This is a genomic window from Pseudomonas sp. 06C 126 (genome assembly GCF_001855215.1).
In the GTDB taxonomy this organism is placed as follows: Bacteria; Pseudomonadota; Gammaproteobacteria; order Pseudomonadales; family Pseudomonadaceae; genus Aquipseudomonas; species Aquipseudomonas proteolytica.
The window spans coordinates 1-41,398 of the sequence record NZ_MIFU01000101.1 but is presented as its reverse complement, the minus strand read 5'-3'; the positions used below and the strand labels follow the sequence as shown (position 1 = coordinate 41,398).

36 protein-coding genes and 1 riboswitch are annotated in these 41,398 nt (G+C 61.8%); of the genes, 26 read left to right on the top strand and 10 right to left on the bottom strand.

Annotated features, from left to right (window positions below; all coding sequences use genetic code 11):
• From BHC62_RS19985 to BHC62_RS19960, 6 genes are all read left to right on the top strand, one after another.
• A partial coding sequence (locus BHC62_RS19985; RefSeq protein WP_143007562.1) for an S-layer family protein occupies positions 1 to 4,099 on the top strand: 4,099 nt, incomplete at its 5' end.
• Between the two features lie 305 nt (positions 4,100 to 4,404).
• Positions 4,405 to 5,307, top strand: coding sequence for a cysteine synthase CysM (cysM, locus tag BHC62_RS19980; protein WP_029292392.1), 903 nt, complete (start codon positions 4,405 to 4,407; stop codon positions 5,305 to 5,307).
• Entirely contained in the window at positions 5,307 to 6,659 is a 1,353-nt protein-coding gene (gene rlmD, locus BHC62_RS19975; protein WP_029292393.1) for a 23S rRNA (uracil(1939)-C(5))-methyltransferase RlmD, read from the top strand. Before cysM ends, rlmD begins: the two co-directional genes overlap by 1 nt.
• 120 nt (positions 6,660 to 6,779) lie before the next feature.
• Positions 6,780 to 9,023 (top strand): GTP diphosphokinase, encoded by a 2,244-nt coding sequence (relA, locus tag BHC62_RS19970; RefSeq protein ID WP_029292394.1) that lies wholly within the window; start codon positions 6,780 to 6,782, stop codon positions 9,021 to 9,023.
• A gap of 156 nt (positions 9,024 to 9,179) precedes the next feature.
• The gene (mazG, locus tag BHC62_RS19965) at positions 9,180 to 10,013 is read left to right on the top strand and encodes a nucleoside triphosphate pyrophosphohydrolase (RefSeq protein ID WP_029292395.1); all 834 of its coding nucleotides are present in this window, start codon (positions 9,180 to 9,182) and stop codon (positions 10,011 to 10,013) included.
• Positions 10,014 to 10,038: 25 nt separating this feature from the next.
• Positions 10,039 to 10,584, top strand: a complete 546-nt coding sequence (locus tag BHC62_RS19960; protein WP_070995894.1) for a DUF2058 domain-containing protein — start codon at positions 10,039 to 10,041, stop codon at positions 10,582 to 10,584.
• A 252-nt stretch (positions 10,585 to 10,836) separates the two neighbouring features.
• Here the strand turns inward: BHC62_RS19960 and BHC62_RS19955 are convergent, their stop codons facing one another.
• The 4 genes from BHC62_RS19955 to purM form a co-directional block, all read right to left on the bottom strand.
• Complete coding sequence (locus tag BHC62_RS19955) at positions 10,837 to 11,025, bottom strand: hypothetical protein (RefSeq protein WP_070995893.1); 189 nt, start codon at positions 11,023 to 11,025, stop codon at positions 10,837 to 10,839.
• Between the two features lie 311 nt (positions 11,026 to 11,336).
• A complete protein-coding gene (locus BHC62_RS19950) occupies positions 11,337 to 12,050 on the bottom strand; it encodes a DUF3108 domain-containing protein (protein ID WP_029292398.1) in 714 nt (237 codons plus the stop codon).
• Between the two features lie 8 nt (positions 12,051 to 12,058).
• Positions 12,059 to 12,709 (bottom strand): phosphoribosylglycinamide formyltransferase, encoded by a 651-nt coding sequence (purN, locus tag BHC62_RS19945; RefSeq protein ID WP_070995892.1) that lies wholly within the window; start codon positions 12,707 to 12,709, stop codon positions 12,059 to 12,061.
• On the bottom strand, positions 12,709 to 13,767 hold the full coding sequence (gene purM / locus BHC62_RS19940) for a phosphoribosylformylglycinamidine cyclo-ligase (RefSeq protein WP_070995891.1): 1,059 nt from the start codon (positions 13,765 to 13,767) through the stop codon (positions 12,709 to 12,711). The genes purN and purM overlap by 1 nt, the downstream gene beginning before the upstream one ends.
• Before the next feature lie 358 nt (positions 13,768 to 14,125).
• Here purM and BHC62_RS19935 point away from each other — a divergent pair, with 358 nt between their 5' ends.
• From BHC62_RS19935 to BHC62_RS19915, 5 genes are all read left to right on the top strand, one after another.
• The gene (locus BHC62_RS19935) at positions 14,126 to 15,184 is read left to right on the top strand and encodes a DUF2066 domain-containing protein (RefSeq protein WP_070995890.1); all 1,059 of its coding nucleotides are present in this window, start codon (positions 14,126 to 14,128) and stop codon (positions 15,182 to 15,184) included.
• A gap of 43 nt (positions 15,185 to 15,227) precedes the next feature.
• Entirely contained in the window at positions 15,228 to 16,301 is a 1,074-nt protein-coding gene (locus BHC62_RS19930) for an AI-2E family transporter (RefSeq protein WP_029292402.1), read from the top strand.
• Between the two features lie 215 nt (positions 16,302 to 16,516).
• Positions 16,517 to 17,221, top strand: a complete 705-nt coding sequence (gene hda, locus BHC62_RS19925; protein ID WP_029292403.1) for a DnaA regulatory inactivator Hda — start codon at positions 16,517 to 16,519, stop codon at positions 17,219 to 17,221.
• Positions 17,222 to 17,434: 213 nt separating this feature from the next.
• Positions 17,435 to 18,064: a C40 family peptidase gene (locus tag BHC62_RS19920; RefSeq protein ID WP_029292404.1), complete on the top strand. Its 630-nt coding sequence runs from the start codon at positions 17,435 to 17,437 to the stop codon at positions 18,062 to 18,064.
• A 144-nt stretch (positions 18,065 to 18,208) separates the two neighbouring features.
• On the top strand, positions 18,209 to 18,748 hold the full coding sequence (locus BHC62_RS19915) for a C40 family peptidase (RefSeq protein ID WP_029292405.1): 540 nt from the start codon (positions 18,209 to 18,211) through the stop codon (positions 18,746 to 18,748).
• A gap of 133 nt (positions 18,749 to 18,881) precedes the next feature.
• Here the strand turns inward: BHC62_RS19915 and BHC62_RS19910 are convergent, their stop codons facing one another.
• A complete protein-coding gene (locus BHC62_RS19910; RefSeq protein WP_070995889.1) occupies positions 18,882 to 20,195 on the bottom strand; it encodes a sorbosone dehydrogenase family protein in 1,314 nt (437 codons plus the stop codon).
• A 99-nt stretch (positions 20,196 to 20,294) separates the two neighbouring features.
• Positions 20,295 to 20,543, top strand: a riboswitch (cobalamin riboswitch).
• Positions 20,544 to 20,622: 79 nt separating this feature from the next.
• Here BHC62_RS19910 and cobO point away from each other — a divergent pair.
• From cobO to BHC62_RS19845, 13 genes are all read left to right on the top strand, one after another.
• Positions 20,623 to 21,234 (top strand): cob(I)yrinic acid a,c-diamide adenosyltransferase, encoded by a 612-nt coding sequence (cobO, locus tag BHC62_RS19905; protein WP_029292407.1) that lies wholly within the window; start codon positions 20,623 to 20,625, stop codon positions 21,232 to 21,234.
• Positions 21,231 to 22,613, top strand: a complete 1,383-nt coding sequence (locus BHC62_RS19900; protein WP_070995888.1) for a cobyrinate a,c-diamide synthase — start codon at positions 21,231 to 21,233, stop codon at positions 22,611 to 22,613. Before cobO ends, BHC62_RS19900 begins: the two co-directional genes overlap by 4 nt.
• Complete coding sequence (gene bluB, locus BHC62_RS19895; RefSeq protein WP_070995887.1) at positions 22,610 to 23,260, top strand: 5,6-dimethylbenzimidazole synthase; 651 nt, start codon at positions 22,610 to 22,612, stop codon at positions 23,258 to 23,260. The genes BHC62_RS19900 and bluB overlap by 4 nt, the downstream gene beginning before the upstream one ends.
• Positions 23,257 to 24,165, top strand: a complete 909-nt coding sequence (gene cbiB / locus BHC62_RS19890; protein ID WP_070995886.1) for an adenosylcobinamide-phosphate synthase CbiB — start codon at positions 23,257 to 23,259, stop codon at positions 24,163 to 24,165. The genes bluB and cbiB overlap by 4 nt, the downstream gene beginning before the upstream one ends.
• Positions 24,158 to 25,147, top strand: coding sequence for a threonine-phosphate decarboxylase CobD (gene cobD / locus BHC62_RS19885; protein ID WP_029292411.1), 990 nt, complete (start codon positions 24,158 to 24,160; stop codon positions 25,145 to 25,147). Before cbiB ends, cobD begins: the two co-directional genes overlap by 8 nt.
• Entirely contained in the window at positions 25,144 to 26,595 is a 1,452-nt protein-coding gene (locus BHC62_RS19880; RefSeq protein WP_070995885.1) for a cobyric acid synthase, read from the top strand. Before cobD ends, BHC62_RS19880 begins: the two co-directional genes overlap by 4 nt.
• Before the next feature lie 10 nt (positions 26,596 to 26,605).
• On the top strand, positions 26,606 to 27,127 hold the full coding sequence (cobU, locus tag BHC62_RS19875; protein ID WP_070995884.1) for a bifunctional adenosylcobinamide kinase/adenosylcobinamide-phosphate guanylyltransferase: 522 nt from the start codon (positions 26,606 to 26,608) through the stop codon (positions 27,125 to 27,127).
• On the top strand, positions 27,124 to 28,179 hold the full coding sequence (cobT, locus tag BHC62_RS19870; RefSeq protein WP_070995883.1) for a nicotinate-nucleotide--dimethylbenzimidazole phosphoribosyltransferase: 1,056 nt from the start codon (positions 27,124 to 27,126) through the stop codon (positions 28,177 to 28,179). Before cobU ends, cobT begins: the two co-directional genes overlap by 4 nt.
• Entirely contained in the window at positions 28,176 to 28,751 is a 576-nt protein-coding gene (cobC, locus tag BHC62_RS19865; protein WP_070995882.1) for an alpha-ribazole phosphatase family protein, read from the top strand. The genes cobT and cobC overlap by 4 nt, the downstream gene beginning before the upstream one ends.
• Complete coding sequence (locus tag BHC62_RS19860) at positions 28,751 to 29,479, top strand: adenosylcobinamide-GDP ribazoletransferase (protein ID WP_029292419.1); 729 nt, start codon at positions 28,751 to 28,753, stop codon at positions 29,477 to 29,479. Before cobC ends, BHC62_RS19860 begins: the two co-directional genes overlap by 1 nt.
• Before the next feature lie 42 nt (positions 29,480 to 29,521).
• Positions 29,522 to 29,926: a MarR family winged helix-turn-helix transcriptional regulator gene (locus BHC62_RS19855; protein ID WP_029292421.1), complete on the top strand. Its 405-nt coding sequence runs from the start codon at positions 29,522 to 29,524 to the stop codon at positions 29,924 to 29,926.
• 62 nt (positions 29,927 to 29,988) lie between these two features.
• Positions 29,989 to 31,188, top strand: a complete 1,200-nt coding sequence (locus BHC62_RS19850; protein ID WP_169906901.1) for an MFS transporter — start codon at positions 29,989 to 29,991, stop codon at positions 31,186 to 31,188.
• 150 nt (positions 31,189 to 31,338) lie between these two features.
• Positions 31,339 to 31,890, top strand: coding sequence for a glutathione peroxidase (locus BHC62_RS19845; protein WP_070995880.1), 552 nt, complete (start codon positions 31,339 to 31,341; stop codon positions 31,888 to 31,890).
• 65 nt (positions 31,891 to 31,955) lie between these two features.
• Here the strand turns inward: BHC62_RS19845 and BHC62_RS19840 are convergent, their stop codons facing one another.
• The 4 genes from BHC62_RS19840 to BHC62_RS19825 all read right to left on the bottom strand — a co-directional run bounded on the left by BHC62_RS19840 (position 31,956) and on the right by BHC62_RS19825 (position 35,144).
• The gene (locus BHC62_RS19840) at positions 31,956 to 33,230 is read right to left on the bottom strand and encodes an OmpP1/FadL family transporter (RefSeq protein WP_070995879.1); all 1,275 of its coding nucleotides are present in this window, start codon (positions 33,228 to 33,230) and stop codon (positions 31,956 to 31,958) included.
• Positions 33,231 to 33,376: 146 nt separating this feature from the next.
• A complete protein-coding gene (locus BHC62_RS19835) occupies positions 33,377 to 33,859 on the bottom strand; it encodes a hypothetical protein (RefSeq protein WP_070995878.1) in 483 nt (160 codons plus the stop codon).
• 279 nt (positions 33,860 to 34,138) lie between these two features.
• Positions 34,139 to 34,363 (bottom strand): hypothetical protein, encoded by a 225-nt coding sequence (locus tag BHC62_RS19830; protein WP_007898912.1) that lies wholly within the window; start codon positions 34,361 to 34,363, stop codon positions 34,139 to 34,141.
• Between the two features lie 475 nt (positions 34,364 to 34,838).
• Positions 34,839 to 35,144 (bottom strand): hypothetical protein, encoded by a 306-nt coding sequence (locus tag BHC62_RS19825; RefSeq protein WP_029292434.1) that lies wholly within the window; start codon positions 35,142 to 35,144, stop codon positions 34,839 to 34,841.
• 456 nt (positions 35,145 to 35,600) lie between these two features.
• On the opposite strand from BHC62_RS19825, the gene BHC62_RS19820 reads away from it, so the two are divergent.
• Positions 35,601 to 35,924 (top strand): sel1 repeat family protein, encoded by a 324-nt coding sequence (locus tag BHC62_RS19820; protein WP_029292437.1) that lies wholly within the window; start codon positions 35,601 to 35,603, stop codon positions 35,922 to 35,924.
• A 175-nt stretch (positions 35,925 to 36,099) separates the two neighbouring features.
• The gene (gene rmuC / locus BHC62_RS19815) at positions 36,100 to 37,464 is read left to right on the top strand and encodes a DNA recombination protein RmuC (protein WP_167362643.1); all 1,365 of its coding nucleotides are present in this window, start codon (positions 36,100 to 36,102) and stop codon (positions 37,462 to 37,464) included.
• A 232-nt stretch (positions 37,465 to 37,696) separates the two neighbouring features.
• Here rmuC and BHC62_RS19810 read toward each other — a convergent pair whose 3' ends face one another.
• Positions 37,697 to 41,167, bottom strand: coding sequence for a PAS domain-containing hybrid sensor histidine kinase/response regulator (locus BHC62_RS19810; RefSeq protein ID WP_029292441.1), 3,471 nt, complete (start codon positions 41,165 to 41,167; stop codon positions 37,697 to 37,699).
• Positions 41,168 to 41,398: the final 231 nt, after the last annotated feature.

Below are 41,398 nucleotides of genomic sequence, written 5' to 3'. Positions count from 1 at the left end.
CAGCACCGGCGTGATCAGCTACAGCTACACCCTCAACGGCACTGACAGCCACCCAACCGGCGCAGGCACTAACAGCATCAGCGAGTCGTTCACGGTGACCGCCACCGACAGCAACAGCAGCGGCGCTACGGGCACGTTGGACGTCAATGTGGTCGACGATGTGCCAAAAGCCTTCGACGACAACCCCGGCGGTGTGGCCTCTGAAAGCCTGCTGACCCTGACCGGCAGCGTGCTGGGCAATGACGTACAAGGCGCCGACCGCATCGCCACCGGCCCGGTCACGCCAAACACCATTGTTGGCACCTACGGGACCCTGCAACTGTTTGCCGACGGCAGCTACACCTACACCCTCGACAAGACCGACCCCCAATTTATCGCCCTGCACGGCGGGGGGAACGGTACCGAGACTTTCACCTACCAGTTGAACGACAGTGACGGCGATACCAGCACCGCCAAGTTGGTGCTCCAGGTGCATAACAACAACGACCCGGTAGTGCTCACCGGCCTGGATCTGACTGGCGGGGAGTTGACCGTCTTTGAAAAAAACCTGGTCGATGGTTCCAACCCGAACACGCCCTTGTTGACTCAGACCGGTACCTTCACCGTGACCGCCCTGGACGGTTTGAAAAACCTCACGGTCGGTGGCCTGAATGTGGTGACCAACGGGGTGGTTGCCACCTTCCCGCTGTCGGAAGGTACCCTGCTGGGCAACAGCTTTGTTGTCACTGGCTACGACCCCAACACCGGGGTGGTCAGCTACCGCTACACCCTGCTCGACAACGAAACGCACCCCAATGCCAGCGGTGCCAACAGCCTGTCCGAGCAAATTCCGGTCACGGCCAGCGATTACGACACCAATACGGCGACGGGCACGATTGATATCAACATCATCGATGACCTGCCCATCGCCAATCCCGATGTGCGCTCGGTAGCAGAGGGCGGTGTGGTCAGCGTCAATGTGTTGGGCAATGATGTCGGCGGTGCCGACAGCCCCACCCTGGCGGGTGCGGTGGTCGGGGTGCGGGCAGGGAGTAATGTCGGTACGCCGGCCAGTGGTGGCCTGGGCGGGAATATCACCGGCAGCTTCGGCTACCTGACCCTGGATGCGAACGGCAATGCCGTGTATCACAGCAACCCCAACTCGGTGAACCCACCGGGAGCGGTGGACACCTTTGTCTACACCGTGCGTGATGCAGACGGTGACTTGAGCACCACGACCTTGACCATCAATGTGGCCGACAGTGGCCTGGTGGCTAGCGTCGATGGCGATGTCACTGTCTACGAAAAAGCCCTGGACCTGAAACTCGATGGCCTCGACCTGGCGCCCGGCACTGTGATCGGCAGCGACCCGACCGCCACCAGCGAAACGGCCACTGGCACCCTGGTGGGCTCGACCACCGGCGGCACTGGCCCGTTGAGTTTCAGCCTGGTCGGCAGTGCGACGGGCAGCTATGGGCAGATCCTGCTTAATGCCAATGGCACCTACACCTACACCCTGACGTCGGCACCGAAGACCTTGCCCAACAGCAATGACGGGCCGAATGTGCTGACCGAGACCTTCACCTACAAGGTCACCGACCAACTGGGCAACTCCACCACCAGCAGCATCGTGGTGAGTATTGTCGACGACATGCCAATAGTGGTGTCCAGCGCGCGTGAGGTCACGGCGACGGAGGTGGATTCCAACCTGCTGCTGATCATCGACATTTCCGGCAGCATGAATGACGCGTCAGGGGCCGGCGGTACGCGGCTCGACCTGGCCAAGGCGTCCATCACCCAGTTGCTTAACCGCTATGACGATATGGGCGACGTGAAGGTGCAGATCGTGACCTTCAACGACAGCTCGCAACAGTTGAGCAGCCAATGGGTCAGCGTCGCCACGGCCAAGACCCTGGTCAACGGCCTCACCGCGTTCAATGGCACCAACTACGACTCGGCCCTGGGCACTGCGCAGACCGCCTACGGCACCGCCGGCAAGCTGGAAGGTGCGCAGAACGTGGCGTACTTCTTCTCGGACGGTAACCCCACCACGTCCAACACCAATAACCCGAACAACCCTGGCAACGTGGTCAACCCGGAGTACGGCGACGGTATCGATGCCACAGAAGAAGGCGTATGGCGGGCCTTCCTCGATGCCAACGGCATCAAGGCCTATGCCATTGGCCTGGGCGCGGGCGTCAACAGCATTTACCTGGACCCGGTGGCCTACGACGGCAGCACCCACACCAATACCAATGCGGTAGTGGTGGCCAACCTGGCGGGCCTGGATGCGGTGCTGGCCGGCACCGTGCAGGGCGCGCCAGTCACGGGGAGCCTGCTGACGGATGGCACATTTGGTGCCGACGGTGGCTTCGTCAAATCCCTGACTGTGGATGGCATCACCTACACCTACAACCCGGCGGCGGGGGGCTCGATGAGCGCCAACCTGCCGGGCGGGCACGGCACGTTCGACACCGTCAGCAACAGTATTACCATCACCACCAACCAGGGCGGCACGCTGATCGTCGACATGGACAACGGCGAGTTCCGCTACAACCCGCCGAAATTGACGGGCTCGCTGGTCACCGAAACCTTTGGCGTGACCGTCAGCGATAACGACGGCGACCTGGCGACCTCCAGCCTGGTGGTCAAGGTCAACCCCAACGTGGCACCGGTGGCCGGTGATGACCATGTGATCACCAATATCCTGTCGGGCAACATTGTGGTGCCTGCGCAGTTGCTGCTGGCCAATGACAGCGATGCCAACCATGACAACCTGACGGCTATCCCCACCAGTTTTCCAACCGGCTGGGTGGCCAAGAACGCGGCGTTTACCGGGACGGGGACCAGAACGCTTACCGGTACAACCCTGGGGGATGTACGTACCTCGTTTGCCGATATCGGGGCCCTGACCGCAGCCCTTGTGATCACCGGCAGTCTCGGCAGTGTCGGCAGCGCTACGGCCGACGATCGCGTGACGGTCACACTCAGGGCGGGGGAGACCCTCAACCTGGATCACAACCGGCCGGTCGGTAACATCGTCATGACCTATTCGCTCAACGGTGGCGGAGAACTCCCTCTCGCGGATGGCGCGACGCTGACTGCGTTAACGGACGGTAGCTATCAGATTCACATTGCCAACACCACCAATCCAGCAGGTGGCAACGTCAATGGCGCAGAAAGCTACCAGTTAGATATGAAGATCAACTATGCCGGCGCCCAGGACTACACGCCGGACTACCACGGTAACTACTCGGTCAGCGATAACCACGGCGGCAGCGACAGCGCCGCCGTAGACATCACCTACCAGGCCGGCACCACCCTCACCGGTACCAACGGTGATGACATCCTCATGGCCGGGCCCGGTAACAACATCCTCAATGGCGGCGATGGCAATGATGTACTGAGTGCTGGCAATGGCAACAACGAGATGCACGGCGGCAATGGCAATGACCTGCTGTTCAGTGGCATCGGCAATGACCTGCTCGATGGCGGTGCGGGCATCGATACCGTGAGTTACGCCAATGCCACGTCGGGCGTGACCGTCAACCTTGGCACGGTGGGAGGGCAAATCACGGGGGGCGCCGGGACCGATACATTGACGGCCCTGGAGAACCTGATCGGTTCCAACTTCAACGACTTCCTCACCGGCAACGGCAGCAACAACCTGATCTCGGGCGGGCTGGGCAATGACACCCTCAAGGGCGAGGGCGGCGATGACATCCTGATCGGTGGTCCGGGCAACAACACCCTGACCGGCGGCGCGGGTGCCGACACCTTCCAATACCTCACCGGCGGTAGCGGGCACGACGTCATCACCGACTTTACCGTGGGCACCGACAAGCTGGACCTGTCGCAATTGCTGCAAGGGGAGAATGCGACGACGGCGTCCCTGGATGATTACCTGCACTTCAAGGTGGTGAGCGGCACGACCACCATCGACATCAGCTCTGTTGCAGGGGCCACGGCTACCCAGACCATCGACCTGGCTGGCGTCAACCTGGCGACCCAATACGGCGTGACACCGGGGGCGGGTGGCCTGATTGCGGGAGGGGCAGACACGGCGACCATCATTAACGGGATGCTCAACGATCATTCATTGAAGGTGGATACCGTGTAGCCCCTATGGCCAAGGAGCTGTTCTGGCAGAGGGGCTTTTGTGGAGAGGGGGCTTGTCCCCCGCTGGGCTGCGCAGCAGCCCCAATTCCTAAGATCCACTGCGCTTTATCAGATACACCGAAGTGGCATGTTTTGGGGCTGCTGCGCAGCCCAGCGGGGGACAAGCCCCCTCGCCACAACAGTCCCTCACCACGACAGCCCTGGGCTTTAGTTCGTTGAGTTATAAGCACCACACTTTGCGTGATATGGCCCGCCAGCGTTTGCCGGTATGATAGGCGCCCCCGCAGTCTGGATTGCGAATACGCCATGACCTTGCAGTACCCAACCATCGCCGATTGCGTCGGCAACACCCCCCTGGTCCGCTTGCAGCGCATGGCGGGTAACACCAGCAATACCTTGCTGCTCAAGCTCGAGGGTAATAACCCGGCAGGCTCGGTCAAGGACCGCCCGGCGTTGTCGATGATCACCCGCGCCGAGTTGCGTGGGCAGATCAAGCCCGGCGACACCCTGATCGAAGCCACTTCCGGCAATACCGGGATTGCCCTGGCCATGGCCGCGGCGATCAAGGGCTACAAGATGATCCTGATCATGCCCGACAACGGCAGCGCCGAGCGCAAGGCGGCGATGACCGCCTATGGTGCCGAGCTGTTGCTGGTCACCCCGGAAGAAGGCATGGAAGGCGCGCGCGATCTTGCCGAGCGCATGGCCGCCGAAGGCCGTGGCCAGGTCCTGGACCAGTTCGCCAACGGTGACAACCCGGAAGCGCACTACGCCAGCACCGGCCCGGAAATCTGGCGCCAGACCCAGGGCACCATCACCCATTTCGTCAGCTCCATGGGCACCACTGGTACCATCATGGGTAACTCGCGCTACCTCAAGGAGCAGAACCCGGCGATCCAGATCGTTGGCCTGCAACCGATGGAAGGCGCGGCGATCCCCGGTATCCGCCGCTGGCCCGAGGAGTATCTGCCAAAGATCTACAACGCCGCCCGCGTCGATCGCATCATCGACATGGCCCAGCGTGAAGCCGAAGACACTACCCGTCGCCTGGCCCGTGAAGAAGGTATCTTCTGCGGTGTGTCCTCGGGTGGCGCTGTGGCCGGCATGTTGCGCTTGTCTGCAGAACTGGAAAACGCGGTGATCGTCGCGATCATCTGTGACCGAGGCGACCGTTACCTGTCGACCGGCATTTTCGACGCGCCCAACTGATGGCCAAGCAAGAGCGAGGCCTGCGTTTCCAGCCAACGGGCGGTAATCGGGCGCCACAAATCCCGGTCGGTAAAAAACAGCGCCTGACCATCGAACGCCTGGCCAACGATGGCCGGGGGATCGTGTTTTTCGAAGGCCGCACCTGGTTTGTAGTGGGTGCACTGGCCGGCGAAGAGGTCGAGGCGCGGGTGCTGGGTGCCCATGGCAAAGTGGTCGAGGCCCGCACCGAACGGGTGTTCAAGGCCAGCGAACTGCGTCGCCCGGCGCCGTGCGCCCATGCCGGCCGTTGTGGCGGTTGCAGCCTGCAACACTTGCCCCATGACGAACAGCTTGCCCTGAAACAGCGCATGCTCGCCGAGCAATTGTCCCGTGTTGCCGGGGTCGAGCCCCAGGAATGGGCCGCGCCGTTGAGCGGGCCCGAGTTCGGCTATCGCCGCCGGGCCCGCGTGGCCGTGCGCTATGACGTCAAGGCCAAGCGCCTGGACGTTGGCTTTCGCGCCGTGGCCAGCCAGGACATCGTGGCCATCGATGATTGCCCTGTGCTGGTACAGGCCTTGCAACCGATCATGCAGCGCCTGCCCAACATGTTGCGGCGCCTGAGCAAACCTCAGGCCCTGGGGCATGTGGAGTTGTTCAGTGGCTCGTCGATTGCCGTGTTGCTGCGGCATATGGCGCCGCTGTCGGATGCCGACCTGGTGGTGCTGCAAGAATTCTGTGCCTTCCATGATGCCCAGTTGTGGCTGCATGGAGAGGGCGAGCCGCAGCCGTTCGCGGCCGGGGCGGGCCTGGGCTATCGTCTGCAGCAGTGGGACTTGGACCTGGCTTACCGGCCTGGGGATTTTGTGCAGGTCAACGCCGGGGTCAACGAAGCGATGGTTGCCCAGGCGCTGGATTGGCTGGCACCACGTTCCGACGAACGGGTGCTGGACCTGTTCTGCGGCCTTGGCAACTTTGCCCTGCCTCTGGCGCGCCAAGTGCGTGAAGTGGTGGCGGTAGAGGGCGTGCAGGCCATGGTGGACCGCGCGGCGCTGAATGCCGCAAGCAACAATTTGCATAATGTGCAGTTTTTTCAGGCCGATTTGTCCCAGCCTTTGAGTGATGCGCAGTGGGCCAAAGCAGGCTTTTCTGCGGTACTCTTGGACCCACCCCGCGATGGTGCCCTGGAGGTTGTGCGCAAGCTCGCCACTCTGGGGGCTGATCGCCTGGTGTATGTGTCCTGCAATCCAGCCACGCTGGCGCGGGACACTGTCGAGTTGGTCAAGCAAGGCTACCGGCTAAAACGTGCCGGGATCCTCGATATGTTTCCGCAAACTGCGCATGTCGAGGCGATGGCGTTATTTGAAGCGAGCTAGGATGCTCGCTTAGTCCGACTGGCCTGCGTTCTCCAAGGCCTGTGACCTGCCAGGGAGTTCGCGTTACAAGGGTCAGCGATTTTGACGCGCTACAGGCGCGTCGTAGGGAAGGTAAGCAAGATGGTACAGGTGAGAGCACACCAGCCGATCAACACCGACGGCAGTATCAATCTCGAGGCATGGCTGGATCATGCCATCAGTGTCGATCCGGCACTGGACCGTGAAGCCTTGAAAGCCGCCTGCGAGTTCGCTCGCGAGGCAGAACAGCAAGACAATGCGGCCAAGAACCTCTGGGCCGAAGGAACATCCAGTTTTCGCACCGGGCTTGAAATCGCCGAGATCCTCGCCGACCTCAAGCTGGACCAGGATTCGCTGATCGCCGCGGTGCTCTATCGCGGTGTGCGCGAAGGGCATATTGCGTTGCCGCTGGTCAGCCAGCGTTTCGGCGCGGTGGTGGCCAAGCTGATCGATGGCGTGTTGCGTATGGCTGCGATCAGCGCCAGCCTCAGCCCGCGCCAGTCGATGGTGCTCGGCACCCAGGGCCAGGTGGAAAACCTGCGCAAGATGCTGGTGGCGATGGTCGACGACGTACGCGTCGCGCTGATCAAGCTGGCCGAGCGCACCTGCGCGATCCGTGCGGTGAAAACCGCCGATGACGAAAAGCGCAATCGCGTCGCCCGTGAGGTCTTCGATATTTACGCGCCCCTGGCTCACCGCCTGGGCATCGGCCATATCAAGTGGGAGCTGGAGGACTTGTCCTTCCGCTACCTGGAGCCCGATCAATACAAACAGATCGCGACCCTGCTGCACGAGCGGCGGCTGGATCGTGAGCGTTTCATCAGCGATGTGATGGGCCAGTTGCGCTCGGAATTGCAGGCTACCGGTGTCGAAGCCGATATCAGCGGCCGGGCAAAGCACATCTATTCGATCTGGCGCAAAATGCAGCGCAAGGGCCTGGCCTTCAGCCAGATCTACGACGTGCGCGCCGTGCGTGTGCTGGTGCCGGAAATGCGCGACTGCTACACCGCGCTGGGTATCGTTCATACGCTGTGGCGGCACATTCCCAAAGAGTTCGACGACTACATCGCCAACCCCAAGGAGAACGGCTACCGCTCGCTGCACACGGCGGTGATCGGCCCCGAGGGCAAGGTGCTGGAAGTGCAGATCCGTACCCACGCCATGCACGAAGAGGCAGAGTTGGGCGTGTGTGCGCACTGGCGCTACAAGGGTACCGACGTCAAGTCGGGCTCCAACCAGTACGAAGAGAAAATCTCCTGGCTGCGCCAAGTACTGGAATGGCACGAAGAACTGGGCGATATCGGCGGCCTGGCCGAGCAACTGCGGGTGGATATCGAGCCCGACCGGGTCTACATCTTCACCCCCGACGGCCACGCCATCGACTTGCCCAAGGGTGCGACGCCGCTGGACTTTGCCTACCGCGTGCACACCGAGATCGGCCACAACTGCCGTGGCGCCAAGATCAACGGGCGGATCGTGCCGCTCAACTACAGCCTGCAGACCGGTGAGCAGGTCGAGATCATCACCAGCAAGCACGGTACGCCGAGCCGCGACTGGCTGAACCCGAACCTGGGCTACATCACCACGTCGCGTGCGCGGGCGAAGATTGTCCACTGGTTCAAGCTGCAGGCGCGGGACCAGAACGTCGCCGCCGGCAAGACCTTGCTCGAGCGCGAGCTGGGGCGCCTGGGCCTGCCCCAGGTGGATTTCGACAAGTTGGCCGAAAAGGCCAACATGAAGATTGCCGAAGACATGTTCGCTGCCCTCGGTGCCGGCGACCTGCGCCTGGCGCAGTTGGTCAACCTGGCCCAGCAACTGGTGGAACCGGAGCGTGGCAGCGAGCAACTGGAACTGATCCCACGCAAGGCCACCGGCTACAAGCCGGGCAAGCGCGGCGATATCCAGATCCAGGGCGTAGGCAACCTGATGACCCAGATGGCTGGCTGCTGCCAGCCGTTGCCGGGCGATGCCATCGTCGGCTACATCACCCAGGGCCGTGGGGTGAGCATTCACCGCCAGGACTGCGCCTCGGTGCTGCAGTTGGGCGGGCGTGAGCCGGAGCGGATCATCCAGGTCAGTTGGGGGCCGGTGCCGGTGCTCACCTACCCGGTGGACATCATCATCCGTGCCTACGACCGCTCGGGTCTGCTGCGGGACGTTTCGCAAGTGCTGCTCAATGAGCGGATCAACGTACTGGCAGTCAATACCCGCTCGAACAAAGAGGACAACACTGCACTGATGTCCCTGACCATCGAGATTCCGGGGCTGGACGCGTTGGGGCGGTTGCTGGGGCGTATCTCCCAGTTGCCGAACATCATCGAGACGCGGCGTAACCGCACGCCATGACCTGATCCCTTGTTGGAGCCGGCTTGTGTGGGAGCTGGCTTGCCTGCGATCGCATCGACTCGGTCTGCCAGGCACACCGAGGCGCTTGCATCGCGGGCAAGCCCGGCTCCCACATTGATCGGTGGCATGACCATTTCAGCGGACAGAGATTGACCGATGTATTCACTTGAAGACCTGCTGCACCTGATGAACCGCCTGCGCGACCCGCAATATGGTTGCCCGTGGGACATCAAGCAAACCTACGCCAGCATCGTGCCCCATACCCTGGAAGAAGCCTACGAAGTCGCCGACGCCATCGAGCGCGGGGATTTTGATCATCTGCAAGGCGAGTTGGGCGACCTGTTGTTCCAGGTGGTGTATTACAGCCAATTGGCCCGGGAAGAAGGGCGCTTCGAGTTCGCCGGGGTGGTCGACAGCATCACCCGCAAGCTGATTCGCCGGCATCCCCATGTGTTCCCCACCGGAGACCTGTATGCGCCGCTGGATATCCCTCAGTTAAGTGAAGAACAGGTCAAGGAGCGCTGGGAAGCCATCAAGGCGCAGGAGCGCGCAGAAAAGTCTGACGCCCCCGAGCAACTGTCCCTGCTCGATGACGTGCCCAGCGCCTTGCCGTCACTGTCCCGTGCGGCCAAATTGCAAAAACGCGCGAGCCAGGTAGGCTTTGACTGGCCAGCGGCGTTACCGGTGGTGGATAACGTGCGTGAAGAGCTCGATGAGGTGCTCGAAGCCATGGCCGACAACGACCCGGCAGCGATTGCCGATGAAGTCGGTGACCTGCTGTTTGCGGCGGTCAACCTGGCCCGGCACCTCAAGGTGGACCCGGAAACCGCCCTGCGCGGTGCCAATGCCAAATTCGAAAGGCGATTCCGATTTATCGAACAGGCATTGCGCGACACCCACCGTCCCATGGAAGATTGCACCCTCGAAGAGTTGGACGCCCTGTGGGGTGAAGCCAAACGCCAGGAAAAGAATGTGTCCAACTGCGGTTGAGCAGTTGCCTAAGTGAGTAAGCACCATGAGCATTTCCCTTCGCGACCAGTTGCTCAAAGCAGGCCTGGTCAATCAGAAGCAGGCCAAGCAGGTCGGCAAAGACAAGCAGAAGCAGCAGCGCCTGGTTCACAAAGGCCAGGCCCAGGCCGATGACACCCAGCAGCGCCTGGCCCTGGAAGCGCAGGCCGAGAAGGTCAAGCGCGACCAGGAGCTCAACCGTCAGCAGCAGGAAAAGGTCGAGGCCAAGGCCCGTGCCGCGCAGGTCAAGCAATTGATCGAGACCTCGCGCCTGCCCAAGCTGACCACCGAGGACTACTACAACTTTGTTGACGACAAGAAGGTCAAGCGCCTGTCGGTCAACACCTTGATGCGCAACAAGCTGAGCAACGGCTCGTTGGCGATTGTCCACCATGGCGGTAGTTACGAAGTGATTCCACGGGAGGCCGCCCTGAAAATCCAGGAGCGCGCGCCTGAGCGCATCGTCCAGCTCAACATCCTCACCGAGACCCAGGTGCCGGATGAGGATGATCCATACGCCGCGTACCAGATCCCTGATGATCTGATGTGGTAACAACCTTGCGGTTGTAAGCGGGGCTATTGTGGCAGGCGGGCTTGTTGTGGCGAGCGGGCTTGCCCGCGCTGGGCTGCGAAGCGGCCCCAAAACGTAAGCTCACCGTTGTAACTTAAAGATCGCGGTGGCCTTATTGGGCCTGCTTCGCAGTCCAGCGCGGGGCAAGCCCGCTCGCCACAACAAGCCCGCTCGCCACAATCACTTCCACCTCCGGGGTCATAGCCACGGAGCGGCCCATAGCATTCCAGTGAGTCAGGAGCTGGATGCCTGGCGTTTCATTTCGAGGGTTTCGAGCTCGCTTTTATAATTGTGGGCGTCGCACTCGTTGTGAAACATGCCTACCAGCAGGTCTTGTTGATGCACATCCCAGATATGAATGCCGTGGGCCAGGGCTTCGTGGGACATATGGGCATCGTCGCGTTCAGTTACTTTTACTGTCATCTGCTTGCTCCAGTCTCTGGTTGATCTGCGGCAAGGCGTCGCAGGCCTTTGTTATATATTTTGTTAGCTTGCTAAGTAAACTGACTTTGCGTGCAACAATTCATTGCAGTACCCGCAACAATGCTCCAGGCCCCGTAAACCGCGACATTGCGTCGCAGGAGGGGGCGGTTTATGACAAAAGTTTCATGTTGGTTAGGCTGTTTAGACCTGTAGGAGCCGGCTTGCCGGCGATAGCGGTATCAGCCATCCATGAAAAAATGCGGGCGAAAAAAAGCCCCGCAGTTAGCGGGGCTCTTTCAATCAATCAACGATCAGCTGCCTTTCACAGCCTTGCCATTGACCGTACCGTCCAACAGCATGATGTTGTATTCCTTACCGTCGGTTTCGACTTGTTGCAGGCGAACCAGCAGGTAGTCCCAATCCTTGGCAAACCACATCACCGTGGTGCGCTTGCTTTGCGTCGGATCGCGCACGCGCTCAACCTTGATGGCATCGATCTTGCCGGCCTTGGTGTCGACTTTCTCGGTGCCCAGTACGCGGAAGTCATAGGTCTCGACTTCGCCGTCATCCACTACCTGGTAACTCATGGTTTTCTTGCCGGCCGCTACGTCATGCTGCAGGGCCAACTGGTAGGTGGATTTATCGACCATACCGCGGTTCAGTGGGATCTTGACCGCGTCGCCGCGATCGGTACCGGTGACCATCTTGGCGGTCCAGTCGAAGTCCAGGTCGGCCTTCTTGGCTTTGCCCAGGCCACCACGTTCAAAGTGGTAGGACTGGGGCAGCAGGGTGTCCTTGTCCAGGGTCAGGGTGCTTTCTTCCGTCAGGCTGGCGATCATCATCGAGGCCTTGAAGCTGAGCTTCCAGACGCCGTTACCGGTGCTTTCCAGGCTGCGGGAGGCCTGGCCACTCATGGGCAACTGCTTCCAGTCGGCGGTGTAGCTGGCGGAGAAAGGCTGTAGATCTGCCGCGTGCACGGTAGGCAGGGCAAGCAGAGCAAAAGCGAAGAGCAGGGCACGACGCATAAAATCTCCTAGGTACGAATCAAGTGGCCGCTGGCCGCAAGTAACTGGCCGTCCAACAATGCACCTTGTTCACCGAGCACCAAGCGTCCTTCGGCAAACCAGCGAACCGCCAGCGGGTAAATCCTGTGTTCCTGGGTGTGAACCCGTTGCGCAAGGCTCTGCGCCGAGTCAGCAGACTCTACCGGAACTACTGCCTGTACGACCAGAGGCCCGCCATCGAGTTCCTCGGTGACAAAGTGCACGCTGCAGCCGTGCTCTGTATCTCCGGCCTCAAGGGCCCGTTGGTGGGTATGTAACCCTTTGTATTTGGGCAGCAGGGAAGGGTGGATATTCAGCAGGCGCCCCTGGTAGTGGCGCACGAAGTCAGCGCTGAGAATGCGCATGAAACCGGCGAGGACCACGAGCTTGGGATTGAAGGCGTCGATCAGTTCGATCAAGGCTGCATCGAAGGCCTCGCGACCGTCGAACGCCTTGTGATCCAGGGAGCGGGTATCGATACCCGCGTCCTGGGCGCGTTGCAGGCCGTAGGCGTCGCTGCGGTTGGAAATCACCGCAGCGATGCGCACCGGGCTGTCGCCGGCGCGCGTGCTATCGATCAGGGCCTGCAAGTTACTGCCGGTGCCGGAAAGCAGCACCACGACATCACAGGTTGCTGGCATCAGTGAGCCTTGAGGTTCTTCAGTTCAACCTGGGCAGCACCTTCGGCAGCGGTGGCGATCTGGCCGATCACCCATGGCTGCTCGCCGGCTTCACGCAGTACGTTCAGCGCAGTTTCCACGTGTTCTTGAGCCACGCAGATGACCATGCCCACGCCGCAGTTCAGCACGCGGTGCATCTCGGTTTCATTGACGTTGCCTTGCTCTTGCAGCCAGTCGAAGACCGCCGGGCGCTGCCAGCTGGCCACGTCGACGATGGCCTGGGCGCCTTTTGGCAGCACGCGCGGGATGTTGTCCAGCAGGCCGCCACCGGTGATGTGGGCCATGGCCTTGACGGCGCCAGTGTCCTTGATCAGCTTGAGCAATGGCTTGACGTAGATGCGGGTCGGGGCCATCAGCAGGTCGGTCAAGGGCTTGCCGTCGAGTTGGGTGTTTTCGATGTCGGCACCGGACACTTCGATGATCTTGCGGATCAGCGAGTAGCCGTTGGAGTGCGGGCCGGACGATGGCAGGGCCAGCAGGGCGTCGCCAGCGGCCACCTTGGAACCGTCGATGATCTCGGCTTTTTCTACAACGCCGACGCAGAAGCCGGCCAGGTCGTAGTCTTCGCCTTCGTACATGCCCGGCATTTCAGCGGTTTCGCCGCCGACCAGGGAGCAACCCGACAGCTCACAGCCAGCGCCGATACCGGTGACCACTTGTGCAGCGGTGTCCACGTTCAGCTTGCCGGTGGCGTAGTAGTCGAGGAAGAACAGCGGCTCGGCGCCGCACACCACCAGGTCGTTGACGCACATGGCTACCAGGTCGATGCCGATGGTGTCGTGCTTGTTCAGGTTCAGCGCCAGGCGCAGCTTGGTGCCCACGCCGTCGGTGCCGGAGACCAGCACAGGCTGCTTGTAGCCGGCCGGGATCTCGCAGAGGGCGCCGAAACCGCCCAGGCCGCCCATGACTTCGGGGCGCGCAGTGCGCTTGGCGACGCTCTTGATGCGTTCGACCAATGCTTCACCGGCGTCGATGTCTACACCGGCGTCCTTGTAGCTCAGGGAGGGTTGCTTGCTCATGATCCAGGCCTTTAGGGGGGGATTCAGGGGTAACGACCGATGCGGTGGGGGTACGGAAGTTGAACACTTCAGGACGCCCAGCCGTTGACGGTCTGCGAAGGCGCGCGATTTTATCAGGCTTGAGGGGCAGCGGCCATCCTCGGGCCGACGGGCAGAGGCATATGGTGCTAAAAAAACCTTAATCGGCGCCGCGATCGCCTGTATTAAGGTATAGCCTTTAACCCGCTATCGTTATGACAGTACGAAAACTTACCGGGGCCTTGTGAATGTTTTGCCGGTCGCTGTGGTCACAGCCTTGCTTAACCTTCTTCACGCGGTCTGTTCCAGCCGCTTTTTTGTCGTTCGGGAATCTTTTTTCATGGGTCTGAGTAGATACTTTTTTGTCGGCTGTTTGTCGTTGGTCAGCCTGGCGAGTCATGCCGAAACCCTCAATGGCCTCTATCAAGTGCTGGAGCCTGTCAGCAGCCAGGCGCCGCAAGAGCGTGAACAAGCCACCCAGCGAGCCCTGCAAACCCTGGTGATCCGCCTGACCGGCGACGCCAAGGCCGCCGAGGGTCCTGGCCTGGCAGCGATCCGCAAGGATCCGCAACAGATCATCAGCCAGTACGGCTACGACGCGGGCCCCCCGGAAAGCCTGCAAGTGGATTTCGACCCGGTCAGCACCGACCGCGCCCTGCGCGATGCCGGCCTGGCGTTGTGGGGCAACAATCGGCCGTCGATCCTTGGCTGGTGGCTGAACGATTCCACTGAAGGCAGCAGCCTGGTGGGGGATGGCCAGTCGGCGGCCGAGCCACTGCGTCGTGCAGCCCAGCATCGCGGCTTGCCGTTGCGCCTGCCACTGGGTGATCTCGATGAACAGATCGTTGCCACCGCGCCTAATCTTGAAAGTGCAGATCCCGCGCCCCTGCGTTCGGCCTCCGAACGTTATGGCGCCGATGCCCTGCTGGCGGTGCACGCCCGTGAAGAGGCGGGCCAATGGCAAGCAAAATGGCGCCTGTGGCTGGGTGACAAAGCCGAGCAGGGCAACGTACAGGGCGCTGACACGGCTGCCTTGGCTGATGCCGTGTTGCTGGCGGTCAGTGAGCGTCTTGCTCCCCGTTTTGCGGTAAAAGCCGGGGTGTCCAGCGAGCAGTTGCTGCAAGTGCAAGGCATGACCCTGGAACGCTACGCCGCCCTCGGTCATCTGCTGGAACCTTTTGGCGCGCAGTTGCAGCGGGTGGATGGCGATCGGATCGTCTATCGGGTCAATGGCAGCAGCGAGCAACTGCGCAGCCAGTTGAGCCTGGCCAAGTTGCAGGAAGTGCCCGCCGGTGAGGCACTTGCGCCGCAGCCTGTACAGCCGCCCGTGGCCGAGGGGGTTGCACCTGCGCCGCTGCCGCCAGCCGAGCCTGAGCCGCAACTGCGTTTTCGTTGGTAAATGTTCTTCCTTATATAGAAGCAAATGACAGATGGAGTGGTTTATGGCGGATACGCGTCGTTGGGTGTGGCTTGGCGGGATTGTCCTGCTGTGCGTCTTTGTGTTCTTGCTGCATTCGATCCTGACGCCGTTCCTGGTCGCGTTGCTGTTGGCCTATCTGTTCGATCCGGTGGTGGATCGCCTGGAAAAGGCCGGCTTGTCGCGAACCTGGGGGGTGGTGGCGGTATTTGCGCTGTTTACCCTGATCGTCATGGCGCTGTTGCTGGTGCTGGTGCCGATGCTGGCCAAGCAGCTGGTCCGCCTATATGAGCTGGCACCGCAGATGCTCGACTGGCTGCAACACACAGCCATGCCCTGGGCGCAGTCCAAGCTTGGCCTGGCCGATGGCTTCTGGAAGTTCGACAAGGTCAAGGCCGCGATCAGCGAGCACATGGGCCAGACCACCGATATCGTCGGGGTCATTCTCAGCCAGGCCACGGCCTCCAGCCTGGCCTTGATCGGCTGGCTGACCAACCTGGTGCTGATCCCGGTGGTGGCGTTCTACCTGCTGCGCGACTGGGACATCATGATCGCCAAGATCCGCAGCCTGCTGCCCCGTGATCGTGAGGAGCGCATCGTGTCCCTGGCCGGGGAGTGCCACGAGGTGCTGGGTGCCTTCGTTCGTGGGCAGTTGTTGGTGATGGTGGCGTTGGGGATTATCTATGCTGGCGGGCTAATGGCGATTGGCCTGGAACTCGGCCTGTTGATCGGCATGATTGCCGGCCTGGCGGCGATTGTGCCGTACATGGGCTTTGTCATCGGGATTGGCGCGGCGCTGGTGGCCGGCCTGTTCCAGTTTGGCGGCGACTTGTACCCGATGCTGGGGATTGTCGCGGTGTTCATGGTCGGTCAGGCGCTGGAAGGCATGGTGTTGACACCGTTGCTGGTGGGCGACCGTATCGGCCTGCACCCGGTGGCCGTGATCTTTGCGATCCTGGCGGGCGGCGAGCTGTTCGGCTTTACCGGCATCCTGCTGGCGCTGCCGGTGGCGGCGGTGATCATGGTGCTGGTGCGCCATGTGCATGATGTGTACAAGGATTCGGACGTGTACACGGGCGCGGATGACCCTCAGTTGTAAGGCTGATCACAAACCCGGCGCAAGGCCGGGTTTGTTGTCTTCAGGGCTTGGCATTTAGCCATCGCGTCAAACAATCTCCAAAAAATCCAATGAGTTAACGCAAACCTTTGATTTTGCTTGTGGTCTGTTGCATTGTGCGCCCGGCGTCACGGGTATAAACTTTGCAAACTTTTCACAGAGGCCACTAACGGTTCGATTGGAGCCGTTCAGTCAGCATGAAACCGATTCAGCTGCCCCTAGGTGTGCGTCTGCGTGACGACGCTACCTTCATCAATTACTACCCAGGCGCCAATGCCGCTGCACTCGGCTATGTCGAGCGGCTCTGCGAAGCCGACGCCGGGTGGACGGAAAGCCTGATCTACCTCTGGGGTAAGGACGGCGTGGGGCGTACCCACCTGTTGCAGGCAGCCTGCCTGCGCTTTGAGCAGTTGGGTGAACCGGCGGTGTACCTGCCGTTGGCCGAACTGCTGGACCGTGGCATCGGCATCCTCGACAACCTCGAGCAATACGAACTGGTGTGCCTGGATGACCTGCAAGCGGTCGCCGGCAGGGCGGACTGGGAAGAAGCGCTGTTCCATCTGTTCAACCGCCTGCGCGACAGCGGTCGGCGCCTGTTGATTGCCGCGTCAACCTCGCCTCGGGAGCTGCCGGTCAAGCTGGCGGACCTGAAGTCGCGGCTGACCCTGGCGCTGATCTTCCAGATGCGTCCGTTGTCCGATGAAGACAAGCTGCGTGCCTTGCAACTACGCGCATCGCGCCGTGGCCTGCACCTGACCGATGAAGTCGGGCATTTCATCCTTACCCGTGGCACCCGCAGCATGAGCGCGTTGTTCGACCTGCTCGAACAGCTCGACCAGGCCTCCCTGCAGGCCCAGCGCAAGCTCACCATCCCCTTTCTCAAAGAGACCCTCGGCTGGTAGCCAGCCCTTTGAAACCGGGGCTTCTGGCAAATTCCAGGCGCCAGAAAACCTGCGTTTGGGCCGCTCTGGCCACGCAAAAGGCTCTAAATGGGGTTTAAGGGCTTAGATGACATAGGTCAAACAAGAAGTCACATAGATCACGATTGAATTTGCAAATCGATGTCATAGAAGGCATAGTCTCGACTTCTTTACATATCAGCCACGGTCGTGCCCATGCTAAATCGCTTCGCACCCCTCGTGCCTCTCGCACTCGTTACCCTGTTGTTTGGTTGCGCCACCCACCCCCAGCAGGTGGTAGAGCAGCAAAAGCCACAGCAACAACATCAAGCCAAATTCGTCGCAACACAGTCTTCTTCTGTTTATGAAGAAGAGGTGGCGACCGAAAAAGAACTGGCCCAGTTCGCCGACAGCAAGCCTTATCAGTTGCCACTGCTGGCCGACAGCATCCTCGAACGCGGCATGTCCCTGATCGGTACCCGCTACCGTTTCGGCGGTACTTCCGAAGCCGGTTTCGACTGCAGCGGTTTTATCGGTTATCTGTTTCGTGAAGAAGCTGGCATGAACCTGCCGCGCTCCACCCGCGAAATGATCAACGTGGATGCACCGTTGGTCGCACGGAACAACCTCAAGCCTGGCGATCTGCTTTTCTTCAGTACCAATGGCCGTGGTCGTGTCAGCCACGCCGGTATCTACCTGGGTGATGACCAGTTCATCCACTCCAGCAGCCGCCGCAGCGGTGGGGTGCGGGTCGATAAGCTGGGCGACAGCTACTGGAGCAAAACCTTCATCGAAGCCAAGCGCGCACTGGCGATGGCCCCGACTACCGTTACCGCTCGCAAGTAAACTTAAAGTGATACTTGAAGTTTGACGCGTAACCGCTAGAATCCTGAGATATTGTTGCGAACCTGACCGCGCAAGCTTGCTTGCGCGGTCTAGTTTTCAGCGTTCGGCAGCGAAAGCCGCATCCAGATCAGGATTGTTCTGCCCATGTCGACCTCGGCCCGCCTAATTCTTCTTGTCTGCGCCGCGCTGCTCAGTGCCTGCGCCAGCCGTCCTCCACCTGCGCCTGTGGCCGTCAAGCCCAAGCCGGTATTCAACTACACCACCCAGAACTTTTCGCCGGTTGCCGAAGATGTGCTGTTTCGCGCCTTGGGCCTGGTCGGCACGCCTTATCGCTGGGGCGGCAACACGCCGGACTCGGGGTTTGATTGCAGCGGCCTGATTGGTTTTGTCTACCGCGATGCTGCTGGCATCTCGCTGCCGCGCACCACTCGCGAGTTGATCGTGATGCGTGCCCAGGACGTGCGTGAAGATGCGCTGCAAACCGGCGACCTGCTGTTTTTTGCCACGGGCGGTGGTTCGCAGGTCAGCCATGCCGGCATCTATGTAGGGGAAGGGCGCTTCGTCCATGCGCCACAAACTGGCGGTACGGTGAAGCTTGATACCTTGTCCAAGGCCTATTGGCAGAATGCCTACCTGAGCGCCAAGCGCGTGTTGCCGGCCGAGCACCTGGCGCGTAACCCTTAAGACCTGCACCGATAAAAAATGTGGGAGCGGGCTTGCTCGCGATGGCGGTGTATCAGTGGATAGATTCCTGGCTGATCCACCGCCATCGCGGGCAAGCCCGCTCCCACAGTTGTTTTTTGGGGAGGCAAATTATTTATTTAACAGCCGACACCCGCCACACCTTATTCCCCACATCATCCGCCACCAACAGCCCGCCTTGCTGGTCGATCACCACCCCCACCGGCCGCCCCATGGCTTTCTCATCACTGTTGAGAAACCCGGTCAGCACATCCACCGGTTGCCCCTTCGGCTTGCCGCCTTCGAACGGCACAAAGATCACCTTGTAGCCACTGTGCGGCTTGCGATTCCACGAGCCATGCTGGCCGATAAACGCGCCATGGCTAAATTGTGCCGGTAGCGTGTTGCCTTCTGCGAAGGTCAGGCCCAGGGACGCGGTGTGTGGCCCGACGGCGTAGTCCGGCGCGATGGCCTTGGCCACCAGGTCCGGGTCCTGCGGCGTGACCCGTACATCCACATGTTGGCCGTAGTAACTGAACGGCCAGCCATAGAAGCCGCCATCCTTGACCGAGGTGATGTAGTCCGGCACCAGGTCGCTGCCGATTTCATCGCGCTCGTTGACCGCCGTCCACAGCTTGCCGCTTTGCGGCTCCCAGGCCATGCCGTTGGGGTTGCGCAGGCCGGAGGCAAAAATCCGCTGTTTGCCGCTGGCCCTATCGACTTCCCAGATCGCAGCGCGGCCCTGTTCGGCTTCCAGGCCGTTTTCGCCGACGTTGCTGTTAGAGCCCACGCTCACATACAACTTGCTGCCATCCTTGCTGGCCACCACGTTTTTCGTCCAGTGGTGGTTCAGCGGGCCGCCCGGCAGGTCGATGACCTTGGTGCCTGGCGCCTTGATCGCGGTTTCCCCCGGTTGATAAGGGAAGCGCAGCAGCTTGTCCGAATCAGCCACATACAGATCGTTGCCCACCAGGGTCATGCCAAAGGGCGAGTTGAGGTTTTCCAGGAAGACCGTGCGGGTTTCTGCCACGCCATCATGGTCGGCATCGCGCAGCAGGGTGATGCGGTTAGGGCTGGGCACACCCGCGCCGGCGCGGCCCATGACCTTTTCCATGACCCAGCCGCGAATGCCCTTGGAGTCATCCGGCTTGGGCGGCGCGTTGGTCTCGGCCACCAGCACATCGCCATTGGGCAATACATACAGCCAGCGCGGGTGGTCCAGGCCTTCGGCGAAGGCGCCGACCTGGGTACCCGCGGCGGCCTGGGGCTTGGCGCCATCGGGCCAGCCAACGGCCGGGGCGATGTTGACGGTGGGGATCAGGGTTTTGTTAGGTTCCGGCAGCTTGGGCGAAGGCCCGGTGCCGTCGGACACCTGCAACGTTGAGCTTTCCCCGCAGGCGGCGAGTGCGCCTGCGGCCATGATCAGTACGGCGAGTCGGGTCTTGTGCATGTTTTTCTCCTCAATGCCTGTAGTCATAGAGGTACGGCCCGTGGCGATGGTTCAAGTGCGTGGCCGGCTTTAATTGACGCTGTACCCCCAACCCACTAACCTTCGCCGCTTGTTTCAGGTGCTCTGTGGCGTACGCGTCGATCGAGTGAAACAGGGAAGCCGGTGAGGGCGCGCACTTTTCTACAGTGCGGCCACGATCCCGGCGCTGCCCCCGCAACGGTAAATGAGTCAAGACGCTGCTTTTGCCACTGTATCGCGTGCGATATGGGAAGGCGCATCGTCGGCCCGCCCTGGTCAACAGGGCGCCACTCATGAGCCCGGAGACCGGCCTGATTCATCCAACAGCATCACGGTGGGCGATGCTTGGCTTCATAGAAATTGTCTTTTCCTGCCCGCCGTTTTTGTCCAGCCCCAACGGAGAGCTGCCATGACTGATTCCCCTGATCGTGACGAACGCCACCTGGCGCGCATGCTGCGCAAAAAAGCGGTGATTGATGAGCGCATTGCCAATTCACCGAATGAATGCGGTTTGCTGCTGGTATTGACCGGCAATGGCAAAGGCAAGAGCAGTTCGGCGTTTGGCATGCTGGCCCGCGCCATGGGGCACGGCATGCAATGCGGCGTAGTGCAGTTCATCAAGGGCCGTAACAGCACCGGTGAAGAACTGTTCTTCCGCCGTTTCCCCGAGCAGGTGCGGTTTCATGTGATGGGCGAGGGCTTCACCTGGGAAACCCAGGACCGCCAGCGCGATATCGCCGCCGCCGAAGCGGCCTGGCAAGTCTCCCGGGAAATGTTGCAGGACCCTTCCATCGGCCTGGTGGTGCTGGATGAGCTGAACATCGCGCTCAAGCACGGCTACCTCGACCTGGACCAGGTGTTGAGCGACCTGCAAGCCCGGCCACCGATGCAGCACGTGCTGGTCACCGGTCGTGGCGCCAAGCCAGAACTGATTGAAATGGCCGACACCGTGACCGAAATGGGCATGCTCAAGCACGCGTTTCAGGCCGGTATCAAGGCACAGAAAGGCATCGAACTTTGAATCAGTCGCGCCATTGCCCAGCCGTACTGATCGCCGCACCGGCGTCAGGCCAGGGCAAAACCACTGTCACCGCCGCCCTGGCCCGGTTGCACCGCAACCTGGGGCGCAAGGTCCGGGTATTCAAATGCGGCCCGGACTTTCTCGACCCGATGATCCATGAGCGCGCCAGTGGCGCGCCGGTCTATCAATTGGACATGTGGATGGTGGGCGAGCAGGAAAGTCGCCGTTTGTTGTGGGAAGCCGCGGGGGAGGCGGACCTGATCCTGATCGAGGGCGTGATGGGGCTGTTTGACGGCACCCCCTCCAGCGCCGACCTGGCGCGCCACTTTGGTGTGCCAGTGCTGGCGGTGATCGATGGCACCGCCATGGCCCAGACCTTTGGCGCCCTGGCGCTGGGGCTGGCGCGTTACCAGGCGGACCTGCCGTTCGCCGGGGTCTTGGCCAACCGCGTCGGGACCGTGCGCCATGCGCAATTGCTTGAAGGCAGCCTGACCGAAGGCCTGCGTTGGTACGGTGCACTGTCCCGGGAAACCGGGATCGAGTTGCCCAGCCGCCACCTGGGCCTGGTGCAGGCCAGCGAGTTGAACGACCTGGACCTGCGTCTGGATGCGGCCGCCGAAGCCCTGGCTGGCAGTTGCGAGGTAGCGCTGCCACCGCCGGTGGAGTTCGCCGCACCCGAGCTGATCGAGGCCGAGCCACTGCTGGCCGGGGTGCGGATTGCCGTGGCCCGTGATGAAGCCTTCGCGTTCACCTATGGCGCGAGCCTCGACTTGCTGCGGGCGATGGGCGCCGAGTTGCGCTTCTTCTCGCCGATCCATGACCAACTGTTGCCCGATGCCGATAGCCTCTATCTGCCCGGTGGTTACCCCGAGCTGCATCATCAGGCGTTGTCGCAAAACACCGCGATGCTGCAGGCGATCCGTGGCCATCACGCTGCCGGTAAGCCGTTGTTGGCCGAATGTGGCGGCATGCTCTATTTGCTCGACTCATTGACCGATGTCGAGGGCACTCGCGCCGAACTGCTGGGGCTGTTGCAAGGCGATGCGGTCATGCAGAAACGCCTGGCGGCCCTGGCCCTGCAAACGGTGGAATTGCCGGAAGGCGTGCTGCGCGGCCATACCTATCATCACTCCCTGACCAGCACGCAATGGCAGCCGATTGCCCGTGGCCTGAGCCCCAATGGCGGGCGCGGTGCCGAGGCGGTGTATCGCCAGGGGCGGATGACGGCCTCCTATGTGCACTTTTATTTCCCGTCGAACCCGGCTGCGGTGGCTGCGCTGTTTGCGCCCGAGCGGGACGCCGCTATCGCCGGCAAGCCAGCTCCCACAGGGGATTGCATTGCAACTGTAGGCGCGGGCTTGCCCGCGATAGGGCCATGACCGACAACGCCTTCCCCGCAGCCGAGCGCCAGGCCATCTACCGCGCCATCGCCGAACGCCGCGACATGCGCCACTTCAGCGGCGGCACCGTGGCTCCCGAACTGCTCCAGCGCCTGCTGCACGCCGCGCACCAGGCCCCCAGTGTCGGCCTGATGCAGCCCTGGCGCTTTATCCGCATCAGCGACCGCAACCTGCGTGGGCAGATCCAGCAGTTGGTGGAAACCGAGCGCATCCGCACCGCGGCCGCCTTGGGCGAGCGCTCGGACGACTTTATGAAGCTCAAGGTCGAAGGCATCAACGACTGCGCCGAAGTGTTGGTGGCAGCGTTGATGGATGATCGCGAGCGGCATATCTTCGGCCGGCGCACGTTGCCGGAAATGGACCTGGCCTCGCTGTCCTGCGCGATCCAGAATCTGTGGCTGGCCTCCCGCGCCGAAGGCCTGGGAATGGGCTGGGTGTCGTTGTTCGAACCCCGGGACCTGGCCGACCTGCTCGGCCTGCCGCCTGGCGCCAAGCCGCTGGCCGTGCTGTGCCTGGGCCCGGTGACGGAGTTCTACCCGGCACCGATGTTGCAACTCGAAGGCTGGACCGAACCGCGTCCGTTGAGTGACATGCTGTATGAGAATTATTGGGGAGTGAGTCAATGAGTGTGGCCTTGCTGAGTGTCGCGGCAGTGGCGCTGGATGCGCTGCTGGGCGAGCCCAGGCGCTGGCATCCGCTGGTGGCGTTCGGCAATTTTGCCGGGCGCATCGAGCAGCGTTTCAACTCCGCAGGTCGCGGCTGGCGCAGCCATGGCGTGACCGCGTGGTTTATCACCGTGATACCGCTGACCTTGCTGGCCACGGCATTGTCCTGGGCGCCTTACTTCGGCTGGGTGATCGAGATCCTCGCGTTGTACCTGGCCCTGGGCATGCGCAGCCTGGGGGAGCACGTGTTGCCGGTGGCCCAGGCCCTGCGCAGTGGGGACCTGGACGAGGCGCGTACGCGCGTCAGTTACCTGGTCAGTCGCCAGACCAGCGAACTGGACAGCACTGAAGTGGCGCGTGCCGCCACCGAGTCGGTGCTGGAAAACGGCAGCGACGCGGTGTTCGCCGCGCTGTTCTGGTTTGTCGTGGCCGGGGTGCCGGGCGTGGTGTTGTACCGCCTGAGTAATACCCTGGATGCCATGTGGGGCTATCGCAACGAACGCTTTGAACGCTTCGGCTGGGCGGCGGCAAAAATTGACGATCTGCTCAATTACATTCCCGCGCGCCTGGTCGCGTTGACCTACGCTGTGCTCGGCAAGACGCGCCTGGCGCTCACATGCTGGCGCCGCCAGGGCCCGACCTGGGACAGCCCGAATGCCGGCCCGGTGATGGCCGCCGGTGCGGGCGCCCTGGGCGTCGAGTTGGGCGGTGCAGCGATTTATCACGGTGAATTGCACCAGCGTCCAGTCCTGGGTGAAGGGCCTCCAGCCGATGCCGATTCCATCGAGCGTGGCTGGCAACTGGTGCAGCGCGGCGTGTGGTTGTGGGTATTGATCCTGTGCGCGGGGGCACAATTCTATGCTTGAACATGGTGGCCGGCTGCGCAAAGCCGCGATGCAGTACGGCATCGCCCAGGAGGACTGGTTGGACCTGTCCAGTGGCCTCGCGCCCTGGCCCTGGCCAATCCCACCCATCCCGTTACGGGCCTGGGCGCGCTTGCCAGAGACCGATGACGGCCTGGAACAGGCCGCCTGCGACTACTACGGCGCCGCCCAGGTGTTGCCGGTGGCGGGCTCCCAGGCGGCGATCCAACTGCTGCCGCGCCTGCGCCGAGCGGGCAAGGTCGGCGTATTGTCGCCGTGCTATGCCGAGCATGCCGAAGCCTGGCGCCGCGCCGGTTACATCGTGCGTGAGGTGCTGGAGCAGGAAGTCGACTTCTTCCTCGACAGCCTCGACGTGTTGGTGGTGGTCAATCCCAATAACCCAACCGGCCTGAGCCTTACCCCCCAGCGCCTGCTGGATTGGCATGCGCGGCTGGCCCAGCGCGGTGGCTGGCTGGTGGTGGATGAAGCCTTTATGGACAACACCCCGCACTTGAGCCTGGCAAGCCAGGCTAACCAAGTGGGGTTGATTGTGTTGCGCTCCTTCGGCAAGTTTTTCGGCCTGGCCGGGGTGCGCCTGGGCTTTGTCCTGACCGAGCGCAAGCTGCTCAAGCTGCTGGCCGAACAGGTCGGGCCATGGGCGGTGAGCGGGCCGACCCGGGAGTTGGGCCAGGTCTGCCTGCGTGACAGCGCCGGCCACACCCAGCAGCGCCAGCGCTGCGAGGAAGCCAGCCAGCGTCTGTTCAATCTGCTGGACCAGTATGGCCTGCGCCCGCAAGGCGGTTGTGCGCTGTTCCAGTGGCTGATCGCCGATCGTGCCGAGCAGTTGCATGAGTTCATGGCCCAGCGCGGCATCTTGCTGCGCCTGTTTGTCCACGACAGCAGCCTGCGTTTTGGCCTGCCCGGGACCGACGCCGATTGGCTGCGCCTTGAACAAGCCCTGACTGCCTGGAAACACGCCTCATGACCACCCTGATGGTGCAAGGCACCACCTCCGATGCGGGCAAAAGCACCCTGGTGACCGCACTGTGCCGCTGGGTCGTGCGCCAGGGCGTGGCGGTGGTGCCCTTCAAGCCGCAGAACATGGCGCTCAACAGCGCCGTCACGGCAGAAGGTGGCGAGATCGGCCGTGCCCAGGCCGTGCAGGCCCAGGCTGCCAACCTGGCGCCGCACACCGATATGAACCCGGTGCTGCTCAAGCCCAACAGCGACACCGGCTCCCAGGTCATCATCCATGGCCATGCCGTGACCAGCATGAATGCCGTGGCCTATCACGACTACAAGGCCATCGCCATGCAGGCGGTACTGGCTTCCCATGCGCGTTTGAGTGCGGCCTACCCAGTGGTGATGGTCGAAGGCGCGGGCTCCCCGGCCGAGATCAATCTGCGGGCCAACGACATCGCCAACATGGGGTTCGCCGAAGCGGTGGACTGCCCGGTACTGCTGATTGCCGATATCAATCGCGGCGGGGTATTCGCCCACCTGGTCGGCACGTTGGAGTTGCTATCGCCATCGGAACAGGCGCGGATCAAGGGTTTTATCATCAACCGCTTTCGCGGCGATATTGCGCTGCTGCAACCGGGCCTCGATTGGCTTGAAGCGCGCACCGGCAAACCGGTGGTCGGCGTGCTGCCCTATGTGATGGACCTGCACCTGGAAGCCGAGGATGGCATCGACCAGCGCCAGATCGACAAGGCGGCGCAGGTGCTCAAAGTGGTGGTGCCGGTATTGCCGCGCATCAGCAATCACACCGACTTTGACCCTTTGCGCCTGCATCCCCAGGTGGATTTGCAGTTTGTCGGGCCGGGGCAGGCGATCCCTGCCGCCGACCTGATCATCCTGCCCGGCTCGAAAAGCGTGCGCAGCGATTTGGCCTACCTGCGCGCCAATGGCTGGGACCGTGCGATCGCCCGGCACTTGCGCTACGGCGGCAAGGTCCTGGGGATCTGCGGCGGCCTGCAGATGCTGGGTGAGCAGGTCCACGATCCGCTCGGCCTGGAAGGTTCTGCGGGCTCCAGTGAGGGGCTGGGCCTGCTGGCGTTCAGCACCACCCTGGAAGCCGAAAAACAACTGCGCAATGTGCGTGGCCGGCTGGTGCTGGAAGAGGCGCCGGTCAGCGGTTATGAGATTCATGCGGGCGTGACCCGTGGCACGGCCCTGGAGCAGCCGGCGGTACGCCTGGATGACGGGCGCAGTGACGGCGCCTGTAGCGATGACGGGCAGATCCTCGGCACCTATCTGCACGGCCTGTTCGAAACGCCCGCTGCGTGCAGCGCCTTGTTGCGCTGGGCCGGTTTGCAGGATGTGCAGGAGGTGGATTACCACGGGCTGCGCGAGCGCGATATCGAGCGCCTGGCGGACCTGGTGGAGCAGCATCTGGACACCCGGTTGCTGCGCCAGTTATGTGGCATTTGAGGGTTTGACCATGTTGCAACTGATCCTCGGCGGCGCCCGTTCCGGCAAGAGCCGCCTGGCGGAAAAACTCGCCAGCGACAGCGCCATGCCTGTCACGTATATCGCCACCAGCCAACCCCTGGACGGTGAAATGAATGCGCGCGTGACCCTGCATCGCCAACGTCGCCCAAGCCATTGGGGCCTGATCGAAGAGCCGCTGGAACTGGCGCGGGTCCTGCGCGAACACGCCGCCCCTGGCCAGTGCCTGCTGGTGGATTGCCTGACCTTGTGGCTCACCAACCTATTGATGCTCGACGACCCGCAGCGCCTGGGCGTGGAGCGCGAACAACTGCTGGACTGCCTGGCGTCGCTGCCGGGGGAAATCATTTTTGTCAGCAACGAGACCGGCCTGGGTGTCGTGCCGCTGGGCGAATTGACTCGCCGCTACGTGGATGAAGCCGGTTGGCTGCATCAAGCCCTGGCCGAGCGTTGTCAGCGTGTCGTGCTGACCGTTGCGGGCCTGCCCCTGACTTTGAAAGGTACTGCGTTATGAGCCAATCCTGGTGGCTGGACCCCTGCAAGGCGCTGGACGCTGCGGCCTATGAACAAGCGCTGGCCCGCCAGCAACAACTGACCAAACCCGCCGGATCCCTGGGCCAACTGGAAGCGCTGGCGGTGCAATTGGCCGGTTTGCAGGGCCGGGTCAAGCCGACGGTCGATCACGTGTGGATCAGCATCTTTGCCGGTGATCACGGCGTGGTCGCGGAAGGTGTCTCGGCCTATCCCCAGGAAGTCACCGCGCAGATGCTGCATAACTTCGTCAGTGGTGGCGCGGCGATCAGCGTGTTGGCGCGCCAACTGGATGCACGGCTGGAAGTGTTGGACCTGGGCACTGTCACGCCATCGCTGGACCTGCCGGGCGTGCGCCACCTGAATATCGCCCCAGGCACGGCCAACTTCGTGCTGGGCGCGGCCATGACCGAGGCCCAGGGACGGCTGGCTTTGGCGGCGGGGCGTGACAGCGTGCAGCGCGCGATCAACGCCGGTACGCAGCTGTTTATTGGCGGCGAAATGGGCATCGGCAACACCACTGCCGCCAGCGCGCTGGCCTGTGCGCTGCTCGATTGCCAGGTCAGCGACCTGACCGGCCCCGGCACCGGCCTGAATGCCCAGGGCGTGAGCCACAAAGTGGCGGTGATCGAGCGCGCGCTGGCATTGCATGCGGGGCAGCGCGGTGACCCGTTGCAGACCCTGTTCAACCTCGGTGGCCTGGAGATTGCCGGGTTGGTGGGGGCTTATCTGGCCTGCGCCCAAGCGGGCGTGGTGGTATTGGTCGACGGGTTTATCTGCAGCGTCGCGGCGCTGGTCGCCACGCGTCTGAATCCGTCGTGCCGGCCATGGCTGTTGTTCGGCCACCGGGGCGCCGAGCCGGGCCATCGCCACGTGCTGCAAAGCCTGCAAGCCGAGCCGCTGCTGGAGCTGGGCCTGCGGCTGGGCGAGGGCAGCGGCGCGGCGCTGGCGGTGCCACTGTTGCGCCTGGCTTGTGCGTTGCACGGGCAGATGGCGACGTTTGCTGAGGCGGCAGTGGCGGATCGCCCGGCATGACCTTGCACCTGGACCTGCTGCGCCATGGCGAAACCGAACTGGGCGGCGGCTTGCGCGGCAGCCTGGATGATGCGCTGACTGCCAAGGGCTGGACGCAGATGCGCGAGGCGGTGCTGGCGCGCGGGCCGTGGGATCGCCTGGTCAGTTCGCCGCTGCAGCGTTGCGCGCGTTTTGCTGAAGAGTTGGGCGCACGGCTGGATTTGCCGGTGAGCTTGGAGCCGGATCTGCAGGAGCTGCATTTCGGTGCCTGGGAAGGGCAGAGCGCGGCGAAGTTGATGGAAACCGACGCCGAGGCACTGGGGCTGTTCTGGGCTGACCCGTATAGCTTTACGCCGCCGGATGGCGAGCCTGTCGAAGGGTTTTCCCGGCGCGTACACGGTGCGGTCCTGCGCCTGCACCAGCTGTACGCCGGGCAACGGGTGCTGCTGATCAGCCATGGCGGTGTCATGCGTTTATTGCTGGCCCAGGCCCGTGGCTTGCCCCGTGAGCAGTTGTTGAATGTCGAGGTGGGGCACGGCGGCTTGTTCAGCCTGCGGGTCGAGGCCGATGGCGTGTTGAGCGAGGGCGCCTGATGTTGCCATTCTGGATTGCCTTGCAGTTTCTCAGCAGCCTGCCGATCCGCCTGCCAGGCATGCCGCAACCGCAGGAACTGGGGCGTTCGCTGCTGTTTTATCCGTTGGTGGGCCTGCTGTTCGGGCTGCTGCTGTGGGGCTTGAACACGCTGTTGATGGGCGCGCCGTTGCTGTTGCACGCGGCGCTGCTGTTGACGGTGTGGGTGCTGCTCAGTGGCGGCCTGCACCTGGATGGCCTGGCGGACAGTGCCGATGCGTGGCTGGGGGGCTTTGGCGACCGCGAGCGCACCCTGACCATCATGAAGGACCCGCGCAGCGGCCCGATTGCCGTGGTCACCCTGGGCTTGGTGCTGCTGCTCAAATTCACCGCGCTGGTAGCGCTAATCGAGCAACACAACGGCGCTGCGTTGATCCTCGCCCCATTGATCGGTCGCGGTTCGCTGCTGGCGTTGTTCCTCACGACTCGCTATGTGCGTGCCGGGGGGCTGGGCCAGGCGCTGGCCGACCATTTGCCGCGGATTGTCGGGCAACAAGTACTGATCCTTACCGGTCTGGCCTGTGTGTTGATCGGTGGTTTCAGCGGTGGGATCGCCGTCCTGCTCGCTGCCATCTGCTTTATGGGGCTGCGCCAAGTGATGATCAATCGACTGGGCGGCACCACCGGTGACACGGCCGGCGCCTTGCTGGAGCTGCTCGAAGTGGCAGTGTTGATCGGCCTGGCTCTGTAACACTTTCTTGCATTTCCTTAATCGCGGGTATATACACGTTCCATGCTTGCCTCCCAATGTTTATGCACCAACCTGCGTCGTGCCGCCCGTGGCGTCAGCAGGCACTACGACGGCGCCCTCGATGGCTTCGGGATCAACGTCGCCCAGTATTCCTTGCTGTGTAATCTGCAGCGCCTGGACCAGCCGAGCATTTCCAGCCTGGCCGATGCCATGGGCCTGGACCGCAGCACCCTGGGGCGTAACCTGCGGGTGCTGGAAGGTGAAGGCCTGGTACGGTTGGTCGAGGGCGATGACCTGCGCAATCGCCTGGTAGTGCTCACGGAGGAAGGCAAGCAGCGCCTGACGGCCGCTTTGCCGGCCTGGGAAGCGGCGCAGCAGAAATTGATCGATAAATTGGGTGTGCAAAAACGCGAAACCCTGTTGGCCTTGCTGGACGAACTCGCTTAAACGCGGGCTAGTTCGAATACAAGCGGGTATATACCCGCAGGCGGAGAATAATAATGACCTCGATGTGGCGTACCAGTGGCTGGATTCTTGTCGGGAGTGCGCTGATCCTGGCTCTTTCCCTGGGCGTACGGCATGGCTTTGGCCTGTTCCTGGCGCCCATGAGCGCCGAGTTCGGCTGGGGCCGTGAAACCTTTGCCTTCGCCATCGCTTTGCAAAACCTGATCTGGGGCCTGGCGCAGCCGTTTACCGGGGCCCTGGCCGACCGCTTTGGTGCGGCCAAAGTGGTGATGATCGGTGGCGTGCTCTATGCCTTGGGCCTGGTGTTCATGGGCTTGTCTGATTCGGCGTGGTCGCTGTCCCTGAGTGCCGGCTTGCTGATTGGTATCGGCCTGTCCGGTACCTCGTTCTCGGTGATCCTCGGCGTGGTAGGGCGTGCCGTGGCCCCGGAAAAACGCAGTATGGCCATGGGCATCGCCAGTGCTGCCGGCTCTTTCGGCCAGTTCGCCATGTTGCCGGGCACCTTGGGCCTGATCGGCTGGCTGGGCTGGTCCGCGGCCTTGCTGGTGCTGGGCCTGCTGGTGGCGCTGATTGTGCCGTTGGTGACGATGATCAAGGACCGCCCGCTACCGGTCATGGCCGGCCAGCAAACCCTGCGCGAGGCCCTGCAGGAAGCCTGTTCCCATTCCGGGTTCTGGTTGCTGGCCTTTGGTTTTTTTGTCTGCGGTTTCCAGGTGGTGTTTATCGGCGTGCACTTGCCGGCCTACCTGGTGGATCAGCATCTGCCAGCGACCGTCGGCACTACGGTGCTGGCGCTGATCGGCCTGTTCAATATCTTCGGCACCTACACGGCGGGCTGGCTCGGTGGGCGGATGTCCAAGCCACGCTTGCTCACGGCGTTGTACCTGCTGCGGGCGGTGGTGATCGTGCTGTTCCTGTGGGCGCCGGTGACACAGATGAGCGCCTACCTGTTCGGCATGGCCATGGGCTTTTTGTGGCTGTCGACTGTGCCGCTGACCAACGGTACGGTGGCGACCTTGTTCGGGGTCAGAAACCTGTCGATGCTGGGTGGGATTGTGTTCCTGTTTCACCAGCTAGGTTCGTTCCTGGGCGGTTGGCTGGGGGGCGTGGTCTATGATCGAACGGGCAACTACGATTTGATCTGGCAGGTGGCGATTATCTTGAGCCTGGTCGCGGCCGCCCTGAACTGGCCGGTGCGTGAGCGACCGGTGGCAAGGCTGCAGGCGCAGATGGGGGTAGCATGAATTCGATCGGATACTGGTTTGGCGCAGCCGGGTTGCTGACGCTGTTGCTGCTGGCCTGGTGGGGCTGGCAGCGTAGCGGGCTGGCGTTGATGCAACTGGGCATGGCGATCTGTTAAGTTGCTTGCCTGACTTTGTCCAAGGACCCTCGACATGTTGAAGCGCTGGCTTGCAGTACCTGCCCTGATGGTGGCTTTTGGCGGTGTCGCCATGGCCGCCGATTGTCCGTCGTTGCTCGAAGGTCAATTGCCCAAGTTACGCGCCAAGGAGTCCGTCGACCTGTGCCAGCGCTTTGCAGGTAAGCCCCTGGTGATCGTCAATACCGCCAGCTTTTGTGGGTTTGCCCCGCAGTTCAAAGGCCTGGAGGCGTTGTATCAGCGCTACAAGGGCGACGGCCTGGAAGTGATTGGCGTGCCTTCCGATGACTTCAAGCAGGAAGCCAAGACGGGCGAAGAGACGGCCAAGGTCTGCTATGTGAACTACGGCGTGACCTTCACCATGACCGAGCCACAGAAGGTCAGGGGCCCGGATGCGGCACACCTGTTCAAGGTCCTGGCCGAGCAGAGCAACGCGCCGAAGTGGAATTTCTACAAGTACGTGGTGGACCGCCAGGGCAAGGTGATCGCCAGCTTCTCCAGCCTGACCAAACCCGACAGTCCGGAACTGATCGAGGCCGTGGAGCAGGCGCTGGCTTCCAAGCCCTGATTATCGGCCACTAAAAAGCCCCGCCTCCTTTGCAGGAGTGCGGGGCTTTTTTATGCAGCGTTGGATCAGAACTTGTACGTCATGCCCAGGCCAAAACCGTTGGCGCTGTTTTTGTACTTGGCGTTGTAGCTTGCCAGAGCGTTGGAGCGGTTGACGCTGACTTCTTCTTCCTTGAGGTAGGAGTAGGCCAGGTCGATGGTCATGTTATCCATGACGGCATAGCCCAGGCCAACACTGAAGATGGTCCGGTCGCCGGTAGGGATACGTGGCGAACGATCAGTGTTGTTGGTTGGCGACTGGTCGAAGGTCAAACCGGTACGCAGCACCACCTGCTTGGTCAACTGGTACGAGGTACCCACGGCATAAGCCCAGGTGTCGTGCCAGTTCTGGTCTTCCTTGATGGTGCCCACAAGACCTGGGGCGAGGCCGCCACCGGCTGCTGTCACGCCTTTGTTGTTGACGGTGATGTCCTTCAGACGGCTCCAGCGAGTCCAGGTAGCACCGGCATACAGCTTCCAGGCGTCGTTCATGTCTTGGGTAACCGACAGATCCCAGGATTCAGGCGTGTCGATTTTCAGCGACGCGTCATAACGGCCGGTTGCCAGGGCGCTGGAGGTCGCAGTAGGCGCGTTGACTTCGGTGTGGCCTTCGAGCTTGTACTTGACCTTCGAGTGGTAGGTCAGGCCGACGCGGGTGGTATCGGTAGCCTGGACCAATACGCCGGCGTTGAAGCCGATGGCAGTATCGTCACCCTTGATCTTGATCTTGGTATCTGGCACGGCCGGGTTGAGGGTCAGCTCGGATTCCAGGGTGCCGGCAATGCGGTTGAAGGTTGGGCCAAAACCGACGGAAACCCGATCGTTGAAGGCATAGCTGACGGTCGGCTGGAAAGTGATGACTTGCACTTCACTTTTGCTGCCAAAGCCACGGCCCTGATAGCCGCTTTCGTAGTCGGTAATCAGGCCGAACGGTGCGTACACACCAAAGCCGACTGCCCACTGGTCATTGAGTTTGTTGGTGTAGAAGCCGAACGGTACCGCCGTGAAGGGGACCATGTCGCCCTTGTTGGTGCCGCGGGAGCGACCGCTGACATCTTTGATATCAGTGGACGCATCAATCGCTGCAACACCGCCGGTGACTTGCTGGCCTTCAAGGCGAGCCATACCGGCAGGGTTACCAAAAACAGTGCTTGCATCATCGGCAGAAGAAGAACGGCCTGCGAAACCGGTACCCATACCGCTGACGCTTTGTTCGTTGAGGGCAAAGCCGCTGGCGAACAGTTGGGAAGAGGCCATGGCAACGGCGAGGCTAAGTGTGGTCTTGAGCATTACTTTTTTCATTATTAGAACTCCGAGGTGATCACCGCTGCGGAAAGTACCAATAAAATTAACGCAGCGCTATAGGCTGTAATGTAGGAGATAGAGCGGTTTTGTAGGACAATCCGACCAAAATTGCCGATTTTTGCCGAATCTTGCAAAGTGCCCGATCAACAGGCGACCTGATTCATTGGGTTTACACAGGTTTGCCAGGCCTGGGTGTAATCGCGCAGCCGGCCCTGGGGGTGAAAAATTTCTTTCCAGATACGGGCCATGGCGAGCAAGTCGTCGGGCTGGGGGAGTTCGGGGCGATGTTGCTCCACCAGCAGCCAGGCAATGGCGGTGGCGTAGCGCAGGTTGACCGTCAGCTCCAGTTGCGGCCCGCTGAGGAAAGCATGTTGGCTGGCGAGGCCACGCACCAGGCTGGCGCGCTCTGGGTCGAGGGCCAGGTAGTCGTCCCACAGGGCCCTGTGGCGCGGTTCGGTAATGCGATACAGGCCGTGGCCGCGCCTGTCGTGCAAGGCAGAGCCCAGTTCCGATTGGCTGGCGGCAACCCCCAGCAGCAGGGTTTCTGCGGTCTGGCTGTGGCGGCCCAGGTAAATCAACGTGGGTCGGATCACATAACGACACAACTCGCCGGCGGCAATGCCCATAAAACCCTCGAAACCGTGAAAGTGGTCGACGAGGCCTGAGAAGGGGGGGCTTGGCAGCGGTGAATCGGATCTCAGGCTCGCCGGAGGCGGGACATGCCGCCTGAGTTGAAGTGTAGTGTCAGATTCACGACGTAAAGGACTGTTTTTAAAATATTTCCGGCTACGGGTTATAAGCGTTATATCTGTTTGGCCTAAGGGGAGCCGCTAAAAAAGCCGAATCGCGGGCAATAAAAAACCCTGCCTTGCGGGCAGGGTTTTCGGTGTTCAGCGTCGGGTCAATCAGGCAACCAGTGCCTGACGGGTACGCTCGATCACGGCCTGCAGCGGTTCTGCGCTGGAGTATTGATCGGGGTACAGGCGTTCGCTATGACGAGCGATGCCGTGTTCGTTGACCAGGGTGAAGCTGAAGCAGCCTTTGCGAGCGGCCATGATCAGGCAGTTCATTGGAGCAAAAGCATTGGTTAGGGTGCGAATGGCATCCTGAGTATGGATTTGAGTGGACATATTATTGGTGTTCCTACAAATGACACGGATAAGAACCGTGCAACGTTAAAACGTTCCAGTGACGCTGATCACCATTGATCATGCGAAGAACCCGACTGGAACAAAGCAGCCAGTTTGAAGCGCTAAATAGTTTGGCGCGCTTGGGCTGGCAGGTAGGTACTTAGGAGGGCAGGCAACACAACAGGGGCAAAGGTTCTGGGCCCAGGGTGAAGATCCTGATCAATTTGCAGGTTGGTTCGGTCAGAGTATGGATACTTCGCGACACCCTTTGCATTGTTCAAAGGCAGTGTCGTCGCAAGTGATACCTGGAAACCATCGAGGTGGTCGATCCCATCAAGATTGACAGAACTTCTCTTTAGGGAAGCTACGTCGCGGGGATTAGTTCGACCAGAATTGACTTTCAGCTTGGTACTAACGCTGCGGATACTAATGGCTTGAAACAGCTAAAGCAAGTGTGTTAGCAAAAATACTTCAATCAGCCGCCCATCAGCCCACGATAAATCAGCACCGTGGACGCTGCGGCCAATGAACAGCCCAGTGCATAGGCGGCGAGGGTCAAGCGCAGGGATTGGCCGGTTTCGATGACTTTCACCACATCGCGCAGGTCGTTGACCCGTCCGTCACCCAACTCGATACACAAGCTGACCGCCGTGAAAGCGGCCGACAACAGGATGGCGATGGCAAACAGCGCGCCGTCGGGAGATGGCAGCACGGCATTGGTGCCCAGGGAAATCACACAAACGGCGAACAGCAATAACGCGAACACCAGGATTCCTTTCATGAAGTGGCGCACCTCCTTGCTGTAGGGCGAACAGTGTGGCGAGCGCAGGCACGTTTGAAAAGTGGCCTTTGTGTGTCGCGCGTAACGTTTTGTTGTGCCCTCGGGCCACAAAAGTGCGGGATATAACCGTCAGGCAGGTAGTTGTGCACATTGGTTGCGCAGTGTGTCACCGGGAAGGTGCTGCGCCGGATTGGCCCGTGAATGCCTGCATCGAAAATTTAAGTCAATGAAAAATCTGGCTTTTTTTTATTGGTGAAAAAATCGTCAGTTTAAGCGCGGCCCCCGTTCCATGGGCCTTTGCGCGAGTTAAAGCACGGTTGTCCACTGAGTTATCCACAGCTTCTGTGGATTGTCCCAAGCGCTTGCTCTAGAACGGGCGTGCAGGTTTTTTTCAGCTTTACCCGTACGAAAAAAGGAGTAGAGTGGCGCGCCTTCCGTTCTGCCCTACAGTGCTTTATGAAGTTTCGCTCAGTATCATCTTCTGTTACCGACAACCCTCCAAGTGTTACCGCACCCAAGCGCTTCTCCTTGAAAGTCGCCTTGTGGCTGCTGGATAGCCCACGCATTGGCGATCACCCCAATATCAAGCATTTTGCCGGGCGTTTGCTCAAGCAGCCGGCCCGTGAAGGGGTGGTTGTGGCACAGAGCCGCCTGGGCCTGTTGATGTGTCGTGAGTGCGGCAATGCCCGAGACCGCCGCATCGGCCACGATCTTCTGCGCCAGGCCGCCCGTGCCGGCGACGTGGGCGCCCAGCGTGAACTGGGCCAGATCAAAGACTGAGCTGTCCACGAAGCGCCCGCTTGGTTAACCTTCCTCTTTTACCGTAATGGCAGGAATGGCTATGGCTTTTGACTGGACCAGTGTTGCACTGGGTCTCGCCGCTGCGGCGTTGCCTCTGTCGGTCCTGTGCTGGCAGATCCAGCGCCGCCTGAATGCACGCAGCGCCGGTTGGGAACTGCTGGAGGAACGCCTGGCGACGGCGCAGATGGCCCAGGAAGGCCTGGCCGCGCAACTGGACGCCAGCCGTGACGAGATCAGCGATCTGAGCCAGGCCAATGCCGCCAAGCAGGCAGATCTGGCCGCTGTGCGCCGGGAAGTCGAGTTGCTGCAGATCGACCGCGACAATGCGCGTGATGCCGCTCATGCCTGGAACATCGAGCGCAGCGCCAAGGAAGGCGAACTGCGCCGCCTGGACGCCTTGTCGGCCTCCCTGCGTGCCGAACTGCGGGAGCAGCAAGACAGCCATCAACAGCGCCTCAATGACCTGCAAGGCTCGCGGGACGAGTTGCGTGCGCAGTTCGCCGAACTGGCCGGGAAAATCTTCGATGAGCGCGAACAGCGGTTCGCCGAGACCAGCCAGCAGCGCCTGGGGCAATTGCTCGATCCGTTGAAAGAGCGCATCCAATCGTTCGAAAAGCGTGTGGAAGAAAGCTATCAGAACGAGGCGCGCGAGCGTTTTTCCCTGGCCAAGGAGCTGGAGCGCCTGCAGCAATTGAACCTGCGCCTGTCGGACGAAGCCACCAACCTCACCCGCGCCCTCAAGGGGCAGAAAACCCAGGGTAACTGGGGTGAGTTGATTCTGGAGCGGGTGCTGGAACATGCCGGCCTGGAGAAGGGCCGCGAGTACCAGACCCAAGTCAGCCTCAAGGGCCCGGATGGCGAGCGCTTCCAGCCGGACGTGTTGATCATGTTGCCCGGCGACAAGCAGGTGGTGGTGGACTCCAAGGTCAGCCTGACGGCCTACCAGCAGTACGTGGCGGCCGATGACGAGGTGATCGGCCAGGTCGCTCTCAAGCAGCACGTGCTGTCGTTGCGCAATCATGTCAAAGGCTTGGCCGGCAAGGACTACAAGCGTCTGGAAGGCCTGCATAGCCTGGATTTCGTGTTGTTGTTCGTGCCCATCGAAGCAGCGTTTTCCGCCGCGTTGCAGGCCGAGCCCAACCTGTTCCAGGAAGCCTTCGACCGCCATATCGTGATTGTCAGCCCCACCACCTTGTTGGCGACCCTGCGCGTGATCGACAGCCTGTGGAAGCAGGAGCGGCAAAGCCAGAACGCCCGGGAAATCGCCGAGCGCGCCGGCTGGCTGTACGACAAGTTCGTGCTGTTTATCCAGGATCTGGACGAAGTGGGCAATCGATTACAGCAACTGGATAAGGCTTACAGTGCAGCGCGCAATAAGCTCACAGATGGTCGCGGCAATCTGGTCAGCCGGGTCGAGCAGTTGAAGCTGCTGGGCGCGCGCGCGAGCAAAGGCTTGCCGTCCGACCTGTTGGAGAAAGCGATGACCGATGAAGATGGCGTCGCACAGTTACCTGACTAAACGCAGAGCCCAAATGTGGCATCGGGTATCTACACAACGCTCCGAAACTGATGACTCTCCCTGTGGCGAGCGGGCTTGCCCCGCGCTGGGCTGCGCAGCAGCCCCACCCCAGGCATCGCGGTTGTTTAAGACATACCGAGCCGGCAGGTTTTGGGGCGGCTGCGCCACCCAACGCGGGGCAAGCCCGCTCGCCACAGCAGCCCTATCGGCTTGGGTTTAAAGCACCCACAAGCTACAGCGGCAAATGCCGGTTCAGCAGCGCCCGCAACGCCGCTGGCTTGACTGGCTTGGCCAGGTAATCCAAACCCGCTGCATGCACCTCGGCCACCATCTCTGGCCGGCCATCGGCGCTGATTACCACCCCTGGAATCGGCTCTGCCAGTTGCGCGCGCAGCCAGCCCATCAACTCGGTGCCCGTCTCGCCGTGGTCCAGGTGGTAATCCACCAGTGCCAATTGCGGGCGCATGCCCTCGGCCAGCAACGCCGCGCATTGCGCCTGGTCACGTGCGGTCCAGACCTGGCAGCCCCAACGACTCAACAGGCTGCGCATGCCAATCAGGATGCTGTCTTCGTTGTCCACGCACAGCACCTGGGCGCCGCTCAGTGGCAGGCCCTTGTCCGGTGTGACCGGTAGCTGCAAGCTGGTTTGCGCCTTGGCCAGTGGCACGCTGACGCTGAACACACTGCCTTTGCCCGGCCATGAGCGCACGCGCAAGCGGTGGCCGAGTACCCGGCACAACCCGTCGGCAATCGCCAGGCCCAGCCCCAGGCCCTTCTCGGCACGGGTCTGGTGGCTGTCCAGGCGCTTGAACTCTTCGAAGATCACTTTCTGCTTATCCAGTGGAATCCCCGGTCCACGGTCCCACACCTCCAGACGCAACTCACCGCGACGCCGTCTTACACCCAGCAGCACTGGGCCGTGGGCATAACGGAAGGCGTTGGTCAGGAAATTCTGCAGGATGCGCCGCAGCAGCTTGATATCACTGTCGATGCGCAAGCGGCTGCCGCGCAGGCGGAAGCGCAAGCCTTGTTCCTGGGCCAGCACCTTGAACTCTGCACCCAGGGCATCGAACAGTTCGCTCAAGGCAAACGGCTGGCGCTGGGGATTGATCTTGCCGTTTTCCAGGCGCGAGATATCCAGCAAATCGCTGATCAGGTCTTCGGCCGAGCGCAGCGAGCTGTCCAAGTGGTGCACCAACTGCCGAGCCTCGCCGGACAATCCTTCGCTCTGGTGGGAGAGGGCGGCCGAGAACAGCCGCGCAGCGTTGAGCGGCTGCATCAGGTCATGGCTGACCGCAGCGAGGAAGCGGGTTTTCGATTGGTTGGCCGATTCGGCCACGCCTTTGGCGTCGGTCAGCGCGACGTTGAGTTGCGACAGCTCATGGGTGCGCTCGGTGACGCGCTGTTCCAGGCCCTCATTGGCCTCGGTCAGGGCCTGTTCGGCCTCGCGGAAGGCGGTGATGTCGGTGAAACTCATGACAAACCCGCCGCCCGGCATCGGGTTGCCGATCAGCTCGATCACGCGTCCGTTGGGAAACAGCCGTTCCGAGGTATGCGCGCGGCCCTGGCGCATCCAGTGCAGGCGCCGCGCCACGTGGACTTCGGCCTCACCGGGGCCGCACAGGCCGCGCTCGGCGTTGTAGCGAATAATGTCGGCAATCGGCCGCCCGACACTGATCAGTCCGTCGGGGTAGTTGAACAGTTCCAGGTAGCGGCGGTTCCAGGCCACCAGCTTGAGGGACTGATCCACCACGCTGATGCCCTGGGTGATGTTCTCGATTGCACCTTGCAACAGTGCCCGGTTGAACTGCAGCACTTCGGATGCTTCGTCAGCGATACGGACTACGTCCTCCAGCTGCATTTCGCGGCCTTCAATCGCTGCTTTCACCACCGCCCGCGTAGATGAGGCACCCAGTACGCCTGCCAGCAGCCGCTCGGTATGGGCGATCCAGTCGTTGTCGGCATTCTGGTTGGGGTTAAAGCCCTTGCCTTGGCGGTAGGCGAAGCGGATGAAGCTCTGTTGCGCCCGTTCCTCGCCGACAAAGCGCGCCGCCAGGCTCAACAGATCATTGATCTGCACCGACAACATGGAGCGGGCGCTGGCGCGCTGGCTGGTTTCCTGGCCGATAAACCGCCCGGCCTGCCAATGCTCTGATACCCGAGTGCGCGAGAGGACCGAGACCCAGGCAAACAGAGTGAAGTTACCGGCAAGGGACAGCACAACCCCTTGGGTCAGCGGCGTGATCGGCAGCCCCAGCGGGTTGCCATGCAGCCAGGAGAGGCCAGGGAAGATATTCAGCGACCAACCCAGGCTATGGGCGGCAATTGGCAGCACCAGGGTGTAGAACCACAGGAACGTGCCCGCCGCCAGGCCGGCAAACACGCCGCGACGGTTGGCCTGCTTCCAGTACAGCGCGCCGAGCATTGCAGGCGCCAGTTGGGTCACGGCGGCAAAGGCAATCTGGCCGATGGTCGCCAGGCTCGCGGTGGAGCCGAGCAGGCGATAACTCACATAGGCCAGCAGCAGAATAATCACGATGCTGACCCGGCGTACCGAGAGCATCCAGTGGCGGAAGACTTCGAACGGGCGCTCGGCGTTGGTGCGACGCAGCAGCCAGGGCAACAGCATATCGTTGGAGACCATGGTCGACAGCGCCACGCTCGCGACGATGACCATGCCGGTCGCCGCCGAAGCACCGCCGATAAATGCCAGCAGCGCCAGGGCCGGATGGGCTTCGGCCAGGGGTAGGCTGATCACGTAGGAGTCAGGTAGCACCGAACTTGGCAGCAGCATCTTGCCGCCGAGGGCAATCGGCACCACAAACAGCGCGGCCAGCACCAGGTAGGCCGGGAACACCCACTTGGCCAGGCGCAGATCCTGGGGCTCGATATTCTCCACCACGGTGACGTGGAACTGCCGGGGCAGGCAGATAATTGCCATCATCGCCACCCCGGTCTGCACCACCATGGATGGCCAGTTCACCGTCTCTTTCCAGTACTCCTCCAGCCTCGGCGCGAGCATTGCCTGGCTGAACAGGTCGTTGAAACCGTCGTACAGGCCGTAGGTGACAAACGCGCCGACGGCAAGAAACGCGAACAGCTTGACCAGGGATTCAAAGGCAATCGCCAGGACCATGCCACGGTGGTGCTCCGTGGCGTCGAGGTTGCGTGTGCCGAACACAATGGTGAACAGCGCCAGCACCAGGGACACAATCAGGGCGGTGTCCTGGGCCCGTGTGCCGGTGGCATCGGCGCCGGCGCCAATCAGCAGGTTGACCCCCAGCACGATGCCTTTAAGTTGCAGGGCAATATAAGGCAGCACACCTACCAGGCAGATCAGCGCCACCACCACCGCCAGTGACTGGGATTTGCCATAGCGCGCGGCGATGAAGTCGGCGATGGAGGTGATGTTTTCCTGCTTGCTGATCAGCACCATTTTCTGCAGGACCCAGGGCGCGAGTACCAGCAGCAGTACGGGTCCCAGGTAGATCGGTAAAAAAGCCCACAATTGTTCGGCGGCCTGGCCTACGGCGCCGAAGAAGGTCCAACTGGTGCAGTACACCGCCAGCGACAGGCTATACACCCACGCACGCACCCGTGGCGGCAGCGGCGCGTGGCGGCGGTCACCGTAGAAGGCGATGGCAAACATAATGGCCATATAGGCCAGGGCAACGGCGGCGATCAGCCCGCTGGACAGCGTCATGAGGACTCCGGACATAAGAACACCCAGGCATTCCAGGCCCGGGGCGACAGTCTCGCATGATGCTCGGGGTTAGTCAGTGTCGACGAAGGTCGGGTAGGTGCTGTCATGCAGGGGTGGATGGGCGGTGCTGTCGTGGCGAGGGGGCTTGTCCCGGTACAAACCGGGGACATCGTTTACATTTCTAACCGGGGACATGGTTTACAGGTTAATACGCATGGTCAGGAGGTATCT

Excerpts from the sequence above, each read along its gene's own strand:
- cysM (WP_029292392.1), top strand. The coding sequence starts at position 4,405 with ATGACCTTGCAGTACCCAACCATCGCCGATTGCGTCGGCAACACCCCC.
- rlmD (WP_029292393.1), top strand. The coding sequence starts at position 5,307 with ATGGCCAAGCAAGAGCGAGGCCTGCGTTTCCAGCCAACGGGCGGTAAT.
- relA (WP_029292394.1), top strand. The coding sequence starts at position 6,780 with ATGGTACAGGTGAGAGCACACCAGCCGATCAACACCGACGGCAGTATC.
- mazG (WP_029292395.1), top strand. The coding sequence starts at position 9,180 with ATGTATTCACTTGAAGACCTGCTGCACCTGATGAACCGCCTGCGCGAC.
- BHC62_RS19960 (WP_070995894.1), top strand. The coding sequence starts at position 10,039 with ATGAGCATTTCCCTTCGCGACCAGTTGCTCAAAGCAGGCCTGGTCAAT.
- BHC62_RS19955 (WP_070995893.1), bottom strand. The coding sequence starts at position 11,025 with ATGACAGTAAAAGTAACTGAACGCGACGATGCCCATATGTCCCACGAA.
- BHC62_RS19950 (WP_029292398.1), bottom strand. The coding sequence starts at position 12,050 with ATGCGTCGTGCCCTGCTCTTCGCTTTTGCTCTGCTTGCCCTGCCTACC.
- purN (WP_070995892.1), bottom strand. The coding sequence starts at position 12,709 with ATGCCAGCAACCTGTGATGTCGTGGTGCTGCTTTCCGGCACCGGCAGT.
- purM (WP_070995891.1), bottom strand. The coding sequence starts at position 13,767 with ATGAGCAAGCAACCCTCCCTGAGCTACAAGGACGCCGGTGTAGACATC.
- BHC62_RS19935 (WP_070995890.1), top strand. The coding sequence starts at position 14,126 with ATGGGTCTGAGTAGATACTTTTTTGTCGGCTGTTTGTCGTTGGTCAGC.
- BHC62_RS19930 (WP_029292402.1), top strand. The coding sequence starts at position 15,228 with ATGGCGGATACGCGTCGTTGGGTGTGGCTTGGCGGGATTGTCCTGCTG.
- hda (WP_029292403.1), top strand. The coding sequence starts at position 16,517 with ATGAAACCGATTCAGCTGCCCCTAGGTGTGCGTCTGCGTGACGACGCT.
- BHC62_RS19920 (WP_029292404.1), top strand. The coding sequence starts at position 17,435 with ATGCTAAATCGCTTCGCACCCCTCGTGCCTCTCGCACTCGTTACCCTG.
- BHC62_RS19915 (WP_029292405.1), top strand. The coding sequence starts at position 18,209 with ATGTCGACCTCGGCCCGCCTAATTCTTCTTGTCTGCGCCGCGCTGCTC.
- BHC62_RS19910 (WP_070995889.1), bottom strand. The coding sequence starts at position 20,195 with ATGCACAAGACCCGACTCGCCGTACTGATCATGGCCGCAGGCGCACTC.
- cobO (WP_029292407.1), top strand. The coding sequence starts at position 20,623 with ATGACTGATTCCCCTGATCGTGACGAACGCCACCTGGCGCGCATGCTG.
- bluB (WP_070995887.1), top strand. The coding sequence starts at position 22,610 with ATGACCGACAACGCCTTCCCCGCAGCCGAGCGCCAGGCCATCTACCGC.
- cbiB (WP_070995886.1), top strand. The coding sequence starts at position 23,257 with ATGAGTGTGGCCTTGCTGAGTGTCGCGGCAGTGGCGCTGGATGCGCTG.
- cobD (WP_029292411.1), top strand. The coding sequence starts at position 24,158 with ATGCTTGAACATGGTGGCCGGCTGCGCAAAGCCGCGATGCAGTACGGC.
- BHC62_RS19880 (WP_070995885.1), top strand. The coding sequence starts at position 25,144 with ATGACCACCCTGATGGTGCAAGGCACCACCTCCGATGCGGGCAAAAGC.
- cobU (WP_070995884.1), top strand. The coding sequence starts at position 26,606 with ATGTTGCAACTGATCCTCGGCGGCGCCCGTTCCGGCAAGAGCCGCCTG.
- cobT (WP_070995883.1), top strand. The coding sequence starts at position 27,124 with ATGAGCCAATCCTGGTGGCTGGACCCCTGCAAGGCGCTGGACGCTGCG.
- cobC (WP_070995882.1), top strand. The coding sequence starts at position 28,176 with ATGACCTTGCACCTGGACCTGCTGCGCCATGGCGAAACCGAACTGGGC.
- BHC62_RS19860 (WP_029292419.1), top strand. The coding sequence starts at position 28,751 with ATGTTGCCATTCTGGATTGCCTTGCAGTTTCTCAGCAGCCTGCCGATC.
- BHC62_RS19855 (WP_029292421.1), top strand. The coding sequence starts at position 29,522 with ATGCTTGCCTCCCAATGTTTATGCACCAACCTGCGTCGTGCCGCCCGT.
- BHC62_RS19850 (WP_169906901.1), top strand. The coding sequence starts at position 29,989 with ATGTGGCGTACCAGTGGCTGGATTCTTGTCGGGAGTGCGCTGATCCTG.
- BHC62_RS19845 (WP_070995880.1), top strand. The coding sequence starts at position 31,339 with ATGTTGAAGCGCTGGCTTGCAGTACCTGCCCTGATGGTGGCTTTTGGC.
- BHC62_RS19840 (WP_070995879.1), bottom strand. The coding sequence starts at position 33,230 with ATGAAAAAAGTAATGCTCAAGACCACACTTAGCCTCGCCGTTGCCATG.
- BHC62_RS19835 (WP_070995878.1), bottom strand. The coding sequence starts at position 33,859 with ATGGGCATTGCCGCCGGCGAGTTGTGTCGTTATGTGATCCGACCCACG.
- BHC62_RS19830 (WP_007898912.1), bottom strand. The coding sequence starts at position 34,363 with ATGTCCACTCAAATCCATACTCAGGATGCCATTCGCACCCTAACCAAT.
- BHC62_RS19825 (WP_029292434.1), bottom strand. The coding sequence starts at position 35,144 with ATGAAAGGAATCCTGGTGTTCGCGTTATTGCTGTTCGCCGTTTGTGTG.
- BHC62_RS19820 (WP_029292437.1), top strand. The coding sequence starts at position 35,601 with ATGAAGTTTCGCTCAGTATCATCTTCTGTTACCGACAACCCTCCAAGT.
- BHC62_RS19810 (WP_029292441.1), bottom strand. The coding sequence starts at position 41,167 with ATGACGCTGTCCAGCGGGCTGATCGCCGCCGTTGCCCTGGCCTATATG.